Consider the following 57,671-nt stretch of genomic DNA (forward strand, 5'->3'; position numbering starts at 1 on the left):
TAGGAAGTTTTTGGATGCCGTAAATCTATCTTGAATATAAAACTCATTGAAATGAACAATGTATTATTTCTTTCAAAAGTGATCCTATATTTTGGAGGAACCTTTTTTGTCGGGGGCTTTTTTAATCTATTGGGTCGAGTGGATTCATTGCCGGATTACCTTTTCCTAAAGTTGATAATCATTTCTGCAATTTCGACGCTGGTGGTGCTTTGGATTGAATATAAATTTCTTCCCAAAGTAAAGCAGAATAATAATAGCTTATGAAAGAGGACCTCCAATTCTGATAAAATTATTTTGAAATTGATTTATTTAAAAATTTTAATCGTTTCCATCGGGCTTGGAGCTGTTAATTTTATTTTGTTCTTTCTGATTCAGAATAATTTAGGTCCCCGGTCTGATGAAGACAACTTTGCATTATCATTAGTTGCCTCTTTAATATTTGGAGCAGGGATCTTTCTTTTTTTTACCATCAAACAGTTGGTGAGAGATTATCGGAATGAAGAGGAAGCGCATTAGTGTCGAGCTCTATCTTTTTCACTATGAGCCGATAATTGTGATTTGGAATAATGATGGGGAACAATTTCTTCCTGTTTCCCATCTATTCCTATGTAAAATAATCATTCGCATCTCAGGCAACCGACCTTCGAGACGGTCCAATTTATTGTTTGGAGATATCCAGGGAAAGTTTGAAGAAGGAGTTGTTGTTCTGACGGGTTCAAAATATCAACTTAGGAAGTTATTGGATGCCGTAAATCTATCTTGAATATAAAACTCATTGAAATGAACAATGTATTATTTATTTCAAAAGTGATCCTATATTTTGGAGGAACCTTTTTTGTCGGGGGCTTTTTTAATCTATTGGGTCGAGTGGATTCATTGCCGGATTACCTTTTCCTAAAGTTGATAATTATTTCTGCAATTTCGACGCTGGTGGTGCTCTGGATTGAATATAAATTTCTGCCCAAAGTAAAACAGGATAATAAAAACAATCTATGAATAAGGCTACTTATGATTAGCATTACTTTTTTTGACTATGACCAAATGATGATAGTTTTGAGTGATGATGGGAAACAATCTTCTACTGTTTCCCATCCATTTTTTTAGTTTACAATGAACGCATGTATCTCCGATAAACGATTTTCGAGTCGTTCAAATATCTCCATATGCCGGTCAATTGCTTTCTTGAAATCGGCCAGGTCATCTGTCTCAATATAATACCTTAACTCCGGCAACATCCAGGCGGCATACCCACTAAACGGATCAGAACAAGCGTATATAGAGCGGTACCAACTACCGAACGGCATACCCTTTTCCGAAAGAAAAGTCCGTTCTATATCGATAAGTTGGGAATTGATTTTTGAAATGTTTTTCCGGTCAATAGTGTGGGCCAGAGAATCTATAAAGGCTCCCGCCTTTTCAATTTCCTCAGCCTTTTCCAGCAATGGATTCAACAATTGCTTCTCCCAATTATTTTTAATTGACAGCTTTTTGATAGACTCGATATGTTTTTCCAAATCAGTACCGTATTGTGATAGGTCGTACGGAACAACATCATTTTCTGACAATAGAAGGGTAATATTGCCAAGAACTTTACCAAGTGTAGCTCCATTTTGATAGGTAGTATCCCCGAATTTGTCAAACCAGGCCAGGTTGTCATAGTTGGAATGGTACAGCGTGGGATTCCACATGGATGCGCCCATAGAAGGGATGCCCAGGTGTGAATAAAACCCGATATGGTCGGATCCTCCTCCCAGGTTCCCGATATCAGGGATTTCGCCTTTTTCTTTCTTTTGGTTTTGGGTCCAATGTTCCCTCACAGTTAGGTCTGTATCCTGGTATTGTGTTGCACTGGAAGCCTGGTAAATGAGTCGCTTTAAGGAAGGAGAGGATGCTGCACTAAACCGTATTCCGGCACAAGCAGCATCCGCATTGATATAGGCCAGCGTATTGGCACTGAGTTCATCTTTCATTTGTTCTACCCATTCAGCGGATCCAAGGATCCCGTATTCTTCAGCATCCCAATGGCCTATCAATATGCTACGCTTGGGTCTCCAACCCTGTTTTTTCAATTTCCCTAAGGCATCGGCCATTGCCAGGAGCATTGCCGTCCCACTGTTGGGATCAGTTGTGCCGAAAGACCATGCATCATAATGACATCCGAGGATAATCCATTCATCGGGAAACTCAGTTCCTTCCATCGTCCCGATCACATTTTGAACCCGTAAAAACTCTTTAGCTTGTTCGACTTCCAACTGTACAGATAGTTTTTCACCTCCTTCTATTCTGTAAGTAAACGGAAGCCCTCCCTGCCAGGCAGTGGGTACCGAAGATCCGGTCATTCTTTCCAATATCTCTCTGGCAGAACCATAACCCAACGGAGCAACCGGAATGGTATGGAAAGCTATATCATCCGGGTTCAGTCGTTCCGGAGAATCGGGATGGTCTAACGGCAATGCCGGATCCAGTGGAGTTAATGGATCTCCTGTATAATCCAATGTCAGTACCGAACCGCGTTGAATGGTACTTCCATTGGAGTAAGGGCCTTCAGGGTAGGTTAGTCCTTTCATGTAGCCAGCATCTTCCGGATCCGTATACATAATTAATCCAACTGCACCGTATTCTTCAGCAAATTTGGCTTTGTAACCTCTGAAATTTCCCCCGTACCGGGCTATTGCGATTTTCCCTTCCAGTGAGACACCTAGCTCTTTTAGTTTTTCAAAATCCTCTTTACGGCCGTAATTAGCATACACTATTTCTCCCGTCACTTTCCCCTCACCTGAATAGGCATTCCATCCGAAATCAAGGTCGGGATGGGATGAATAAATATCTTCTTCTATAATATTTTCCCGGTTGTTTAATGGTATGCGTTCGGGGGTGATTATGGATATACGAGCTGTCCCCGGCCCTTTGGGCATGTAAATGTCGTACGGGTACATTTTTGATGTAAATCCGGCCATTTCCATAGCAGCACTTATGTATTCGGCTACTTTAAGGTTGGCTTCCGTTCCGGCCCGGTGGGGGTGGGAAGAAAGAGCAATGAGGTGTTTCTTGAAGTTCGCAGGGGTGACTTCTTTCATGAAGTCCCGGGCGATTGGAGTATTCAGGTCAAATGTGTCGGTTTGGGAGTAAATCTCCAAACTTATAATACAAAATAGTACAAGTACGGTAATTCTTATAAAACAAGTATTGGCGTATTTCAAAACAGCAAGTTGTTGATTAAATTTCTATCAATATTGATACTATTTTTAAGTTGTCAAATTTACTCTTTTAGTGAGAAATTCAAAGTTCTTATATTTTAAGCCTTTAGCTAAGAAATGGACAAATAGACACAGAAACTATTTGCTTAGCCCCTTCTATTATGATCGAATATTATCATAAAAAAATAAATCAAAGTCCAAGTTTGTGGAGCCTACCCACCAGTTCAAATTTTCAATATCCGTAATGGTGAAATTTGGAATACAATTAGGAGTCAATCAAATCAACAGTCATTTTGGAACGAAGTGTCTCTGAATGTAAAGGTGTTACCCCTTAAAGAAACAGATGTAGAAATAGCATCGGTTATAATGAAAAGACTTAGAGCTTACCTAAATTTAACAAATTCTCAGCGCAGCTCTGCGGATTCCGCATCCATGTTGAATCTCAGCGGGCCTTTGCGAAAGAGCTAAAAAATTACACAAAGATTCGCCAAGCAACGAGAAGGCTCGCAAAGTTTTGAGCCTAAAGGCTTATGGATAAAATAATTACGCACACTAATATTTAATTTAACTTGAGTTCGACAGAGACAAAAGAGCTCTGAAGTGCCTGTCCCGACATGAATTCGGCGGGAAGCAAAATATAATTAACCCTGGGTGCCAACCCAGGGTGGAAATCAAGATGAAACGTCGATTCTGGCATTGATTTCCACAAAGTGATGCCTTGGGCATTGCATTTTTTGCAAAAAAAAATGACAGAATCAATTATTCATTGAGCTCACGTTAATTTATTGCTTTAACTTTTTGAGTATACTCTTAAAAGCCAAAACAAAATCATTGGTTTGAAAGATATTTTAATTGGAGCAACAGCTATATCTCATTAACTGGAACTTTCCACACTAAACCGTACGGATTTTGAACGAATAGAATATCTAAAACTTACCAGTAAAGTATTATTCCTCCTCTTCAGATACAGGTTCGGCTTCTTCTGTATCAGGTTCTTCTTCCTCTTCCACTATTTCAAGCATACCTTCACTTTCGAGAAACAGGTACCATTTAATGATTTTCTTTATATCGCTGGCATATACTTTATCCTGGTCGTATTCAGGTAAAATCTCTTCGAAGTATTCTCTTTGGTCAGATTTGGTCATCCCATCTTCCGGTGGATTGTCTTTCATTTTGGCAAATACATCAGCCAATGGAATCGCATCGTCATGAGTATAAATGGCAATGGACTCAAGGGGTGAAAATTGATAGCTTCGGGCGGATAAAAACTTTTTCTGTCCGTCTTCCATGGATTCAACAATAATTCCATTGTTTTTGGTAGTGATTAACCTGAAAAGTCCTGGTAAACCACTTACTGACAATAAGTCTTTGATTTGCATATATTATTTTTCTTTTCTCATTTGGGGAAAAAATATGACTTCCTGAATCGATGTTTGACCGGTCAGCAACATTACTAGTCGGTCAATACCAATACCTAATCCCGAAGTGGGCGGCATTCCGTATTCCAGTGAACGGAGAAAATCCTCGTCCTGCTGTCCTACTGCTTCTTCGTCACCGCGTTGAGCCAGTTTGATTTGTTCTTCAAATCGCTCCCTTTGGTCTATTGGGTCATTGAGCTCGGTATAAGCATTGCCGATTTCTTTTCCGTTTACAAATAGCTCAAACCTTTCTACCAGGCCTTCTTTACTTCTGTGTTTTTTGGCCAAAGGTGTCATCTCGATAGGGTAATCAATTATGTAGGTAGGTTGAATAAGGTTGGGTTCTGCTACTTCACCAAAAATCTCATCGATTAATTTGCCTCTTCCCATGCTCTTGTCAACTTCTATGTGCAATTTTTTGCATTCGGCTCTCAATGCTTCTTCATCCATTTCAGAAACGTCAATATTGCCGTATTTTTCGATGGATTCATATATACTCAGGCGAGGATAAGGGCCTTTGAAATCAATTTCTTGATCTTTGACTTTTACCTTGGTAGTACCTTTTACATGAGTAGAAATATATTCCAGAAGGTTTTCCACCATTTCCATCATCCAGTAGTAGTCCTTATTAGCGACATAGATTTCCATGGAGGTATATTCGGGATTATGGGTCCGGTCCATTCCTTCGTTTCGGAACATTTTTCCGATTTCATATACTCCTTCGAAGCCCCCTACGATTAGCCTTTTCAGGTGCAGTTCATTGGCTATCCTCAGGAAATACGGCATGTCCAGTGTGTTGTGGTGAGTCTTGAAGGGTTTCGCCGCCGCACCACCGTGTAATGCCTGAAGTATTGGTGTTTCGACTTCCAACCAACCCTGGTCGTCAAAATACCGACGCATAGCCGAAATAACCCGGGATCGGGTTTCGAATATGGATTTCACCCCGTCATTGACGATAAGGTCAACATAGCGCTGACGGTATCTCATTTCGGGATTGACAAAGGCATCGTGTCTTTTTTCTTCTCCTGTTTCTTCGTCCTTGGTGATTTTTACGATGGGGAGTGGTCGCAATGACTTCGCCAATACTTTCAGTTCGTTGACGTGAATACTGGTCTCGCCAACTTTCGTTTTGAATACATAACCTTTTACCCCTATTATATCACCAATATCCAGAAGCTTTTTAAAGACTTTATTATAAAGCGTTTTATCCTCCCCTGGTGCAATTTCATCGCGGTTGACATAGAGTTGGATCTTCCCGGTAGCATCTTTTAGTACGGCAAAAGAGGCTTTACCCATTACCCGTTTTGTCATCAATCGGCCTGTAAGTGATACCTCTTTGAAGTCATCCTTATTCTCCTCGGAAAAATTTTCAAGAATATTTTTGGCGGTAGTATTCACCTCAAATGCCGCTGCCGGATAAGGGTCAATTCCCAGGCTGCGAATATCTTCCAGGGCCTGTCTTCTGATTTTTTCTTGCTCTGTCAATTGCATATATTTTTCAGATCTTTTGCTAGTTTCTCTAAAGGAGTGCAAAAATAAAGTAAAATTAAGAAATGAACTGATTTTAAATCGTTTAATTGAATATTATAGTCAGAATCTTGTAGAAAAAACCAGGGCAGAGAACTGTTTCGGGCGGACAACCGGTAGGGTGAAAAGGATTGATTAATTAATGGTTTACTGTAGTTCTTAACTACAAACTCGAAACTATTAGCTCGCAGGTTGAGGCTTGCAGCTAAATATTCTACATATCTATAAAATAATATAGGTTAAAAACCCGTCTCTAATGGGAAGTTTTCGAACTTACTGGTTACTTTTGTTAAAATTTTGAAGCTTCCATTTTACATGAATATAAGCTCTACCACATATCCGAAACGATTGCTATTTCTTTTGATTTTTCTCTTCGGAGGATCCCCTTTTCTTCTGAATGCTCAGGATTGTGAAGATATTTTATACGAGCCACTGAGAGAAGTTGGAGAAGTTATTGAAGACGGTATACGCTATAAGAAAGTACAAATATTTGTTGAAAACCCTAATGCTGGTGCTACCAATTCTTTCTTTGCACTTGTTGATCGTCAAGATCCTGAGTTTGAAGATTTTCCGGATAATGCGCATAAATACAACCAGTGGACCAATGAAATTTTTATTCCGTTAGATGCGGTAGAACTTTGGTTGGTAGATGTTAATAATCCTGATTGCAAAAAGCCAATTCCATTACACCTAGAAGAAGATCCTTGTGATTTTAGATTAAATGAGAGATATGACTTAGATTCTAATGATTGCAGTAATGTAAATATTACTTTGATTCCTCCAGATACAATAACTTTAGAATCTGTAGAATGGTTTTTTAATGGTGATACTTCCTCTCCAGTACATACTGAATTGCAATATAGAAATCCCCCTGCTGGTAATTATATTGTGGAACTAAAAGCAGATAACGGATGTGAAGTAACCAAAGAGTATAGAGGAGTTGCTTGTCCTCGTTCCAATGCCGGAGAAGATTTTACAATCCCGTATTGTATTGAAGATAGCGCGGCACTTAACTTGAGGAGTAACCTTGGACCCAACGTAGACTCAGGAAGGTTTTATACTGATAATTTTTCAGAGATAACGGAGCAAGATGCCAGTCAAATGACTTTTAGCCAGGAAGGAGAGACCAACTATTACTATATTTCCCAAACCAATCATTTGGGAAGAGACACAGCAATTATTACTGTAGATGCCTATTCCGGGAACTGCAATAATTCGTGTTTATTCAATTTGGCCGTTTCGCCAGAGTGCGACTCTGTTCAGGAAATCACTTTTTCCCTGTTGGACTGGGGGAACACTACAGATACCATGGCCAATGTCATTTTACCGGACGGGAATGCCATTCAACTCAGAGTTGGAGAATTCTATACTTTTGAAAATACCCGTTTTAATGACTCCCTTTTTATCGATGTATCATCTACCAGTAATATGGGATGTGACAGTACGATCTTACTGGGATATTTCAGTCCCTGTATCGAGACCAATTGTGATTATACCGTAGTAGCTGCCGTGGATAGTAATTTATGTTACCGCGATACCTCAGGAAGAATAGATTTGACTATAGCCAATAGCATTGATCCGGTATCAGTTTCATGGAGCAGTGGGACTACGGGTCCCTCTTTGCAACAGTTGAGAACAGGAATCTACGAAGCATATATTGAAGACGGTACCGGTTGCAGGGATACAATGGTATACGAAGTGGGCGGCCCTGTTCGCGGAATCGAGATCGATGTAAGTACTGAAGAAAACGGTAATGATTCAGTGACCTTAATTGTAAGTGCAGTGAATGGTACAGGACCATACCAATTTGAAGTGGAATTGGATCACCAATACGTAACCTTTTCACAAGGTTCGGTTACAGAGCGGAGAATTTCATTTGAACAAACCATAGATACAGCAAGGGTCACGGTTACGGATGCCAGGGGATGTATAGCAGTACAAACTATTCTCCTCACGCCCAGGTGTTTTACGCTTGAAATAGACACTTTGGCTACCAATTGTGGTATGGCCAATGGAAGCATTGCACTGACCGTGCCGGAAGAAGTGCGGAATGGAGGTTCTATTACCTGGGAAGATACAGATGAAAATAGTTTATGGGAACGATCAAATCTTCCATCGGGAGAATATCCTTTTGAGATAAGTTATGGTGAATGCCTGGTGCCGGATACCGCAATAATTAGAAGAAATAATTATTCGCAACCTGCCTTTGTCCAATCAAATGAATGTCCGGTGGATGGATTATTCGAGGTAGAAGTACGGAATAGTGAGAACCTCGTAAATTGGACTATTGGTGGAAGCACTTCATCGGATTTCACAACTCAACTCCTTGCCAATCGTGAACATGAGATCATAATTGAAACCATTGAAGGTTGTGTAGACACTGTATTAGTAAATGACACGGAAGCGTCGTGGATTGAAGAACTTACTTACCGTTCGCCGGATTTGTTACACGCTTCAATTACCCTAGACGAAAGTAGTTTGAATTCTTTCGGATGGCAACAAGATAGTTCAGAATTATGCACCTATTGCTTTGAATACCAATCTGAAGATGTCATCCAGACAGGCAATTATACATTTTTTGTGGCACCTTTTGACGGTTGTTACGCAGATACTACCATTAGTTTACAACAAGATGAAATGTTTTTTGAAATGCCGAATGTCATTACTTTGAATAATTCGGTAAATAACCAAATTCAGATTTTCGACCCTTTCGACCAGATGGCATCTGTGATGAGGTTCAGTGTATATGACCGGTACGGGAATGAGTTATACGTTAATGAAAATATGAGCCACGGGACTAATGATAGCCTCAACTGGCCGCAGGCAGATACGGCACTTCCTAATGTCATTATCTGCGTGGCACAAATTAAATGCAAAGACGATAAAGAGGTCACGCTTACGCAAAGTGTTTTGGTGTTGAGGTGAATAAAAGAATAAGTAGTGATAGTCCAAGAAAGATAAAAAGGACAAAGAAATGCTTAGATCATTGATAGATACCTTTTTAAAACTTGAAGGTTTCAATTCATTTCATTTTCATAGTCGACTCATTAGTACAAATTCATTTTATATTTATAAACCAGTGGAAACCCCGAAGGGTATACTTCAAGGTTCTTTTTCCTGCATACAAGTATTTTAATAGGTTTCAGCGAACAAATTCCAACTCAATTGAGTTATATTTACAATAATGAAATGGATAAAAAAATACAATAATGAAATTCAAAATCTTTGCAATGAGCATAAGGTAAAAGAATTGTATTTGTTCGGTTCAGCGTTAACAGACCGATTTACTAAAAGTAGTGATATCGATTTGTTAGTCCAATTTGATCCTTTCAATGTTTATGAATATTTTGATAACTATATGGATCTCAAAGAAAAGTTAGAAAAATTGTTTGAACGCAGGGTTGACCTGGTTGAAAATCAAGCTATTAAAAATCCTATTTTTAGAGAGAGTGTTGATAGGGCAAAAGTACTTATCTATGAGCGAAGAAATTCTGAAGTGTCTATATGATATAAAGCGTGCAATTGAGGAAATTGAATCTTACTTCCCGGATCGAGAGAAATCATTTGAACACTATTCTGAAAATATACTTTTAAAAAGGGCGATAGAAAGAGATTTGGAAATCATAGGTGAAGCTATGAATCGCATTTTAAAGGAGGATGCTAAATTTCCTGTCGATAATGCTAAAAGAATAGTAGGGCTTCGAAATCTAATTATTCATGGTTATGACTCTGTGTCCGACGAAAATATCTGGGGAATTATAAACAACCATATACCAGTATTAAAATTGCAAGTAGAGGAATTAATAGGGTAATGCGTTTTGGAGAAAAATGGTGACAAATTCTATTGAGCCAAACACGAAGCTACAAATGTTTTAATTCCAATTCCTTTTTCATCGCTTCTTGATAAAGGAATTCAGGAGCAACATCTGCTCCGTTGGGCCATTCGATAGTCCAACTGTTTAGTGTAAATTTTTTGAAGAAATCTTCTTTTTTCAAAGGTTCAAAGATCGGACCGTTTAACTTGTCCTGTAAGTCTGCTATACCTAATTTCCAATCATTGAATTTTAAAATCCTTGATATACTTTGCTTCGACTACCCATATCAGATCCATAATTTATTTACTTTAGTGGCTCAATTTTGTCTGGTTTCACCCTTTTTTTTACATTTTTCCCAATTCATTCTTAATTCCTCTTTGTGCGTATCCATCCATTCAAAATTAAGATTGAGAGCCCTTTTAATCATAAAACCTTTAATAAGTTCGTCATCCAAATTTACAACAATTTTATATTCTCCATAGTTCGCATAAAAGTGTGGAGGATTATGCTCATTGTAAAACATCATAATGACAATACCGTAGAATCTGGATATTTCAGGCACATCTTAATTTATTTTGAATATTCAATAAAATGAATTTTTATGATCAAAATTGCTTATTCCCCGGTTTATAAGTACACTTTGCCTGAAGGCCACCGGTTCCCAATGGAAAAATATGAGCTGGTTCCGGAGCAATTATTATACGAAGGGACCATTACCAGGGAGCAATTTTTCCACCCCGATCGCTTATCGGAAGAAGAAATATTGCTTACACATACCCCTGAATATTTGGGCAAACTTCTTCATCAGAACCTTTCCTCCAAAGAAATAAGGCGGATTGGCTTCCCCATGCGGCCGGAATTAATTCATCGGGGAAGATATATCTCAATGGGTACCTATCAATGTGCCTTATTCGCCCGGGAATACGGTATTTCCTTGAATATAGCCGGAGGTACCCATCACGCTTATGCCGGGCATGGGGAAGGTTTCTGTATATTCAATGATATTGCCATAGCTTCGAATTTATTACTCCGTGATGATCCGGAAATGCAAATTTTGATAATAGACCTGGATGTACACCAGGGAAATGGCTCGGCCGATATATTCAAAAATGACAACAGGGTATATACCTTTTCCATGCATGGAAAAAATAATTACCCTCATAAGAAAGAAAAATCTGACTGGGATATTCCATTGAATAATCAAACCGGTGATTACGAATATTTACAGGTTTTACAAACCGCTTTATTACAACTACATACAATAGTAAATCCCAACATTATATTTTACTTGTCCGGAGTAGATGTTTTGTACTCAGACAAACTTGGAAAACTGGCCATGACGTTAGATGGAGCTAGAAGAAGGGATGAGATGGTATTTGAATTTGCGATTAAGAAAAGCATCCCTGTTGTAGTCAGTATGGGTGGAGGTTATTCTAAAAAGTTAACTCACATCATCGAAGCTCATGCCAATACATACAGAGTAGCAATGGGAATGTTTGATGAATAAACAAGGACCAAAACCATAAAATTTTGTAAATTATCATCAACAGTAATTGGGTGCATTTGTAACATGAAGGAAGTTCTCATGTACACTTAAATTGTCTAACTCATGAAGCCCCACAAAAACGAGACAGGCAGTCACTAGTTTGGTTTACAATCATTGGAAAAACTGTTGTAAAATAAAATTCGGTTAATGACTTCAAATTATTTTCTATACTCGAAAAATCAATCCTTGAAAACACTGGCTTATATTTTAACGATTTTGTTGCAACTGCTTTTGATTCATAATTGCCATTCCCAGGAATTGAAAATCATGACTTACAATATCCATCACGGTACGGATGTAGATGGTGAAAATACACTGAATGATATTGGCGAATATATTATGGAGTCTCGAATAGATATTGTTGGTTTGCAAGAGGTAGATAGTATATGTGAACGGTCCAACAACATTGACCAGCCTGAGCAGTTAGGCAAATTAACCGGACTGGAGCATTATTTTACCCGCCATTTCGAGTATCAGGGCGGTTCGTACGGACAAGCCTTGCTAACCAAACATCAGGTCTCTACCGTTGAAAATGTTTCCCTTCCGGTATTTCCGCTTTCATCCGGCAAATCTGTTTCGATGTTGGTAGCAACCATAATAGTAGATGGAAAGGAAATCACCCTGGCAATTGCTCATTTGGACTACCAGAGCAAAGAATCACGGCTTTATCAAATTAGTGTTCTTTGGAATTACCTGAAGAACAAAAATAACAACCTCGTTTTAATGGGAGATTTGAATGCACTACCCGAATCTGAAGAGATGAAAGAATTACGCAAAAATTTTAATGTATTTCCGCATTCCTATAATGATTTTACATTTCCTTCTGTAGATCCCGATCGAAGAATTGACTTTGTAATGGTCCGGAAAAATAGTGACCTGAAGATAGTAGCGGAGCATATAGGGGACGTAAAATACTCGGATCATCTACCGGTAGTGACAAGAGTAGAATGTAGGAAATGATTGAAACAATACTTTTTATGGATAATTATTATTTTAGACCATAAGAAAGGATTTGAATTTCCCTGGAGAATAAAAGTTATACCGTTTTTAATTAATAGATAAATCTTAAAATTGCCATTTTAGCAGAAAATTAGAAGCCTTACAACAAAATCAAAAGATGAATCAATTAATCTTAAATAAAATAGTATTTAATAAAATGTCCCGATTAGCAGGTCTCATACCCTGTGCGTTTGTGTTAATAGTCAGCTGCACGACAGGTTGGAATATAGATAACCCCTACGAAGGTGTGGATTGGGATAAAAACAACCAATACAAAGGTAATTTCCATACTCATACTACAAGGAGCGATGGAAGGTTGAATCCCCAGACGGTAGTTGACTTGTACCATGAATTGGATTATGATATACTGGCAATAACGGACCACGATAGGGTCACATTTCCCTGGAACAACTTTTCCAAAATGTCCGCCAGTGACCAGGCGCATGAGCGAATGGTAAACGAGGCTGAAACAATGCCCGATAATTTTAATTATGAAGATAGAAATCCAGAGGATTTAAAAATAATTGATATTCAAGGGTGTGAGCTGTCCAGGCATCACCATTTAGGAAGTTATTTTACCCGATATGAAGGATCTACTGACATTGACGAATCCCTGGAAACAGTTGGCGATCTTGATGGAATTGTTATATTGAATCATCCCGGACGTTATGATTATCCGGCCCATTGGTATTTGCAAATGTTTGAAGAAAATCCTCATTTAATTGGAGAGGAAGTATATAACCGGGGGGATCGGTATCCCAATGGACGTATGAAATGGGACTCCTTATTGATGTTGTCCATGCCAACTATAAAGGTTTGGGGATTTTCTAATGATGATATGCACACCCTGGATCATCTGGGGCGTAATTGGAATATGCTTATTTTACCTGAACTTAGCCAACAGGCCATAAAAGAAAGCTTGAAGAATGGTCATTTTTATTTTGTTTATGCACCTGATGGACATGATGGTCCCAATCCTCCAGCAATTGAATCAATAGCTGTAAATAATAAAAAAGGGACCATTGATTTGGTAGCTACGGGCCAAGATTCTATTCGATGGATTTCCAATGGAAAAGTTATTGGAAAGGGGTTACAAGTCGACCTTAATGAAATAGATGATTTAGGCACCTATGTCAGAGCTGAACTGTATGGCAAAGAGAATACTATTGTTGGAACACAACCATTCGGTATTTATAAAGATTAAATAGTCGCTCCTTAGCAATGATATAGCCCATTGATTATCATGATATAAATAAGTAAAAAGGCATGATTTGGGAGTAATAAAATTGCAGGAAAATTGGTAAATTTAGGCCAAAACCTTGCAAAATATGTTGGGAAAAAGTGCACCACAGAACCAAAGAGATTTTTTTCGTCCCTTGCTCACGGATTTCATTGATCCAGAACATGAGCTAGTGCTCTTGGCAGAAAAGATTGATTGGGGGTATTTGGAATCGGAGTTTTCCAAGCTGTATTCGAACACAGGCCAACCGGGCATGCCGATACGATTTTCGGTGGGCTGTCTGCTGCTCAAGAGGCTCTACGACCTGGGAGACGAGACGCTGGCCAAGGCATGGAAAATGAATCCTTACATGCAGTATTTTACGGGGGAGGCTCACTTTTGTCATCGGTATCCCTGCGATCCGAGCGACTTTGTACATTTCAGAAAGCGCATCGGACAGGAGGGCGTAGAACGGATCTTTGCCCATTCGGTGTCCTTGCACGGGAAGGGTGCCAAGGCTAAGACGGTGATGTCTGATACAACAGTACAGGGCAACAACGTTACTTTCCCCACGGATGCCAAACTTGCCAAGAAGGTTATCGATAAGTGCAACCAGATCGCCGAAAAGGAAGGTGTTCGCCAAAGGCAGAGCTACAGAAGAACGACGAAACAATTAGTACGGGACACTTACAACGGCAAGCATCCCAAACGGGCGAAGAAGGCCCGCAAGGCGCAAAAGAAGTTGCGCACCATTGCCGGTAGGCTGATACGAGAGCTGGATCGGAAGCTTTCTGCAGAGAAACGGACAGCGTACAAGGAGGACCTGGCCTTCTACAAAAAGGTACTGGCTCAAAAGCGTGGTGACAAGAACAAGGTATATTCCTTACATAAGCGGCACACTGCCTGTATCGCCAAGGGCAAGGCGGGTAAACCCTATGAGTTCGGCAACAAAGTGGGTATTACTGCCACCATGGGAAAGCACATTGTGATTACGGCCGTGGAGGCCTTTACGGGTAACCCGAACGACGGGAAGACCATAGCCCCATTACTGGATCAGTACCGGAGATTGCATGGATATTGTCCCACGGAAGTGGTCTACGACCGTGGCGGAAAGGTTAAAGGGGGAAAGCTCGGGGATACACTTGTCTCGGTCCCCTCGCCACCACTTAAAAAGGATTCCCAATACCAAAAAAGGAAGAAAAGGAAGAAGTTCAGACGAAGGGCTGCCATAGAACCCGTCATCGGACACCTGAAAAAGAACTTCCGCATGCAAGAGAACTACCTGATGGGCAAACAAGCACCCAATATAAACGCCCTGTTGACCGCTACCGGATGGAATCTAAAGAAATTGATGGAAAAACTCCTAGATAAAAATCTACGCGTCATTTTCAAAATCTTCAACAAAACTGATCAACTATTTTTTATGCCTGTTTTTATGACTTCTTAAGGAAAGATTAAATAGGCCAGGAGCAGCAATTGCCGCTAACTGGGATTTTATTTATTTGGTAACTGTTTCAGAATATATTATACCGTAAAATAATAGATTGAGTATATAACAAAAACTACGATGCAACTACTAATAAGTGTGTATTGATGGCGAAGTGTTTTGAGAGCTTTTACCATATGGTTTTTTACTGTGCTGGGCGAAATTTGAAGCTTTTTGGCTATTTCATTGTGTGTTAATCCCTTTTCTCTGCTTAATTGAAATATTTCACGCTGTCTTTCAGGTAGAGTATAAATAATGTCATGAAATTTTTTTTCCAGATCACTAACCAAAAGATGATCTTCATCTTGTGCTAGTTGATTTTTCATCGAATTAAGCATTTCTTCTTTTAAAACTTCATTCCTGCGTATTTTTTTGAAATAATGATAGGTAGCATATCGAGTAGCGGTAAATATATATGCCTCCAAATCTTCAATATTCTGCAAATGACTTTCTTTTTTCACCAATTGTAAAAAGATATCCTGAGTCAAATCCTCTGCAATAGTTTCGGATTTGACATGTGTAAGTGCAAATGCATATACACGAGAATAATACTTTTCTATAATTTCATCAATCACAATCATATCGGTCAAAAATAGTACATTTCTTTCAATTTACCATATCAAAAATTAGCACCGGCCGCTAACTGCTATATAATTACAAAAAAAATCATCTTGCACTAGTCCTATGGATATTTTCTTTACTCATACTAATAAAGATCAAAAGTTGAGGGTTAGTTGAAATCACAAAATGGAGAAATTGGACACGCAAAAAAAGATAGTTACACTGTACAAAAAGCTCAAAGAAAATTCGATAACGGATCATGAGTTAAATGAATTATTCATTCTTGTAGAGAAAGAGGAAAACAAGAAGAACCTTGACGCTGAATTAGAGGAGGTTTGGGATTCTTTAAGGAGTATTGAAGAAGTAGGATTAAGTGAACAAAAGTCCAGATTGAGAAAGAAATTAAAGCGAAAAACCCATCCAGTAAATATGGTCATTAAATCAAACTGGAAATATGGTATAGCAGCGACTGTAACTATAGTGATTGCAGTTGGTATATTCTTGAACGACATGTTTTCCACAAGTATAGAATTCTCAACCGAATATGGGGAAAGACAAACTATACTTCTCCCTGATGGATCCCAGGTAGAACTCAATGCAAATTCATCGATAATATGGGACAAGAATTGGGAGAAAAATAAAGTTCGAAAAATTCAGCTTTTGGGTGAAGCCTATTTTGAAGTAATTCATTTGGACCAGGATCAAAAATTTATTGTAAGCACTTCTGATTTAGATATTGAAGTATTGGGTACTTCCTTCAATGTTTCGGATAGAAGCAATATGACTGATGTTTTTCTTAGTGAAGGAAGTGTAAAGCTGGGGCTAAAAGGCAAGATTAACAAAGAAATAATTATGGATCCCGGGCAGCGAATCAGTTATTCGAAAGAAGAAAATAAGGTTGTAAAGCATGAAGAAAATAATGCTCTGGCTGCATCATGGAAAAATAATGTACTCTATTTCAATGACAAAACAGTTGAAGAAACTTTACAAAAAGTCAGTCAAATTTATGGGGTTGAATTTGAATTTAGGGATCCCTCGATTAAAAGCTTGAAATTAAACTTTTACGTCCCATATAAAGATTGGAGTGTTGCCAAGGAAGCCTTTGAATTAACGATGAATTTAAAAATTGATTTACAAGAAAACGGAAAATATTTGATAAGCAAAAAATAGGATATGTACTGGCATACATATCCTAAGAAACAAATTTTCGATAATAAAAATTTATTTAAAAGTATGAATTTAAAAGGATTTACTCAAAAGAAGTGGTTGATGTCACTTTTCTTTTTGATTTGTGTGGTATCCGCTTACTCGGGGCCGACGGATGTTCCGGAGCAACAGGAAATTCCGTTGGTGGAAGCCATTCAAAAAATTAGTAAGGATTACGGGGTCTATTTTTCGTTTGATCGCAAGTTGGTTGAGAATATAACGGTCGAATATCATTCCCGGCATACAATGAGTCTGGAAGAAGCAATTTCCTTCGCATTGAAGAATACGGACCTGCAATTTAAAATGTTTGATCAGGAATTTGTCATTATCTATCGTAAAGATGAAGAAGGGATGATCTCTTTACGGAAAATGATGGCTCATATAGAAAAAATTGTTGGTGAAGGAGACAGTTATTTGATTAAGCCGACCAACCGATTGCCGTTGCGTAAGTTTTACGATAATCCGTATCGTGAGTTGAAAGGGTTGGTCTTAAACGTGAAGGGAACCGTAATAGATAATAAAGGGGAGCCGCTTATAGGTGTTAATGTCAGGGTCAAAGGAGCGGATAAAGGTACGGCAACGGACTTTAACGGAATGTTTACTCTACAGGATGTAAATGAGAATGCTACGTTGGTATTCAGTTATATTGGGTATCAGACGATTGAAATTCCGGTAGACGGACGCGTGAATATTGAAGTCACCATGATATCGGATTCTGAGTTATTGGATGAAATAGTAGTAGTGGGGTATGGGACGCAAAAGAGAAGTGATTTGACCGGATCAGTTTCTTCAGTTCCGATGGAGCATATCAGAAATCAGCCGATACGAAGTATAGGGGATATATTGCAAGGCCGGGCTGCAGGTATGTCATTAACCCGGACTTCAGGACAAACAGGATCGAATATAAAAATGAGAATAAGGGGCCCTAATTCTATTTCGGGAAGTAATGAACCGCTGATGGTAGTAGATGGAGTGATAGGTGGTAATATCGGTTCCATACATGATGTTGAATCCATTGAAATTTTGAAGGATGCTTCGGCCACTGCTATTTATGGAGAAAGAGCTTCGAACGGAGTCATCTTAGTCACTACAAAGCAAGCGACTTCAGAGGTCCCTCAAGTCCGGATTGCACTCAATTCCGGATTTAGTTATCAGAATACGGACTATCCCGATATGATGAGTGCGGCGGAATACGCTGAATTCGTCAACGACTTACGGGGAGAGCAGATATACTCTTCAGCAGATATTGCGGACTTCAGGCAAAACGGAGGAACTAACTGGCCTTCAGAGGTAATGCAAACCGGTCTGAAAAATGATTACAATATTACATACTCCCAAAAACTGGATAAGGTAGGTATTTATTTATCGGGTAGATATGTTGACGAAAGAGGTACGATGCGGAATAATAGTTCCGGTGGAAACTACCAACTTCGTTCCAAGATTAACTTTGACCCCATTGACCGATTGTCGTTTAGCCTGGATATAAGGGCCAACAAAAACCAATCTATGAACGGGAACTTATCCACGGGAACCAGTAAATCTCATCCCCTCATGCAGGCGTTGATATGGTCTCCAACCGAACCCATCTGGCTCGATCAAGAAAACGGAATATATAATCTTACCGACAATTACGGTGCATTATCGTATAACCCGTATATGTATGCTTTGGAACAGCAGCAATTGTCCATGAGCAGTGGTATATATACTACTTTAACGGGAAGGTATGAAATAACGGATTGGCTGGCGTACAATGTAACCGGCTATGCTGCCAAAAACAATAGTCAGGGGGCTAATTATGAAAATATATACCTGGAGCCCAACGATCCCCAGGCATCGAGGAGTTCAAGTGATCGCTTTAACTGGCGGTTGGTCAATCGTATCGATATTAATAAAAGCTTCGATGTACACAACCTTTTGTTAACGGGAGTGTACGAAACGGAAGCTTCCGAGAACTGGAGTGTTGGCGGAGTAGGTAGAAATATGCCTTTACCGGATCTCGCTTCGTATTACAATATTGATTTGAGTAATCTTCAGTCGGTTTCATCCGGATTCGGAGAATCCAGTCGTTTGGCATACCTGGGAAGGTTGAATTACAACTATGACTCCCGGTATTATCTGACAGCCTCCTATCGTGTGGATGCACAAAGCGGACCGGTGGACCGACCCGATCAAAACAAATACGGAGCATTTCCTTCTTTTGCGGTGAGTTGGAGGGCATCGGAAGAGTCCTTTATGGAGGACAGTTTTTTTGAAAATTTAAAGCTGAGATTGGGGTGGGGATTGACAGGGAACCCTTCCGGATTTCCGTATACCAGAATGGATGAAGAGAGCTTTCCATTCGGCATAGGCGCCGATGTACTAGGATACGTACCGGGCACTCCGGCCAATTCCAATATCAAATGGGAGAAAACGACCCAAAAGGACGTCGGTCTCGATCTATCTGCGTTAAACGGGAGAATTTCGATGTCTTTTGACTATTTCATTAAAAACACGACAGATTTGTTGACGCAACAAGAATTGCCCGGATATTACGGCTATGGAGACGACGCCAGTTATACTCAGAATTTAGGGCAAATCAATAACCAGGGGTTTGAAGTGACCCTGGACCTTGTTCCCGTACAAACTTCCAATGTTTACTGGGGAATGAACCTCAATTTTTCTCGTGTTCACAATGAAGTGATTGATTTGGGTGACCAGGCAGCGTTTATGACGGGTACGACGGCCAATGGCTTTTTGGATGTGGAGACATACAGGGTACAAGAAGGTTTGCCTTTGGGTACCATGTGGGGATACAAATTCCTGGGTATTTGGAGAACAAATGAAGCGGATGAAGCTGCGAAGTATGGCGAGGCCCCCGGTGATTTGAAATTTGAGGATGTAAACGGAGACGGAGCTATTAATCTCGCGGATGACGGTCAAAAAATTGGTGATGCGAATCCCGATTTCGCCTGGGGATTGAGCAATACCGTTACGTTTAAAAATTTTGACTTAAACTTCTTATTGCAGGGCATGCACGGACAGGATGTTCTCAATCTTACACGGGCGGCTATGTCTACGGCACATCCCGATTCCCGGACAATTACTTTAAAAGACCCCGGATTTAATTACTGGACTCCTGGAAACGAGGATACGGAATGGCCCAACATACATAGTACGAGTAGCAAAAAACGTCTGAACTCTTCTCAGTGGGTCGAAGACGGTAGCTGGGTGAAATTGAAGTATGTCGGCGTTACGTATCATTTACCCAGAAACCTGGTAAACTTCGGGGATCTCAGTCTGTCGGTAAGCGGTACGGACTTGCTTACCTTTTCAGGATATAAGGGATATGATCCGGAAGTATCCGCATCCGGGAGCAGTGACGTGTGGGGTGGCGCGGACTTTGGTACGTTACCCATCCCCCGATCGGTTATTTTTGGTCTTGTTCTAGATTTTTAATTTGAATAAAATGATTTTTAAAATGAAATATTTCTGCACTTTATTAACGGTTTTTGTTTTGTCTTCTTGTTCCGAAAATTTTTTGGATATTAACCCGAAGGGGGAATTGTTTCCCCAGGCATTTTATTCGAACGAAGTAGAATTGGATATAGCTGCCACCGGGCTTTATGCGAGAATGGAGCGGGCCTATGTTTACGGATGGTCTTTGTCCTATGCGACCGGGGGCCGGGATAAAACTTCTAATTTTGACAATTTTGAAGAGGTAGATGTTTTTGCTACGGAAGGCGACAATGGTGAAATGTCCAGCTACTGGGATCAGTCATGGACGGCCATAAATGCAGCCAATGAGATTATTTACCGCTATGAGGATGCGAATGCTTCGGAGGAAAAAAAGCGGGAAGTAGCCGGACAGGCCCACTTTATCAGAGCCTATAATTATTTTATGTTGGTCCGTATGTATAATCAACTTCCTTTGTACACCAATAGTACCGAAGTATCTATAGACATTGAATTATCAGGCCCGGAAGCCATTTATTCTTTGATAGTAGACGATCTCAAAACGGCTGAAGAATTTCTCCCGGATAATTGGGACAGTGATCCGAAAAGAGCTGGGGTGGCCTGGACAAGTGGTGCCGCCAAGTCTTTACTGGCTTACGTTTACTTGTGTATGGCGGGATATCCTCTGAATGATGCGTCAAAATATACTTTGGCTGCAGAGAAAGCAAAAGAAGTGATTGACAATGAAGCGAAATACGGATACGGTCTGATGGAGAATATAGCGGATCTTTATTCTTCCGAACTCAATTGGCAAAATCAGGCGTGTGAAGAAGTAGTTTTAGCTTTTTTCAATGACAACAATTACGGTTGTGTTCTCTGTTCAGTACCTGCAGAATACGGAGGCTGGGAAGTCTTCCAGGCAGACATTAACTTTTTTGAGAGTTTTCCTGAGGGACCGAGAAAGGACGCTATCTTTATTTCGGAATTTCCATTTGAGGACGGGGTAAAACATTACACCGAAATAAGTGCCGGGCATCCTTTCTATAGACAGTATTGGGATGGGAAAATTGATTGGGAAAGGCCCTGGGATGGAATGAATTGGAAAAATAGTCGACCTCAGGTAGCGATAACCCACGCTAATAATTTACTGGTTTATGCAGAAGCTCAAGCCATGTCTGGTTCGCCGGATGCCTCGACGTACGATGCTATAAACCGGGTGAGAAACAGGGCGGGCCTTCCGGATTTACCCGAAGGACTGTCCAAAGAAGCGTTTCGAGATTCAGTAGTTCAGGAAAGGGCCTGGGAATTTTGTGGTGGGTATTTTTGCACTGATCCATGGTACGATCTTGTAAGATTGGAAAGAGTGGAAGAATCGGTCGGGGAGCGCCATCCCGATGAAAATCAATTGGTAAAAACTCCTACGAAAGAGGAATACTTTGCCCCTTATCCGGTAAATGATGTGAATAAAAATCCTAATCTGCATAAATAGTAAAGTATTAGTTTAAACAGCACACTTACACATGAGATTTTTAAGCAGTCCCATTGTTCCGGGGTTTAGAAAAAATGTGTAAGTGTGCATTCCGTTTGTGTCGGAAATTGGTAACCCTGTTTTTTGAAAATTGAAATAATGCATAATTACCCAAGAAAAGTTGTAAAGTTAGATTTCTACAATAAATTTGTTTTGCTAAATGCGATTCTATTCCTTGTCTTTCAAGGCGCTATTAGCCAAAGTTTACCTGATGGCAAACTCGATTTTGTAGTCAAACCCTATATCCAGACAATGACTGATAGTTCATTTACGGTTATGTGGGAAACTTCCGTTCCCGTAAGAAGCCAATTGCATTTTGCTGAAACGGATCGTCACATTCTCAAACCGGTATTGAGGCCCAAAGTAATGGAAGAATCTGAAGTTACGCTTCACAAATTAACTATTGACGGACTGGAACCGGATCAATTGTATTTTTACCAGGTCGTTAATCCGGGGCCCCACGGAGATACCCTAAAAGGAGCGGTGACCCAAATGATCCTGCCGGATTATAGCCAATCCGGGATCTCATTTACTGTGGTGGGTGACAATCAAGGAAATATTCGTCCTTGGGAGCGAATTATTGAACTTATGTTCAAGGAAACTCCCCAATTTGTAGTTCACGTCGGCGATTTGGTAGCATACGGCCATCACAAAGACGACTGGACCGATGAATTTTTTAAACAGGCAGATACATTGATTAGACACATACCGATGTATGCGACTATCGGTAATCATGAGATGAACGATGAGAAGTTTTACCAATATTTTAATTTACCTTATGATGATGCTTTCTATACGGTGAAAAAAGGAGATCTGAGGATCATTTTCATTGACACCAATAAAGATATTTTACCGGGATCCGCTCAGTATAAAAGGTTGGAAAATACATTGGCCCATACCAAAGAAAAATGGAAAATCGTGGTTCATCACCACCCCGTTTTTACTTCTGATATCGCTTCCTATAGAAGTTCATTAATGGCGACGGCCGACCAGGGAGATCCCAATATTTTTCACCTCAAAACACTCTATGAGGGATATGAGGTCGATATGGTATTATCCGGCCACGTGCACGGCTATGAGAGAACCCATCCGATCTATAAAAATCACATAAATAAAGAAAACGGTGTGACATACGTGATTACCGGTGGAGGTGGAGCCGGCTATAACCAGGAATCGTCATACAGAGAATGGTTCTCAAAAAAATCGAATAAATGCTTTCATTTTTTAAATGTTCGGATTGAAAACAATATCATGAAAGTAGAAGCCATCGATACCTCGGAAAGCATATTTGATGGTTGGGAATTCGTGAAACGTAACAATTCTAAAGAATTGAACAGTCCTTTGATCCAGGCTACACCCAAATATTTTATAGATAGTACCATCATTGCGATAGAGAACCCCAATCGTTCGGGCGCTATTAATTATCGCATAAACGATGAAAATTACCTGACTTCATTTGATTCGTTGGTCTTCATCACCCAAAAACATTCAGCTACGGTTTCGGCTTTGATTAGCGAACCGGATAATAGCAGTCGGGAAGTGACCAAAACGGCAGTGAAACTTCCTTTAATGGAAAAAAAAGAAGCATTTGGGAAAATGGTTACCGCCGACTATTTTGAGGGGAATTTTACGGTACTCTCCGATTTTGAGCAGTTGAATCCCGATCAAACCTACGAGGTCCGGACCTTGTCTTTGTCCGAAATTCAACCCCGGGCAAAGGATCACTTTGCTGTCCGTTTCAAAGCGAGTATTTTGATTCCCGAAACAGCGGCCTATCGATTTTTCCTTGAGTCATTTGACGGAAGCAGCCTGTTAATTGACGGCAGGGAAATAATCGAAAACGACGGAGTGCACTACGAAATATTCAAAGAAGGGTATGCAGCCTTAGAAAAGGGGTATCATAATATAGAAGTCCGGTATTTTGATTTTGAGCGCCGGGAAACACTCAACCTTACTATCGGGAAGCAAGGCGGGAAGATGGTGGATATAAACGAATATATCAATTTAGAAGCAGAGACACAGGAGAATTGAATTAAGGGTATTTAAAAATCGGATAACTCATTCTCCCATAATAGTTACTATATCGTGGGAGGAGCTCCGAGTTGTGATGGCAACTAAATCGATTACAGCACGAAGTTTGCGGGAATGGTTAAAAGAGCCAATATATAATGAGAAGCAAAATAAGTTCGGTCATTAGCGTAGAAAATTCCCTGTATTTCAGTCTGTATGTTATCTTATTATTTTACTTTTTCTCTTGCCAAAGATATTTAAGCTGTGTAATAAGTATAAAACAGAAGTATGAGTAGAAAGAATTTGAAGAAATACATGTTTTTAATCCCGTTGATTGGTACTTTGATCCATCAGGTGTACTGTAATCGGAATTTTGATGATCGGCCAATTTACACGGACATTAATAAAGGAGGTCATTTTCCGGGTTTTGTCTATTTGAATGGCGGTAATCTTCAACATATGATTGATACCATTTCTCCTCATTCTACTGTGATTTGTGATCGTAATAAGCAACGTGTCATTACTACCCCGATCGTAATCCGCAAACCGATTAAGCTAGTGGGACTCAATGCCCGATTGACTGATAATCTGGGTAAAACATCCATTGTCGAAGTGAGGTCGGAAGGAGTCACTATTACGGATTTTGAACTATATGGCAATGCCTCAACGGTTTCACAAAAGGAACGTGCGGCTTTGATCACGATATATGCCGGCGATTTCAGAATTGAAAGAGGTACCGTCGAAAACAGTTCGAAAGAAGGTATTGAGGTGGATCAACGGGAAAATCCCACGCCTATCGACGGAGGGGTAATCCGGGACATCGTGGGGAAAGGATGTGTAAGGGACGTGGTATCATTGGGCGGACCGGCGGGACCCGAACCCCATGTACGCAATGTACTCGTGGAGAATATCCGGGGGTACAACAGTTCCATGAGAGGAGTGGTTGAGGTCAGTGACGGCTGTGAATATATTACGGTGCGAAAAATATACGCAGAAAATTGTATCTATGCGATTGACGTGCAGGACCACAATAAACACGAAATCAATCGTCACATATTTATTAGTGATGTACATGCATTGCGCTGTGACCACGCCATCCGTACGTTTAATCACCTCAATGGCCATTTGGGTCTGACTATTTCAAACCTCACGGCTAAGGATTGTAAAAAGTCGCTTTATATCAAAAATACCAATCACGTGCAAATTCAAAACCTTTTTATAGAGGGGTACGACGGAGAAGAACCTGCAATAGTAATTACAAATTGCGACGGGCTTACCGTAAGAGATGTTGACTTGATAGATTGTACCTCCGGAGCTCAGGGGCTCCTGATCGAAAATTGCGAAAATGTTATAGTAGACGGCCTCCGATTGAGACATTCGGGAAGTTTGGCAAGCGCCGTGACCTATCGAATTTCCGAAGATAAGAAATTCGAAAATTTATCCATACGGAATGTAAATGCGGTAAAGGTGGTTGATGCCGGTATCATTCTCGAAAAAGAATCTGAAAATTCGATGCTGAAAGATTATATCATTTCCGGTAATATGACTTCAGTGTCCGACCAAATAATGGGAACTCACCGGATTATAACCCAAAATACACCCATTAAATAAAAAAATGATGATGCAAGGAAGATTTCGAATCAACCCATTTCCACACCTTGATTTTTTTTACTTATGGTTAATAATTCCATTTATCCTGGCTATTCTTGCTTTGATGCATTTTGGTTTTGTATTTAATTCTGGTACGGCCGCTTTCGGAATAATACTTTTGTTGATCCTATATTACAAAGAACTCAGGCAAAATAAGGATATTTTGATGATCATAGCTGCGTTCGTATTTTCCATTGTAGGAGACTGGTTTTTGTCGAATAAGCAGGGGGATACCGGAAGGTTTGTCTCCGGGATTGTTTTCTTTTTTTTCGCTCATGTCGGATACTTATGGTTTGCTTTGCTAAACGGAAAAGTACAATGGAGGTTCTTTTTTATTCTTTTTGCAGGGTATTTGCTGTTTTTCTTTGTAAAGTTATATCCTTCTATAGACCACCCTATACTGATATGGGCAGCATTAGGCTATCTGGTTATTTCCTGTTTTTCATTGGCAGCTGCGGCAGGCATCCGTGCCAATCCACTGACAAAATGGGCTTATATCTTCGGTATCTTTCTGATACTGTTCTCCGATACTATCATAGCGTATAAAGAATTTGTGGGTTTTGAAGAGCTGAACTTTCTCATTTTGCCAACATATTATATCGCACATATCACCATAGTTTTTTCACTAATGAAAAGATGGTTATTAACCTATATGGGTACATCGGAAATAACGGAATAAAATGAAATGTACAAAAACCAGAAGATCGTTTTTAATCCAGGCTACCTCACTAAGTATTGGTGTGGGGCTAATGCCTTCGGTTTCTTTTTCTTCAATCCCTACTCTCTATTTCGATAGGGATGTACTGTCGTCTCATCCGTTTTTGAAGAAAGGTAAAAAGCAAATATTCGTAGACTCGGAGAGGGTAGCAAAAACACAAAAAATCATCCGAATGGTTCATCCGGCACAAAAATTTAAAGAGCCGGTACTCATGGCGGATATACCCTGGGAGCAGGGAGCTGAATACAACGGGAAAAAAGATCGCAGAATCTATATATACGGTACCGTACTGCGCAATCCCCAAACCGGACAATTTCAAATGTGGTATAACAGGTTGAAGACAAATTACTATGCGCTCTCGACCGACGGAATCAACTGGCATAGGCCCGGTCTCAAGCAACCGGGGAAAAACAATAAGATCGAATTATTTAATTTCCATAGTCCCAGCATTATAGAAGACTCGTTTGAAACAGACCCCGAAAAACGTTTCAAAGCTATTGGTTCGGTAAAGAGCACCATTTCTGACGAAGATATTCAATATTTAAAAACCCGGTTTGGGGGATACGATTGGTATAAGGGATCAAGTGCATATTCGGCGGCATATTCTCCCGACGGAATCAACTGGAAATTATATCCTCTTCCGATTATTATAGGAGGTGACACGATAACATTGGCACAGGATCCGGAAACCGGAGAATACCTGGCTTTTCATAAAAATAAGAACAGGCCGGATGAAAAAGGAAGAAAGGTTTTTCTTTCCGTAAGTAAAAATATGCAGGATTGGACAAAGCCGGTACTCGTAATGGAAGCGGATAAAACGGACCATCTCCGGGCACAACTATTGGATGGCGGGACCCACGCTGAAATTTATAATATGTCGGCATTTCCCTACGCAGGACAGTGGTTGGGGTTGATAACCGTTTTTCATCGAACCGGAGCACCGAAGGTGAAGGGGCCGGGGCAAAGCGGTCACGATGGCCCTATACATGTCCAGCTTGTACATAGCCGTGACGGCAGAAACTGGAAGCGATGCTCCGATCGTTTTCCGGCTATCGGTTTGGGGCCCTTTGATTACGATTCGGGTAGTATTTTAGGAGTATGCAATTCCCCTGTAATCGTGGGAGACGAAATGTGGGTGTATTATACAGCTATGACCACTACCCATGGTGGTTATTTACCGGATAAACAAATGTCGATAGCCCGGGCGGTCTGGCGCCTGGACGGAATGGTTTCGATGCAAGCCGGAACTAAGGAAGGCATGGTAGAGACCACATCATGGAGGCCGGAAGGCAAACAACTGTTCGTGAATGCGGATGTGAGAGGAGGGCATCTTCTTGCTGAAGTGCTTGATTCCAAAGGAAAGGTCATCCGGGGTTATGAAAGAGAAAATTGCATTTCTTTCACGGGTTCATCTACAGATCGGCTGATAAAATGGGAAAGAATGGATATGCTGCCCTCTAATAAGAGTATACGATTGCGTTTTTACATAATGCAAGGTGATTTGTATAGCTATAAAATTGCCTGAAAATAGGGGGAAATTAAAAGTAAAAAATATTTAATCAGGATAATGGCAAACAATGAAAGCCGAAAAATATCAAACGTTCTATGAATAAGGATACTTCGCGAAGGGCATTTATATCAACTTCTCTCCTGGGCCTTGGAGGAATGACGTTGGGTACCCGTGTTATTCCCCTCGATAATAAAATCAAGGAGGGTACAAACAGATCAAAGGGGATCAAGCTTATAGCCACAACGGATTTTATTGATAATATCAGAATTACTGAGCGGGGAAGTCGTTACGGAAAACCGGTAGTGCGTTCCGGGGATTACTACGAAAATCACCTTTGTTTTATGGACCGTGCCCAATTGGACGGTTTACATGAATATCTTTCTTCCATTGGCGTTACCCGTCATCAATGGATTGTAGATACTATTTGGACTTTGTATGAAACGTATCCGAGGGGCTTTGATTTATTGAAAGAAGCCGCCGGGTCGGCACATAAATACGGTATTGAATTTTATGCAGAAATCAAGCCTTTCGAAGCAGGTGGATTCGGCCCTGTTTTACCGCACTCCATGCCGTTTCCGGATGGAGCGGTTGCTTTAAGGGATATGCGCGGAATTTTCCCACTATCTCGTCCTTTTGCCGCACGAAATACATCTATGAACCTAAAACGACGTGTTGCTTCCGGGAAAAACTACACTGCTGTTTCAGATATTCGTTTGATCAAAAGCGATGAGAATATTACCCGGGTCAAACCTGAAAATATTTCTTTGTGGACCAGTTCCTCGAATAATGGCTTTGCACCTTATAAAGGGCCTTTGTCCGTCCGTGAAAGTATCGAAGATCGTTATCGATTCCCGTATTGGAGGAAGTGCCGTGTCTTTCACATGGAACACCTGAAAATTCCCCCGGGGCATACCTATTTTCTTTTGCGCTGTTCATTAGCGGACGATCAGGGGGATTTCAGCAATGAAAAAGGAAGCATTATTGAGTTCGTTGATGGAGATGGTAATATTTTGCCACATACGCTAAGTACCGGGCCGATTGATTTAGATGATCACTATGAAAGTTTTTACCGGTCAAAGGTCATGGGACAATTAGTCCGCTATCTGAAATTACCCGAAGTACGGGCAGAGATCGATGATCTGAAAAGAATGCAGGAGCATTACCATAATTTTTACAGTTTTGACGAATATAATCTTTCCGACTGGAGTACATTTGACAAAGAAGGATATGTAGCGGCGGCAATCGGGAAACCCGAATACATGCTGGGAAGTTTACACCCCATTTATCCCGAAGTACGTAGTCATTGGCTTCAAATTGTACAATTTTGTCTCGATAGAAATGTCGACGGAATCAATTTTAGAGTATCCAATCATACGAGGTCACCGGAATATTGGGATTATGGCTTTAATGAGGTTGTGGTGGACAAGGCAAAAGGGAAAACCGACTCCATGTCGGTTAGTAAGGTTAATGGGGATGCGTACACTCTTTTTTTGAGAGAAGCCCGGAAACTTATTAAATCCCGGGGAAAGAAAATCACTATTCATTTACTGTCCGATATGTTAATTCAGGATAACCGACCCGGAAAATTAAATGCGCTCCCTCCTAATTTCGAATGGCAATGGGAAACGTGGGTGAATGAAATAGCGGATGAACTGGAATTCCGGGGTGTTTTTAAACTACGTCCCTGGAATCTTACCAAAGTACTTGAAACCTTTGGTCGCGTTGTCCGGTCAGCTGATAAACCCTTGTACCTTCAGGGAGATTTTCACGGAAGAAGCTTTGAACGACATTATAGCAGTACCAAATCCGAATGGGATTTGGTGAATAAGCATCCGGCGTTGGACGGGTATGTATTATACGAGACAGCCAATTTTACCCGTATCAATGAAAGAGGGAAGGTAGAAGGAAGTCCGGATATTATAAGAGCATTAGAGAAAAACATAAATGCTGAAAAGAATAAATAAAAACCTTATTGTATGAAGATATTACCGATCATTATCATTGTCTTTTGCTTTTCGGTAACCGGAATCCTCCAGGTCGATTTTCAATCGAAAATTCCGGACATTAAACTTCCGGAGAGAGGTTTGTGTGCTCACAGAGGAGCTATGGGTACGCATCCCGAGAATACCCTTGTCGCCTTCGAAGCGGCGATTGAAGCGGGTGCACATATGATAGAATTTGATGTCCGGTTGACCAGGGATAAAAGAATGGTGGTTATCCATGACGGAACTGTAGATCGGACCACCAATGGTTCGGGCAAGGTGTCGGACCTGACCCTTTCGGAAATAAAAAAGCTGGATGCCGGGGCATGGAAGTCCCTTCCTTTTGCCGGAGAACAAATTCCCACTCTTGAAGAAGTTTTGCAAATACTACCTCGGAATATTTGGCTCAATGTACATCTCAAAGGAACAGAAGAACTAGCGGTTATGGTGACCCAATTACTGGTAAAAGAAAACAGACTCCATCAGGCTTTTATAGCATGCGGTGCCCGGGCGGCAGCCGGGGCAAAGGAAGTTACTCCGGAAATAATGGTTTGCAATATGGATCGGAAGGAATCGAACTGGGACTATGTTAATGAAACCATCTCGATGAAAGCCGATTTCATTCAACTTCGAAGGGAAATTACCCCGGAATTTGCCCAGTATGCAAAAGCATTGAAAGATAGAGGGGTATATGTCAATTATTACGGTACGGATTCCCCGGAACAAATTAAAGAACTGTTTGATTACGGAATCGATTTTCCACTGGTCAATGACATTGTTCATTCTATTAAAGTGGCTGAAGAGTTGAATATTTTACCGGTTACACAGGATTTTGGTAATAAAACTAAATAAGTGATGAAGACAAAAAGGGTTCGGTATATGATCTTTCTGACTGCGGTCATTCTTTTTTATTCCTGTGCTGACGATACATCCGGTCATGTGGAAGATGGCCCTGTCATAGTAAAGACCGGAACGATCGATTGTGATATTGTTGAGACCAGTCCTGTGGTATTTAAAAACAAGGTTTATCGCTTTGAATATATAAGACCGAAGTATTGGAATAATGATAGTGGTGATTCGTATTTCCGTTTTATTGACCGGGAAACGGGGCAAACGACTCCTCCTTTTGGAAAAGGTTTCCACCTGGGCAGTGCTTTCGTTGACAATGACTCGGTATATGTGACAGCTGCTAATTCCTGGGATGGAGAACAAATTCACATCTTCAGATCGGGGGATTTGAAAAACTGGGATTCCCGGTTGGCGTTTGAACTTCCCGGTTACGGTATTTTTAATACGTCACTTACCCATTCCCCAAAGGATGAGTACATCCTGATGTTTGAGATTGGCAAACCGGAAGCTGAAGCAGGTGTGCGCTTTACGGCCCGTTTTGCTACTTCCCCGGACCTGTTGAACTGGAAGGTGCTGCCATCCGATCGCAACTATGCAAAAGATCGCTATACTGCTCCGCATTGTCTGCGTTATCTGGATGGATACTATTATAATTTTTATCTGGAAGCCCACGACGGGTATGAACAACGATTAGTCCGTTCCAGTGATTTGATTCATTGGGAATCCAGCCCGTTGAATCCCGTACTTCAAGCTTCCGATGAAGATAAACGGATTTTCAATACAAACCTTCCGGATGAATTACGCGATAAAATCGTAGAAGCTCAGAATTTAAACAATTCTGATATTGACTTTTGCGAATACAACGGACAATTGATCATTAACTATTCATGGGGTAACCAGCAGGGAACAGAATTTCTGGCGGAGGCGATCTACGAGGGAACACAGGCGCAATTTCTCAAAGCCTGGTTTCCCGATTAAGGCGTGATATTTTGACCCCGTCAATTATACTTTATGCAGCTGAAACGATAAAATGTTGAATTTAAAATAGATCTCTGATGACATTGCGATTCGTTTATAAAAATTATACAGGCAGGTACATATTTCCTTTTGACCCGATAGAGCCTTATTACCTGATGGGTTCTCCTATATTTCCCGAAGTAATTCTACCCCTGGACAATGGCAGTGATTTCAAAATTATTGTAAAAAATGTAAGTGAGGATAATTTCAATATCCGGTCGGCAAAATTGAACGGTGAAGTATATGACCTTCCCTGGATTGAATATAAAGTATTCACGGAAGGGAGAATCCTGGAATTTGAAATGGGTTCCGAACCCAAAACGGAATGGGGAAAATACCTGGAAAATCTCCCATTCCAGTTGAGTGTGAATGAATAATAACCATTAAAAAAAGCGGAATATGAGACGAAGAGATCTACTACGCAATGGAATCAGAATTTCAGTGGGAATGGCAATGGGGATCAATAATTTGCCTTCCGCGAAGTCACAGAAGGGCATCGTTCCGTTATCCGGTAAATTCAATGCGGTACTTCCTTTACCTATCCAGGTTGTCATTGACGATGTAGGTTGGTGGTCCGGAAAGGACGGAAGCCGGCAGGGCGAGCCGTATCGATCCGGGATCAAAAGAAACCATACTCCGGAAGACTATAACGCCATTGCGGAATTGGGGAAAACACTAAATATAAGACCGCAGGCAGCTATGGTATTGTGCGAATGGGATAAAAATAATATTCTGAGAAAAATTCCCACGTCGACATGGATGGGGAGAAACTGGGATAATAGCCGCCGAGTAGGCCCCTGGATGGAACAAGCGGCCGATATTATCAAAAGGAATAAAGCGCATATCGAATTGACTATTCACGGAGTCGGTCACGAATACTGGGTTGGCGGAAAGCCTTCGCGGGCGGAGTGGGCGGAGGTTAACGGACGCATGCGCCCCCGGGATCAGGTTGAAAAGCACCTCGATGCTTTTGAAGAGATTCTGGAACAACACCAACTGGGGCCGTTCCCGGCATCATTTGTACCTACTGCTTTCAATCACGGTTTTGGACGCACTCCGGGTCGGAAAATAAGTATGGCGAAAATTCTGAGTCAAAGGGGGGTGAAATATATTAATACTCCCTTTCACCAGATGTATAATGCCGAAGCCGTTCAATATCAATATTTTGGTTTTGATGCAGATGTCATTACCATCAATAGGGGGAAAGATTTGCTGGAATGGGATGATACGGGTAAGATACCTGCCGGGAATTTGAATGGGCCGACTTGCGGAATGCACTGGGCCAATCTGATTCATCCCGATCCGTCCCGGAACAGTGAAATAGTCAACAAATGGGTAGAACTCCTGAAACCGTATGACCGGAGAGAAGATACCATGTTGGCCCCGGATTCGATTTTTTTCCAAAATCAACTTATGCATTATGAATGCCTGAAAATGTCGATAAATGGAGACCGTATCGTATTTGACTTTACTGAGTTGGATCTTCTTCCCGGCAACAAAGTGAAAAATTTCTTTGTGCTAAAGATCAAAGGGAAAGAAAATTTAAAATTCACCTCGGATACGGTAGATGTTGAATCAGAAAGGGTAAAAACATCGGGATACGGCCAATTGCATATTCTGAGGATATATCGTAAGCGTGAAATTAAAAAAGCCACGTTGGTGGTTTCTTAATGTTCGATCTTTTCTCAAGCTGTCGAAAAGAACATGAGTAATATAAAACCTTTAAAAACAAGGAATTCAATCATTAGATTTTTTAATAATAAACTGTAATTATGCTTTTTTTTATGAATAGGGTGGGTATGTTCAGATTGGTTTTGCTAACCGTCTTTTCTTTCTTTTATATAATTATTTCAAATGCATCCAACAACGGGCATATAGTTCACTCGGATCCGTCATGTAAGATCTGGTGGACGGGGAGTACTTATAAGATTATGAAAAAGGATCCGGTGCCGGAAAAGAAAGGAGAAATTGGTCTTAAAGCCGCAAAAAATGAGACGGAGAGTTTTCAATTGATTTTGTCTCCGTCGAAGGATCTAAGCAGTGTTTCCATTACCATATCCGGTTTTCGGGAAGAGAATGGAAGTCTTATTTCTTCGGAAAATGTAAAAATCAGGAAAGTCGAATACGTTAGGGTCACCAAACCTTCGGGTAAATTACATAAAGCGGGGTGGTATCCGGATCCGCTTCCCATGTGCGAGGCGTCTTTTGAAGCGTATGCCGGTGTCAATACGCCGCTTTGGTTTACAGTCGAAGTGCCTGCTTCTGCCCTGCCCGGTACGTATACAGGTGATATAACTATCAGATCAGGAACCTGGGAGGTCAAAATTCCCGTACAGATAAAAGTTTGGGATTTTACCCTGCCCAATAGTCCTTATATGCGTTCCGGATTGAACCTGAAATCAAAATTGATAAGGCAATATCACAACTTAAATACGGAAGAAGAATTGAAACATGTAACGGATCTGTATTTCAAGAGCTTTAAAGATTACAAGATATCTCCGTATTATTTTTACGATTTATACCCCATTAGAAGGCACGTGAAAGGGGTATATTGGAGAGGCGGTACTTTTGATCCCGACACCAGGTTCAGCGGTCGCTATTCTTACCAGGTAAATGATGATAATACAAGGTCTAATGAGTCGGGTACATATACCGAATTGATTGAGATCGATCCCGAGCACCCTTACTTACTGACCTGGCAGGCAAAAACTCCCGAGGAAAACCAAAAATATACCGTTACGGTTAAGTGCTATGATGAAAATAAAAAGCCGATTTACTGGTCGCTAAAATGGAACGTTTGCGAAGGCGGTAAGAATTGGAAGGCGGATAGCCTGTTTATCGATACGACCGGATTTTTCACCTACGAAGACCTTCCCGATTATCGTCCTTTTCCCGAAAATGCCCGTTATGCAAGTGTTCATCTTTATGCTGTCCTTCCCGATCGTTCCGGATCGGAGACCGGTACGGTATGGTTTGATGATTTTCGATTTACAGATTTGGAGACAAATGAAAATCTCTTGCCTAAGGGAGATTTTGAACAGGACTTAAATGCGTTGGATCTCGAACTGGATTTCTCGGAATTTGATAAAGCCGCCCGTAAATACCTGGATGAATTGGGATTTACGGGGTTCCGTCTTCAAATATCGGAATTGGGGCGAAAACCTTTCTCGGATTTAAGGGATAAAGGATGGTTTAACGGCTTTATTAGCGGTACTCCGGAATACAAAAAACTTATCACGTTATATCTTGGAGGATTACAGGATCATCTTGAAGCGAACGGTTGGTTGGGTAAAGAATACATATATTGGATTGACGAACCGGATCAGGAACATTATGAAGATGTTCGACGCGGTATGGATATGATCCATGAAGCGGCTCCGAAGCTTGTTCGTTTCATCAGTGAAAATAATCCGGGCCCGGGAATCATGGACGTTACTGAAATCGGATGTCCGGTCCTATATAAAGTGGATCCCCAAAGGGTCCGGGACTGGTCGAAAAACGGACGTCAATTCTGGTCATATTTAATGTGCTGGCCCAAAGAACCGCATGTGAACTTATTTATAGATTCGGATGCCATTAATATGAGAATGTGGATTTGGATTTCTTACGTATATAATCTAGAAGGGATTATTATTTGGCAATCCAATCAGTGGAATCGTACCAGCGGGGCTGCGCCCGATCATATTTTACAGAACATCTGGGAGGATCCTATGACGTATAAATCGGGATACGGTACACCTTACGGATCCGCTCCGGAATTCGGGAATGGGGACGGAATGCTTTTTTACCCTCCCAACCGTCATCCGAATGAAGACGATTCCATGTACATTACTGGTCCGGTTCCTTCCCTCCGGCTTGAAATTCTAAGAGAAGGCTTAGATGATTATGACTATATGATTATGCTCGAAAAGGCTATGGAGGATATGAGTTCCCATTCGAAGGAATTGAAAAATGAATGTATAGATGTATTGAACTTTGGCAAGGATCTTTTTGCCGATGATACGCAATACGTCAAAAATCCGGAAATTCTAATGAATTATCGAAATAAAATGGGGGATTTATTAGAAATCCTTTACCAGAATCATTAAGATTATTATACGATAAGATATGAATAGAAATAACAAAATTCTGATAAAAATTATCTCCCGGCTCATTTATATGATGACGGCGTTTTGCCTATCACAAAATGCAATTTATGCCCAGGTTGGTTCCGTATTTCGCGGTTGGGAAAAAGGTTTTCTCGATATTCATCATATTAATACAGGTAAAGGTGAGTCTGCATTTTTTATTTTCCCGGATGGAACTACTATGTTGGCGGATGCGGGAGCCACCGGACGCGCAAAACCGAGAGTAACGGATGCCAAACCCAACGATGACAAAACGCCGGGTGATTGGATTGCCCGGTACATACTACATTTTCTTGATGAAACCCCTGAAAAAAGATTGGATTACATATTAATTAGCCACTTTCATGATGACCATATGGGAACTTTTTCTCAGGACTTGAAACCATCAGAAAAGGGAAATTATTTGTTGAGTGGAATTACTGAAGTGGCTGACAAAATTCCCTTCGGTAAGTTGATCGACCGCGGTTGGCCGGAGTACAATTGGCCCCGACCTTTACAAAGTAAAGGCATGGGCAACTATATCCGTTTTATTCAATGGCAAACCTCCGAAAACAATGCTGTAGCAGAACAATTTGATGTAGGCTCCAAAGATCAGATCAAATTGTTATTCAATCCCGGTGATTATCCCGAATTCTCCGTTCGAAACATTGCTTCCAACGGGAGACCATGCAAAAAGTCTCTTTTTCATTAAAAATAAAGGTTTTAAGGCAAATCCAATGGTATTTGGAGAGTTTAGTTTTATTTTCACTAATTCAAATCGATTTGTCTTTTTTGATTACACCCTCTTAGAACTGCTAAAAATGCCTCAATTTGATCATAAAATGGTAAAACAAGCTCTCCTAGCTTGCTTTTCAGCTCATCTACACCTAATATTTGGATGAGTCGCACCAGATTGTATATGCTAAAGCATAAGTAAACCTCTGAGAGCACCTTCTCTTTCCCTTTTACTAATGTGTAAGTGAAGTGCCATTGCCGTTTCAGTGTGCCAAATTGATGTTCCGTAATCTGTTGCCTTTGTCGGTAATAATCAGGGTTAGCTTCTACTCGCGCTTGGTTTTGTTCTACATCAGGTTGATAATAATTTCGTTCTATAAAACGACCATTCTTGTTTTTCGTGCATTGTTTTCTTAGGCTACAGCCTTTGCAAGCTTTGGTTTTGTAGTGTTTAACTTTGTGTCCCCTTTTATTATACCATCTTCCATTGGTGATCATCGTTTGTCCTGCTGGGCAGGTGTAGGTGTCTTCGGATTCATTGTATTCAAAGATCTGCATATCGTATAGACCATTCTTTTGGCTGGAGTGTTCTTTTGGTGAAGAGTATGTGGTGATGTTATTGGCGGTACATTTTGCTATTTGTTCTCCTGTAGTGTAACCTTTATCGGTAAGTACATTCATTTGCTTTACTCCTAAAAGCGCTTTAGCTTCAATGGCCATCGGTGCCAGGGCATGGGTGTCATTTACGCTACCTGTTTGGGCATTGATGAACAGATTATGTTTGCTATCGCATCCAGCTTGTACATTATAACCTACATTGACGATGTTCCGATGAAGGACTACGGAACGAGCATCTGCATCAACCTTGCTAATTTGCTTTTGGCCAGTGTCGTTCAGTTCTTTTTCAATGGCCTTGTACTTCCTCTTCTTTTCCTTTTGAAAGTCGATCTTTTCCTTTATTTCCTGCTCCTGTTTTATGCCATCGGCTTCATTGAGTTGGTTTTCATATTCAGCTATTTTGTTATCGATGTAATCCACATGGCGATCTATCTTTCTCTGATTAAAATTGTTCTTCAGACTATTCTGGGCTCTTATTTTGAAGGAGTCAATAGCGATGGTTTCCCCTTCGATCAATTGCCATTCCTTCAGCAGCAGCACAAAGTGCTGGAAGGCTTTTTTAAAGGCTTTTGTGTTGTTGGCTCTAAAATAGCAGATGGTTCGTGGTGAGGGCCTGAGTCCTTTAAGTAACCACCAAACTTCTACATTTACAAGACAAGCTTGATGTAATTTGTTACTCGAACGAAGACCATGACGATAGCCATACATATACAACTTGAGTAAAACCGATGGATGATAGGGTGGTCGACCTGTTGATTCGTGATTAATATGACGAAAACCTAAATCCTCCAATGGCAAGGCATCCACAAATAAGTCTACCAATCTTGCATAAGAATTTTGATCAACCAAAGACTCTAAGTCCATCATGGTCAGCTGTAAACGATCTATTTCGTGTTCTAAATGCTGCATAAATGTTGATTATGTATTCATTACAAAATACAAAACCATACTCACACATTATGTATTTTTATATGTGAGTTATCCACATTTAGCTTGGGTTTTTGCGCAATCTGACGGTTATGTCTGGACGGGGGTGGGCGATAATAAAAGAAACCATTTTCCTCCTTTGGATCATTTATCTTCTTCGGAATACCCCAATGAAAACAGATGTAGTGTAGCATTTCGAATGTCGTATGGGAAGTTTGATTATTACAGCGGAGGCGATCTCATAACCGGGGAGGCAGGGCATTGGCAGGATATAGAAACCCCCGTAGGTCGGGTTACCGGCCCCGTGGAGGTCTGCATTGCCAATCACCACGCCTACTACGATGCTATGGGGCTTGGATTTTTACGTGCTACCCGTCCACGGGTACATATTATTCAGGCCTGGGCTCCGAGCCATCCTTCTCCCTCCGTTGTAAGTCGTATGATGTCAACCTGGACATATCCGGGTCCCCGGGATGTATTTTCAACGAATATAATGGAAGAGACTCATGTGGTCATCGGTTCAAGAATCGATCAAATGAAAAGTCAGCAGGGGCATGTGGTCATACGGGTTGCTCCCGGCGGAGAGCACTTCATGATATACGTATTAAATGATTCTGACGAGGATTTCCGAATTAAATCGATTCACGGTCCCTATAAATGTGAATAAATGATTAGTATTTCACGATCTTGTAAATGGATATATATCCCTTAAAAATGTTGAAAAAGTGAACTTATGGGAGCGTTTTAAAAATGTGAAAGCAATAGAAAAAACCATATCATCAATTCATATTTTCCCCGTAAGGTCTTTAAGGCCTGAACCATGTGGTTTTTAACGGTGTTGGCCGATATTCCCAATTTTTGAGCTATTTGTTGATGGGTTAAACCCTCGTGCCGGCTTAGGTAGAAAACTTTTCTCTGCTGCGATGGTAAATTATTAATTTCCTGTTCGAAATTGCTTCTTAAATCCCGGACCAGAACAAGTTCTTCGCATTGTACAGTAGTGTCTTTCATGTTTTTTAGAAGCTGAGCTTTTAGGTCGGTGGAGTTTTTTATTTTTCGAAATTCTTTAAATATTGCATTCCGGGCTATTGAGAAGATATATGCATTAAAATTATCTATCGATTCCAGCGGAGTCTTTGTCTTGGTGAGTTCGAGGAATACGTTTTGGGCTAGGTCATTTGCGAGGTCAGCATTTTTTATGTGCACTACCATGAACCTATAAACTCGATCATAGTATTCATCAATTATTTTTTCTATTGAATTGTTGCTATCCATCAGAGGTTTTCCGTCATAAAATTTAATAACACTAAAATTAACAGTTACTTGCGAAGTCTTCGATAGAAGTCTTTTAAGTTATTGTTATCCTTTTGTAAAAGTTGAATTGAAAATGAGGGTATATTATTGTTTGTATTTTGACATTGCTCTAAAGAGTGTTTTGACCTGGAACTACTTATCCGCAGATCTGAGTAGCCAGGATGGTGGATAAGTCAAGCCAGGGGAATTAAAGAAGTAATACCGCGCCCTGAACTACTGATAATTTTTCCGTAATTTGATAAAAAGTCACTTTAAAAAGCATATTTTCGGGTAATAATTTTCCTTTATCATTCGAAATATATGCAATGAGGCAATTGAAGAAAAATATCTGGATTGTAATTACTATTTATCTTTTTTATGGGCTGCAATTTAGTACTGCGCAAAGTCAACCGTTGGGTCTTTTCCTTACCTGGCAACAGGATCCCACCACGACCATGACGATTGACTGGCATGTGGAGTCCGAAGAAACGCGGGAGTCCGTTTTTAGATATCGAATATCCGGGGAAAATAGTGCATGGACCCTGGATACAGCTAGTCAATATCCATTTCCCTTTTCAGAAAGGACTATTCAAAGGATAGAGGTTACAGGACTGAATGCAGGAACTGAATATGAATTTAAGTTAGGCGATTACCAGCGTATTTACAAATTCAGAACTATGCCTGAAAATAATTTCAGACCAATTCGATTCGTCGACGGTGGCGATGTGTCCACAGGCGAAAGATTTCGAACAATGAATAAAATCGCGATGAAATACGATCCCGATTTTATTATTTGGGGAGGGGACCTGGCCTATGCCAATGCCAAAAAGGATAACTTGAAAGCCTGGTATAAATGGTTTGACGGGATTAAGGAAGATCTGATAACGGAAGATGGACGGGTAGTGCCTATCGTTCTTACCATTGGGAATCACGATGTCACCAATCACCATTATCCATATGCCGAAAGTACAATGAAAGAAAAAGGTATGTGGTATGATTTTATAAAACAGGTAAAGAGCAACCAATTTCCCGAGTCAACAACAGAATGGCGTAATGAAAATGCACCTTTTTATTATGGTTTATTCGCTTTTCCGGGGCACCCGGGTTATGGAGTATTGGATTTTGGAAGCTACCTGAGTTTAATATGCCTGGATAGTTCTCACAGCAACCTGGTAAGTGGTAAACAGACGGATTGGCTGGAAAATGTATTGCAACAAAGGGCTGGAAAAATGGCACATATAATTCCCTTTTATCACAAACAGGCCTATCCTTCGAAACGAGTTCATCCCGGAGGAGTAAGAAGTCAATTTTGGTCCGTTCAAATATTTAAAAACTGGGTCCCGTTATTTGAAAAATACGGGGTAAAAGTGGCTCTTGAGCACGACGATCACACTTTCAAAAGAACCTATCCCCTATTGAAAGATAGAATAGCCCCCTCTGGTATTGTCTATATTGGAGATGGGGCATGGGGTGTCGATCCCGAAACTCCAAAGACTCCAGACGAAGTTTGGTATTTGGAAAAGACAGCGAGCATGAATCACGTAGTAGTAGTGACTCTACAGGGACCTTTCCAGCATTTTTTGATGATCAATAATGAAGGGAAAGCGATTGATGAGTATCCGGAGGTGCCCCGATAATCAAAGGTTAAAAGAGAGGTAAAGCAATAAAAGGACGTCAAATCCGAAAAGTTTGTAGTTTAATTTTAGTGTTTTCAAGGCCTGGGCCAAGTGATTGCGTACCGTATGGGGAGATATCTTTAATTCTTCTGCTATTTCTTTATAGGTCAATCCCTGTTCGCGGCTTAGCAAAAACACCTCTCTTTGGCGGACGGGTAACTGGTCAATTACGTTTTTAATTTTATCCTCCAGGTCTTCAGCTATAATTTCTTCTTCTACCTCCACAAATTCATCACAATACGATTGAATCATTTCGTCCTTTAAGGTATTATTATTATTTATCTTTTTAAAGTACTTATATGTTCGGTTACGTGCAATGGTGAAAATATAGGCTTCTAAATTCTCTATTTTTTTTAATTCCTTTTGCTTTTTTACCAATTGCAAAAAAACATCTTGTGTCAGGTCTTTTGCAATATGTTCCGATATTACATGTAGCAATGCAAAGGCATATACCCGCGGGTAATACTTGTCAATTATAGCATGTATATCAGTACCGTTATTATCCACAACAATTAAACTTCTTATTATTTACATATAGCACCAATGTACTTAATATTTCAAATTTATTTGGAGAAACCATTTTTAAGTTATTGTTATCAAATTTATCATAATTCACATTTGAGGGCAGGAGTTAGCGCAAATTAAATAAAAGATTTAACTAGTCAAAGTTAAATTTTATTATTCTTGATTAAGATAGACTGTATTATTATTTGGAAATAGACAAACAGAATAAAATTTTAGATTCAACAAATGCATCCATGCGAATTTCTTTTATAAAAATCTTTTGATACAACTAGTACAAAACCTTCCTTATAGACTTATACTATTAAACTGGGAATTTTAATGCAAGAAAAAAGAAAGGATGAAAAAGGTCATAAAGAAAGAATGAAATCTCTTTATGAAAAACTGGTAAGCAGAAGTATTTCAAAGGAAGAGTTGGCAGAGTTATATGCTATATTGGGAACTCAGGGAAATAATAGGGATCTGGATAAAAATATGCTAGCAACCTGGGAAGGAGTTGTACCAAATCCCAAGGTATCTTATTTAAATTCCCAAATTGAGAGTATTAAAAACGAAGTAAGAAAAAGATCTAATAGCAGAAAGGTGTTTCGTATAGCAAGTGGTGTTGCAGCGAGTATAGTTCTAATAGTCGCGTCAATTGTACTGATTAACTTAAAAAAACAAGAGGTATATTATAGTACTGACTATGGTGAAAGAAAAACAATACAATTACCGGACAGGTCTGTAGTTCAACTAAATGCTAATTCAACAATTAAGTGGGATAACAATTGGGAAGATACTGGAATTCGCGAAGCTTTTCTTTCTGGTGAGGCATTCTTTGAAGTAAGACACCTGAATAAGGATCAAAAATTTGTGGTCCATACGGACGATTTGAACATTGAAGTTTTAGGTACATCATTTAATGTTTCCAAAAGAGATACCGAAACGGAAGTATATCTTGAAGAAGGGAAGGTAGAAATAGGGTACTTTGATAAGATAAATCAAGCAAAGAAAATAGTTATGACTCCCGGGCAGAGAGTGTTATTTTCAAAGAAATTAAGTCAATACATTCAAGTAACCAGTGAGAAAAACAACAGAGTAGCCTCCTGGAAAGATGATGTTCTATACTTTGAAGATCAATCAGTAAAAGAGATTCTTGAAGAGGTAAGCCAGATATATGGTATTGAGTATGTTATTCCGGATACCATTTTAGCACAAAAGAAAATGAACTTTGCTGTTCCGTATACGGAGTGGGAGCCGACAAAAGAAGCATTTGAATTAACGATGGGATTGAATATTGTGGAAAAGAAGGGAAAATTTATTATTCAAAAAAGATAGGATATGTACGGCAATACATATCCCTATCTATAAATATTTATAACATAAATTCTAAAAGTATGAAATTAAAAAATTTTACTCAAATGAAATGGAGTTTATTCCTCCTATTTTGTGTGAGTGTGTTTACGCCACCCGGCACAATGGCTAAACCGAGTGATACCCAGGAAATGAAATTTCTCGATGCTGTAAGGGAAATCAGTCAAAATTTTGACGTGTATTTTTCGTTTGACCGGGAGATGGTAAAGGACATAACCGTTCATTATGAATCCAGCTCCATATCAAGTTTAGACGAAGCCATACAAACAATAATAGCAGGAACAGATCTCCAATACAAATTAATTGATTCCCGATTTGTAATCATCTACAAAAAGGATTTGGAAGGCATTCGTTCAATGAAAAAGATGATGGAGCATATGGAAGAAATAGTTGCTCAGGACGAAAATTATATCATCCGTCCGACTAAGCGGCTACCGTTACGAAAATTTTACGACAACCCTTATCGACAATTAAAAGGAATGGTATTAAATATTACAGGGAACATCAAGGACGATCAAGGCAATCCTCTGATAGGGGTAAACGTTCGGGTGAAAGGAACAAATAAAGGGACAGCTAGTGATTTTGACGGACGTTTTGAGTTAAATGATGTCAATGAAAATGATGTCCTGGTCTTAAGTTATATCGGATATCAAACGGTTGAAATTCCGATCGACGGACGAACCAGTATCGAAGTAACCTTGATCTCGGATTCAGAGTTATTAGATGAAGTGGTAGTAGTAGGGTATGGAACACAGAAGAAAAGTGATTTGACAGGATCTGTAGTACGAGCCAATATAAACGCATTTAGAGAACAACCCAATGTTTCTATAATGCAATCCCTCCAGGGGGCTGTTCCGGGGTTAAACGTGGGACAGGTTAACAGCGCAGGACAGGAACCGAGTTTTTCTATTAGGGGCAGAACAACCATTTCCGGTGAAACGTCTCCTCTAATTGTGGTTGATGGGATCATTTTTCGTGGGAATATAATCGATTTAAACCCTAATGATATTGAGACCATTGATATTCTAAAAGATGCAAGTTCTGCTGCCGTATATGGATCTCAAGCTGCAAATGGGGTTATTTTGATTACAACATCAAAATCGGATGGTAAAAAAGGTAAGCCGGTCATTAACTTATCCAGTCAATTTTCTTTTCAGCGTCCTCATAAAACGTTTGAATATCCCGATGTGGATTATTGGATTGAAAAGACTGAAAGATCGGATTTTTTACAAAGTCGGACACCTGAATCCGGATATCTTACCTCCAATCCTAATTATTCATTTACATCAAGATTTGAGACGGCTGATGAAGTTCGGGCTCATGCAAATGGGATTACAACAAATTGGTATGACTTGGTGACAAGAAACAATATCAATACTCAAACCCACAACATTTCGATTAACAATAATACTGATTTTAGCAATTACTACATTTCTTTGGGATATAGCAAACAGGTGGGGTATATGGTCAATGAGGATTACAACCGGATAAATGCTCGGATAAACGCAGAAAATAAAATCACTGATTGGTTAAATATTGATATCCAATCTTATTTGACACAAAGTGATTATTCCGGTGCGGAAATTAGTCCCAGATTTCGGTACGAGCACAATCCTTTTATGACTCCATACAATGAGACTGGTGAATTTGTTTCCTTCCCGGGCGGACAATTTATTAATCCTCTGTTAAGTGCAGGAGCTGATGATTTGAATAAAAGGCTAAATATTTCAGGAAATATTTCGGCCATTATCAAAATTCCTTTTATCAATGGGTTGTCCTACCGTTTGAATTACAACAACAATTACATCACTGGGAGTCAGTACCGCTTTGAAGAATACGGATCCAATTTTAGAGGCAGCGGATATAAGACAGAGAATAGAAATTACAACTGGACCGCAGATAACATAATTGCTTACAATAATACTTTTGGGGGCAGGCATAGTGTAAACGCTACTTTTGTATATGGATTTGAAAAATTGAATTTTACAGGTACTACAGCATCTGCTTCGGATTTTATAAATAGCGTGTTGAGTTATAATCGTTTACAAGCAGGAAACGCTGAATTATACGGAGTCAGTACAAGTGCATGGGAAGAATCCAGTCTGTATCAAATGGGGCGACTTTTTTATGGATATGACAATAAATATTTATTGACCGGAACCATTAGAAGAGACGGATTCTCCGGATTTAGTGAAGAAAACAAGTTCGGAATTTTTCCATCCGTAGCTATTGCATGGGTGGCTTCGCAGGAATCTTTTATTTATGAAAACGTGGAATGGCTGGAACTTTTAAAGTTTCGGATCTCGTATGGAACTAATGGAAACAGAACTATTGCAAGATATCAAACCTTGGCAACCGTCGATGGGGGCTTTAATTATGTTACAGCAGATGAAAATCCGATTTACACCCAATATGCCAATAGTTTGGCAAGTCCAAATTTAAAATGGGAAACCACAACCGGTATCAATTTAGGGTTGGATTTTGAATTTCAAAAAGGACGATTGTTTGGTTCCATTGATTATTACAACAATAATACATACGACCTTTTGTACAATGTAGACATACCGGCGATTAGCAGATATTCCATCTTTCCGGATAATCTTGGCAAAATACACAATCACGGCTTGGAAGTACAACTATCTACGATGAATGTGCAAAAAAATGATTTTACATGGTTAAGTACTTTTGCTTTTTCCCGAAACAGAAACGAGTTGAAGGAACTTCTCGGCTTTGATAATGATGGTGATGGTAGAGAGGACGATTTAGTATCCGAAGGATTGTTTATAGAACAGCCGCTTTCATCCATTTATACTTATGAAATAACCGGAGATTTTTGGCAGGTAGGAGATGACTTACCTCCTGGTTTTGCTTTGGGAAGTTATAAGATCCAGGATCTTAATAGCGATGGTGAATTTACACCCGCCGATGACCGAAGAATCATTGGTTATAGTGATCCCTCCTATCGTTTTAGTATTAATAACGAAGTTAATTATAAAAACTGGACATTAAGGGTGTTCATCAATGCAATACAGGGTGGTAAAGATTATTATCTTGGGTTAGATGATTTAAGCAATTGGTCATTATCAGAGAGTGTATTTCGTAGAAATTTACCTAAAGAAATCGATTTTTGGTCTCCCGATAACCCCAATGCACGGTATCAGTCAATACCTATAACAGGGCATTTTGGCGATCGCTACACACAGAGAAATTTTGTACGACTTCAAGACGTTTCCCTATCCTATAATTTCCCCCAAGATATATTGCATAATTCTTTTGCACAAAGTATAGTCCTTTACGCAAGTGGAAAAAATTTAGCTACCTGGACCAAATGGCCGGGCTGGGATCCGGAAACCGGAGAAGGAATGACAAGGGATGGACGACCGGTACTATCTAGTTTTACTCTGGGCATTAACGTCAAATTTTAAAATCTAATACAATGAAAATAATTACTAAAAATAAAATTCAATTAAAAACACTATTTGTGTGCTTTTTATATCTCATTACCACCAATTCTTGTGATCAGGATGATTTTTTAAAAGAAGTGCCGCTCGATTTTTATTCGCCTGAAAATGCTTTTATCACAAATGAGGATTTCCAATCTGCAGTAATGCACTTGTACGGCCAGTACAGAGCCGATTTTTGGGATGATTCTGGTTCTGGGGGAGTTTACAGTGTTTGGCAATTTACTGATTTGGTACATGGTACAAGCTCAGCAGGATTAATGAATCACGCAGGAAATCTTACGTCACAATCAAGTACCGTATATGAATATTTTTGGAAACGAGCTTACCGCATCATATATGACGCCAATACTATTATCGAGAGATCTGAAGCACAAGAAAGTGAATTGACAGATGAACAAAAGAAACTAATCCAGGCTGAAGCTATGTTTTTTCGAGGATACATGTATAAACTATTGGCCAATATGTATGGAGGTGTACCTATAACCCTTGAAGAAACTAAAGAACCTAAAAGGGATTACGTCCGTGCTTCACGTGAAGAAACATATTTACAAGCCGCAACAGATTTAAAATTTGCGGCAGATAATTTGCCTGATATTAATGAAGTGGATAACACAAGAATTAATAATCTTGCTGCATTTCACTACCTTTCAGAAGTTTATATTTCCCTGGAACAGTGGCCAAATGCTATAGATGCAGCTAGTATGGTGATTGATCACCCCAGTACGGCTTTAATGACCGAAAGGTTTGGCACTGATGTTGACCCGGAAAGGAACAGATTCCCTGCTCCGTTTAACGATACAATTTACGGAGGGGACGTATTCTGGGATCTTTTCCGGCCTGGTAACCAGAACCGATCTGCAGGCAATACAGAAGCCATATGGGTAATGCAGTATGCTGTAGATATACCAGGAGGAAGTGGAAGTAGGGGTGGTTTCCCGCTGGAACGTCAAGCATGCCCACGCGTTTACCAAACATCCATAATTAATGACAATGGCACCCTTCACCCAGTTGCTCCTCACCCCAATACATATCTAACTGGAAGAGGCATAGGGGGTATGCGTCCTACTAATTTTTTCCTTCGTGAACTATGGGAACGAAGCGGTTTTGACCAAGATATTAGAAATTCAAAATACAATATTGTAAGGGATATGCCCGTAATGAATCCTGAATCCGACCATTATGGTAAATGGGTATTCCGCGATAATGTGCCGATTGTATTGGAATCTGAAGCAGATACAACCCGAAGTTGGTATCCTTACCTTGCTAAAACCACAACTGTAGGCAAGCATCCGGAATTTTTGTATTTACCTGACCAAACTGTCCCCGGCTCATTAACCAGTAGGGCGAGAGATACTTACCGTGAAAATTATATCATACGGCTGGCAGAAACATACCTGCTGAGAGCAGAAGCATATCTAGGGCAAAATGATTTGATAAATGCAGCGGCAGATATTAATGTAGTGCGTCATCGGGCCCACGCTCCAGATGTAAATCCTTCCGATGTGAATATTGACTATATTCTTGATGAGCGACTACGTGAATTGGCTTTTGAAGAATACAGGTCTGTAACATTACGAAGGCTGGGACTCTTAGTCGAAAGATGTAAAAAATATAATCCATTAATTCAATATCAAGATTATCACAATTTATATCCGATACCTTTTAGTGAAATTGAAAAAAATACCGGTTCTGTTTTAGAACAAAATCCCGGGTATTTTTAAAAAAATTGCTGTAAGTTTATGGGAAAGGTCTTCGCATTTATTGAACATTGCATTTATCTTTTCTTTTACTTGCACTTAGTAAAAGTTTATGCAATAGCTTTTTACTTGTAAACGAATTCGATTCCCATTAAGTATTAAAGAGCTTAAGCTATTTTTATGTCTCAATTTAATCGTGTTGGAAATACAAAGTGAATATTATCTTTAAATATAAGCACCGAAGTATTATAATGAAATTCAATAATTTAACATTATTCCTGTCCAGGGTTTTCTACATTATACTTCTGGGAAGTCAATATATATTTGTTTTCATATTGTCCGGTTGCTCCTCCGGGTGGAATATTCATAATCCGTATGAACAAGTAGATTGGGAAGATCACCGGCAATACAAAGCCAATTTCCATACCCATACTACCCGTAGCGACGGAAAGTTTAGTCCACAAGCTGTAGTGGACAAATATCATAAATTGGGCTATAAAATTTTAACAATAACCGATCATAATGAAGTAACATTCCCCTGGACAGATTTTGCTGCGATGGAACCCAGTGATCGTGCCAAAGAACGTTTGGAAAACGGGGTGCTCGAACAGAAATCACTGACTTATGAAAACCGGGATCCCGAAGCATTGGGGATGGTTGCAATTCAGGGCAATGAAGTTTCAACTCCCCATCATGTAAACAGTTTTTTTACAGATTATGAAAAAAGAACCGATCAGGAGCAAATAGCTTTAGAATCTATTGAATCACGTGGTGGAGTTGTCGTCATCAATCATCCCGGGCGCTATACAGGCGAGAATCCTAAAAAATACAACACAAATTGGTACGCAGATATTTTAACCCGTTTCGATAACATTGCGGGCATTGAAATTTATAATCAGGTTGATCGCTATCCGACTGATCGTCAGTTGTGGGATTCTGTTCTTGTTGAACTGATGCCGGGGCGGCCGGTATGGGGATTTTCAAATGATGACTTTCATGGCGATTTGAACAAATTGGGCGTAGGTTGGAATGTATTTATTTTACCGGAATTAACTGAAGAGTCGGTGCGAACCGGGATGGAAGAAGGTCGGTTCTTTTACGTCCATGCGGCTGAAGGCCATAATGGGGCAAAACCACCACAAATTGAATCAGTGAACGTAAACCGGAAAAAAGGAATCATTGAAATTAAGTCTATCGGACAGGATTCTATCCGCTGGATTTCGGGTGATCAAGTTATTCAACGAGGGAATTCAATCCAGCTGACAAAAAACACAGAAATATTCGATTATGTAAGAGCCGAAATCTTTGGTCCCGGCACAATTACAGGTACCCAGCCTTTCGGTATACATAATCCTTAAAATAAAACTGAAATGAGTAAAATAGAAAATAATATTAACCGGCGAATTTTTTTGTCCAATATGTCCTATGGAGCTGGATCTGTTGCACTTACCGGTTTGTTTGGGCCGCTTATTAGAACTACGTTTACCACGACGTTGACCGGTAGCACCAAAAAACTTATGGCTACGACTGACTATACGGATAATGTTTTTATCAATCATCGGGGAAGTAGATATGGTAATCCGGTAAAAAGAACACCTGAATATTACGAAGAGCACGGTAGTTTTATGGATAAAGTACAATTGGACGGATTGCATAAATTCCTCTCATCCATTGGAGTCACACGCCATCAGTGGATTGTCGATACTTACTGGACATTGTACGAGGATTACCCCCATGAATTTGATTTACTTGCGGAAGCAGTTAAATCCGCACATGCACACGGCATTGAACTCTATGCCGTAATTAAACCTTTTGAAGGAGGTGGGTTTGGTGAAATTTTACCACATTCCATGCCTTTTCCTGAAGGAACACAAGCACTGAAAGATATACGAGGCATTTTTCCCCGTACCCAATCATTTGTTGCTGCCAATCCCGATTTGTGTTTGAAGCGCCGGCCCGGAACCTACGAATGCAACGAAGAAGTTGCCACAATCCGTTTGGTTAAAAGCAACGACCATCCAACCCGGATTAAAGCAGAAAATTTGACGATAATGACAAGCGCTGCGAATAATAGGTTTGTTAAATACGATGGCACCGTTTCCTTCCGCGAGACGGTGGAATGGCGATTTGGGTTCCCAAAATGGAGGCAATCCCGGATTCTTCATCTTGAAGGACTACAAATACCTGAAGGACACAAGTACGTCGTCATAAGATGTTCCTACGCTGATAATAAAGGAGATTTCAGTAATGAAAACGGGAATATACTTGAACTTGTGGGAAAGAGTGGAAAGATTTTGCCTTATACATTGAGTACCGGCCCTGTCGGATTTGAAAAACACCAGGATTTTTACCGGTCAAAGGTACTAAAAAAGTTAATTCCTTATTTGCAACTACCCGAAGTGCAGGCAGAAATTCGGGATGAGCAAAAAATGCAAGAGCATTACCGTGATTTTTACAGTTTTGGAAGATATAATCTGACCGATTGGACGACACTCGACAAAGACGGTTTTATAGCGGCAGTATGCGGAAAGCCGGAATATATGCAAGGGGTTTTACACCCCATTTATCCCGAAGTGAGAGAACACTGGATGAATATTACCCGGTTTTGTCTTGACAGGAATGTGGATGGAGTCAACTTCAGGCCATCCAGCCATACCGAATCGCCTGAACACTGGGAATACGGTTTTAATAAAGCGGCTATTGATGCTACTGGTGGTAAGGTAGATTTTTCTTCCATTAGTCGAGCCAACGGCAATGCGTATTTACAATTTCTTCGAGAAGCGAAGGAGCTTATTAAAGGCAGAGGAAAATCAATGGCGCACCACCTTCTTGCTGAGATGCTGGTGCCCGATGATCGCCCCGGAAGGTTGGGCCCTTTTTCCTATAATTTTGAATGGCAATGGGAAACCTGGATAAAAGAAATAGTGGATGAACTGGAATTCCGGGGTGGTTTCCAGCTCCGTCCCTGGAATCTGAAAAAAGCGCTTGATATTTTCAGCGCCAAAACACAGGAGGCCGGCAAGCCTTTGTACCTCCAGGGAGATTTTCACGGAATAACATTCAAAGGGCCGTACCAAAGCACCGATGAAGAGTTGAAACTAGTTAAAAATTATCCGGGATTGGACGGATATGTTTTATACGAAACAGCTAATTTCACACGGGTAAACGATAACGGGAAAGTGGAAGGTAGTCCAGAAATGATAGACGTGTTGGATAAATTTTTCATCGGAAAAAAATAAATGAATTAATTCTGAATAGAGATAAACAATTATTTTATAATGAAGAAATTAGATTACATAAACTGGCTTTCATCTAACTTTCAAGCTTTTTATATCACATGTTCAACGACACTATCGAGACCAACATACCCTTTAGCTTGATTTTATGTTAGTCGGAATGAGAGTAAATTACTGGTCCTATGTGGAATTGATGTCACCAAATGTAGAGGATTTAGCTTGGGCAGCTACGGGTACAAAAAATCGACCCTACATGTCGTAAAAGAGCTTTTAGAAAAGAACAAATCAATAAGTCAATCTTCTGGATTCACTTTTAATAAACTTGGGAAATATGATAACTAACATGAAAAATAAATTGATTCCAGTCCTGTTTTTTACTATTGGGTGGTCTTTCCCAACAAATGAAGTCGGTATAAATTTGACTTCAAAACCCGTCTTTCAACTGGATTATCCGTTTCCGACCGCGGATAAACCACAATCAAAACTTTGGTATTCGGAAAATTGCTGGTGGGCATTGCTTCCCCGATCAACCGGTCCGTCTCTCTGGCAACGTACTGAAGAAGGTTGGAATGAATATCCGGAAGTAGCCGATAAGCTGAAGGGGATTTCAGGCCGGGCAGACGTCTGGGCTGAAGAACATCAGGTAACGGTTGTATGTGTAGCCGATTCTTCATTAACCGTTTGCCGCCTGATGAAAAATTCTGGTCCTATGGTAAAATGGGAGTCCAAAGTTCTGGCCCAATTAAATCCGCCCACCCCGAGCTCAATTGAAACTGCCACGATTGCAAAAGATGGTAAAGGGAATTGGTGGGTTGCCGCTACTACAGGTTTGAAGGTCTGTGCCTGGTTTTCTGAAGACGGGAATAATTGGGAGGCGCCTCTGGTTCTCGGTCAGGGAATCGATGAAGACGACATTTGTTCGGTTACCACTGTAAAAGATGGTATAGGCGTGATATGGTCCGACCAAGTACGCGATGCTTTATTGATGCGCAAGCATAAAAATGGAAGCCCCCGGGAGGTTTGGGAAAAGGAAGAAATAATTGATATTGGAAATAATACGGCAGACGACCATATCAATACATCTCTTTCCCCCGACCAGACTCTATGGATTGCAACAAAAAACAGTGTGGATACGCCTGGAAAACCGCAATTCGTTTTGAGGGTTCGGTCCGCAAACGAAAAATGGACAAACAAAGGGTATTGTGCGTTGGAAAGCCGGATGAACCGCCCAAGCCGCCCTATTGTCATTGCAAGCGAAGATAATTCAACCGTCTTGACCGGTTATGGAAATAACGACAGATCCGTCCCCTATCCTTATAACGCAACAATTGTTTTTTCTTCTATTGATTTGTCATTTAATGTAACTGATCCGCAGGTAGTTATCTTTCCTGACCCGGAATTGAAAAGTTTCGTACAGAATGTAACAGGACCGAAATTCCCTTTCCCTGTAAATGGACCGTGGATTGTACTTGCGTCGGATTCCAAAGGACGAGTTTATGAAGCCGATTTAAGAGATTTTTCAAAAATTCAGAATAAAAAAGCTAATGACTAAAAAAATAAACAGGAGAACTTTCTTGACACATGCTGGTTATGGGCTGAGAGCTATTCCATTAACGGGCCTTAGCTGGTCACTAGTCCGTAATTCCGTTGCAGCTCTACAATGGTCTCAATCCAAAAAGTTGATAGCAACTACCGATTATACCGTAAGCGTAGGCAGAAATCACCGGGGAAGCCGTTACAGTGCTCCGATTCCGCGTTCAGATGAATATTATGCTGACTACAAGCATTTTATGAACAAAACTCAGCTGGATGAACTTCACAGGGTTTTGGCTTCTTTGGGAGTAACCCGGCATCAGTGGATCGTAGATACCTATTGGGACTTATATGAAAATTATCCCCATGGATTTAATCTCCTGGAAGAAGTGGTAAAATCAGCACATACTCACGGAATAGAAGTTTATGCCGTAATCAAACCTTTTGAAGGCGGTGGATTCGGTACTATTTTGCCGCATTCCATGCCCATACCCGAAGAAACAGCTGTGAAAGACTTAAGGGGAATTTTTCCCCTTATACGCCCATTTGTAGCACAAAACCCGCATCTGTGCTTAAAGTGTAAACCCGGCAAATACGAATATAAAACCCGGTTAAAAAAGATAAGACTAATCAAAAGCGACGATAAACCCACGAGGATTAAAGAGCAACACCTTACTCTTTTTACCAGTGCGACAAACAATAAATTTGAAGTTTACAAGGGGCCCGTAAACTTTCGCGAGTCAGTGGAATGGTGTTTTCGGTTTCCGCTTTGGAAAAAATGCAGGGTTATACATCTCGATGGGCTGGATATACCGGCAACGCATAAGTATGTTTTGATTAAATGTTCCCTGGCTGATGACACTGCTGATTTTGGGAACGAAAAGGGAAATATCTTGGAGCTCGAAGGAGTCAACGGGAAAATTGTTCCACACTACTTGGGAGAAGGACCGGTTCATTTAAAAAACCATCTTGGTTTTTACCAGTCCAAAGTTTCGTCAGAAATATATCGTTATTTAAAAAATCCGGAAGTACTTTCTGAGATTGATAACGCTACGAAAATGGAGAAGCACTATCAAAATTTTTATTCGTTTGATACGTACAAAGTTACCGATCCAAAAATACTGGACAAAGACGGATATATAGTAGCTGCTTGCGGCAAGCCTGAATATCTGTTAGGAAACCTTCATCCCATTTATCCCGAAGTACGAAATTGTTGGCTTGAAATGACTCGTTTTTGCCTTGACCAGGGAGTTGACGGAATTAATTACAGAATAGCCAATCATTCTAAATTACCGGACTACTGGGATTATGGATTTAATGAACCGGTACTGGAAGCAACCGGCGGTAGGACAGATTACCCGACAATCAGCCGTATTAACGGAGATGCTTATACGCAATTCCTTCGTGAAGCACGTGAACTTATTAAAAGCCGGGGTAAAAAACTGACACATCACCTGCATGGAAGCATGCTTATTCCTGATGACCGGGGCCGGCTTCCGAGCCTTCCTCCCAATTTCGAATGGCAGTGGGAAACCTGGGTAAAAGAGATTGCAGATGAACTGGAATTCCGCGGAGGTTTTATGCTACACCCCTGGAACCTTACAAAGGCCCTCGACATTTTTACCGCAGTTACACAGGAGGCGAAGAAGCCATTTTATTACCAGGGTGATTTTCACGGTATGACTTTTGATGGTCCATTTAAAATCACAAAGGAAGAGATTGACCTAGTAAATAACCATCCGGGACTTGACGGGATGGTCCTGTATGAAACGGCAAATTTCACGAAAATAAGTAACAATGAAAAAGTTGTTGGAAGCCCGGAACATGGAGAAATAATAGAAAAATATTTTTTCAGAAAACGATAAAAAGGTCATGGCCGAAAAAATGGATCGCAGGAAGTTTGTGGGAACGACATTGTCCGGTCTATGTACAATACCACTGGGAGGAGAAGTGACTTCTTTAGTTTCTTTTCCCACGGGGACTTCCCCAAAACATGAGAAAATACTTCTTGCCACAACCGATTATTATGATAACATTTTACACAGGAAATTTCTTTTTGAAAGAAAACATCTCGATGTGCTGCATAAGTATCTTGCTTCTTTAGGAGTAACCAGGCATCAATGGATTGTGGACACCATCTGGAATTTTTATGATCCCGGTTCAAATGGTTTTGATCTATTGGCAGAAGCGGCAGAGTCTGCCCAACAGTATGGTATTGAATTTTATGCAGAGATTAAACCATTTGAGGGGGGAGGTTTTGGGAATACCTTACCTTTGTCGTTGCCTGTACCAATAGGAAAAGCTATAAAAGATCTGCGTGGGATTTATCCGGTTGTACGTCCGTTTGTGGCTAAAAATCCACATTTGTGTCTAAAACGAAGACCGGGCACATGGGAGTTTAACGGAACTGTTTCCGTCATCAGACTTGTTAAAGGAGACGATAAGCCGACACAAATAAAACCGCAGCACCTGGAAATTTGGACAAGTTCTTCCAATAACAGCTTCGAACAATACGAGGGCCCTGTATCATTTCGGGAATCGGTAGAATGGCGTGCCACATTTCCTAAAAGTAAAACATGCCGTATTATCAATCTGGAAGGACTTGATATTCCATCAGGCCACAAATATATTCTGATCCGGTGCAAATTCAGAGAAGGAAACGGTCATTTTTCAAATGAGCGTGGTAACATAATCGAGTTGTCAGATCAGAACAACAGGAAGATCCCATTCATTCTGAGTACGGGACGGGTGGATTATAACACTCAGCACTCGCACTACAATAATTACATACACAATAAGATTGTCCGTTATTACCAGGATGCAGAAGTGCAGGAAGAGTTTACCAACCGGGGGAAAGCGGAAAAACATTACCGGAATTTTTACAGTTTTGACGAAAGACGCAGACTAACAGAGCCTTACTCATTTGATGGGGAAGGTTATATTGTTGTCGCATGTGGAAAGCCGGAATACATGTTGGGAAATCTTCATCCGATCTATCCTGAAGTGCGCGAACACTGGCTCGGTATGATCCGATTTTGTTTAGAGAGAGGAGTGGATGGGATCAATATCCGGCATTCAAACCACACCCGGTCTCCGGAAGACTGGGAATATGGTTTCAATGAACCGGTAATTAAAACTGCCGGTAGACGGACAGATTATCCTACCATCCGGCGGATAAACGGAAATGCTTATACCCAATTTTTACGTAAAGCCCGTGATCTGGTAAAAAACTATCATAAATCAATAATCATCCATCTCTATTCCCAAATGCTGATGCCGGATGACAGGGTTGGACGTACCAATTATCTTCCTCCAAATTTTGAGTGGCAGTGGGAAACCTGGGTGAAAGAAATTGCCGATGAGCTTGAATTCAGGGGGGCGTGGACTTTCCGTCCTGAAAATTTACGGCAGGTTTTGGAAACCTATAGTGAGGTAACCAAAAAAGCAAACAAACCTTTTTATTTCCAGGTGAATATGAAAGAACTAAGTTCTGCATTAGAAGAGTCTTCTCACTATCAGTTTACCCGGGAAGAACTCGAAATGGTTCAAAATAATTCTGAATATAAAGGATTCGTCCTTTATGAAACAGGCAATTTCACCCGGATAAATGAAAATGGCGATCTGGAAGGAAATGCCGATTTAGAAAAATTACTAAAAAGCTATAAATGGAAAAACCGATGAGGAAATTTCAACTGATAACATGTTTTTTGCTTTTTGGATATTATTTTGGTGTTGCGCAACAAAATAGTATACCTGAAGGTGTTCCGTATTCATCCATCGAACCTCAGATCATTACCGATACAACAGAATGGGACACTGACGACCCCGCTATATGGATCAATAAGAAAAATCCTGAAAAAAGCCTGGTCATAGGAACAGATAAAAATGAAAATGGAGCGTTATACGCATTTAATTTAAAAGGAGAAATAGTAAGGACATATTCGGGGCTTAGGAGGCCTAATAACGTAGATATTACTTATGGATTCCCCTATCAAGATGGTGTAATTGACATCGCTGTAGTAACCGAACGACTGGAACATCGTATTCGAGTGTTTCGATTACCGGAATTAGAACCTATCGACCAGGGAAATCTAGTAGTTTTTAACGGGGATGCAGAAAGGGCCCCTATGGGAGTAGCTCTTTATAAACGCCCGGCGGATAGTACTTTTTTTGTTTTGGTTGGTGGGAAAACCGGGCCGCCTGACAAATACATAGGTCAGTACCAGTTGGAAGAAAGTAATCCGGGTAAATTGTCTATAACTTTAGTACGTCAATTTGGTAAATTCAGCGGTAAGAAAGAAATTGAAGCCATTGCGGTTGATAATGAATTAGGTTATGTGTATTACTCTGATGAAACCGTAGGTATCCGAAAATACTTTGCAGACCCTGACGGCAAAGATGCTGATAATGAATTGGCGCTATTTGCTACAAAAGGTTTCAGAAAAGATCATGAAGGGATCTCTATCTATAAGAGAAGTGATGGTACCGGATATATAATTGTATCTGACCAACAAGCAAACAGATTTTGGTTATTCCCACGTGAAGGAACTCAAAAAAGTCCGCATGATCATCCACCGGTTAAAATTATTGGGGCCAAAACGATAGAAAGTGACGGCAACGATGTAACCAGCTTCTCTTTACCACCCTATTTCGAAGCAGGACTATTTGTTGCTATGTCAAATGGAAAGACTTTTCACTTTTACAATTGGAAAGATATGGCCGAAAAGACTTTAAAGTTCAAAAAATGAGAAAAGCAAATATATTTTTTAATCACATTAAGGTCAAATCCTTAAAACTAACTCAAATAATACAAATGAAATATTTAAATTCCAAAATCACAT

General features: G+C 40.2%; 45 protein-coding genes (2 of these 45 running past the window's edge). 36 read left to right on the forward strand and 9 right to left on the reverse strand.

The genetic code is table 11. The features are described from left to right. The 3 genes from LVD47_RS00605 to LVD47_RS00615 form a co-directional block, all read left to right on the forward strand. On the forward strand, positions 1–34 hold the final stretch of the coding sequence (locus LVD47_RS00605; protein ID WP_236973572.1) for a hypothetical protein. Its footprint begins 377 nt before the window's first position; only the last 34 of its 411 coding nucleotides appear in the window; the start codon falls outside the window, past its left edge; its stop codon occupies positions 32–34. A gap of 266 nt (positions 35–300) precedes the next feature. After that, positions 301–516 (forward strand): hypothetical protein, encoded by a 216-nt coding sequence (locus tag LVD47_RS00610; RefSeq protein ID WP_236973573.1) that lies wholly within the window; start codon positions 301–303, stop codon positions 514–516. Continuing rightward, complete coding sequence (locus tag LVD47_RS00615) at positions 497–763, forward strand: hypothetical protein (protein ID WP_236973574.1); 267 nt, start codon at positions 497–499, stop codon at positions 761–763. Before LVD47_RS00610 ends, LVD47_RS00615 begins: the two co-directional genes overlap by 20 nt. A 337-nt stretch (positions 764–1,100) precedes the next feature. Here the strand turns inward: LVD47_RS00615 and LVD47_RS00620 are convergent, their stop codons facing one another. The 3 genes from LVD47_RS00620 to lysS form a co-directional block, all read right to left on the reverse strand. Beyond that, positions 1,101–3,200 (reverse strand): M28 family peptidase, encoded by a 2,100-nt coding sequence (locus tag LVD47_RS00620; protein WP_236973575.1) that lies wholly within the window; start codon positions 3,198–3,200, stop codon positions 1,101–1,103. A 944-nt stretch (positions 3,201–4,144) separates the two neighbouring features. Beyond that, positions 4,145–4,576, reverse strand: a complete 432-nt coding sequence (locus LVD47_RS00625; RefSeq protein ID WP_236973576.1) for a DUF5606 family protein — start codon at positions 4,574–4,576, stop codon at positions 4,145–4,147. Positions 4,577–4,579: 3 nt separating this feature from the next. Beyond that, positions 4,580–6,106, reverse strand: coding sequence for a lysine--tRNA ligase (gene lysS, locus LVD47_RS00630; RefSeq protein WP_236973577.1), 1,527 nt, complete (start codon positions 6,104–6,106; stop codon positions 4,580–4,582). A gap of 351 nt (positions 6,107–6,457) precedes the next feature. Between lysS and LVD47_RS00635 the strand changes: the two genes are divergently transcribed. From LVD47_RS00635 to LVD47_RS00645, 3 genes are all read left to right on the forward strand, one after another. Beyond that, a complete protein-coding gene (locus LVD47_RS00635) occupies positions 6,458–9,067 on the forward strand; it encodes a hypothetical protein (RefSeq protein ID WP_236973578.1) in 2,610 nt (869 codons plus the stop codon). 259 nt (positions 9,068–9,326) lie between these two features. After that, complete coding sequence (locus LVD47_RS00640; RefSeq protein ID WP_236973579.1) at positions 9,327–9,650, forward strand: nucleotidyltransferase family protein; 324 nt, start codon at positions 9,327–9,329, stop codon at positions 9,648–9,650. After that, a complete protein-coding gene (locus LVD47_RS00645; RefSeq protein WP_236973580.1) occupies positions 9,619–9,954 on the forward strand; it encodes a HepT-like ribonuclease domain-containing protein in 336 nt (111 codons plus the stop codon). Before LVD47_RS00640 ends, LVD47_RS00645 begins: the two co-directional genes overlap by 32 nt. A gap of 49 nt (positions 9,955–10,003) precedes the next feature. On the opposite strand, the gene LVD47_RS24285 is transcribed toward LVD47_RS00645, so the two are convergent. Both LVD47_RS24285 and LVD47_RS00655 read right to left on the reverse strand, forming a co-directional pair. Further along, a complete protein-coding gene (locus LVD47_RS24285) occupies positions 10,004–10,138 on the reverse strand; it encodes a hypothetical protein (RefSeq protein WP_439651978.1) in 135 nt (44 codons plus the stop codon). A 135-nt stretch (positions 10,139–10,273) separates the two neighbouring features. Then, positions 10,274–10,519 carry a DUF4160 domain-containing protein gene (locus tag LVD47_RS00655; protein WP_236973581.1) on the reverse strand — a complete coding sequence of 82 codons (246 nt, stop codon included), beginning with the start codon at positions 10,517–10,519 and terminating at the stop codon, positions 10,274–10,276. Positions 10,520–10,558: 39 nt separating this feature from the next. Here LVD47_RS00655 and LVD47_RS00660 point away from each other — a divergent pair, with 39 nt between their 5' ends. The 4 genes from LVD47_RS00660 to LVD47_RS00675 all read left to right on the forward strand — a co-directional run bounded on the left by LVD47_RS00660 (position 10,559) and on the right by LVD47_RS00675 (position 15,168). After that, on the forward strand, positions 10,559–11,464 hold the full coding sequence (locus LVD47_RS00660; protein WP_236973582.1) for a histone deacetylase family protein: 906 nt from the start codon (positions 10,559–10,561) through the stop codon (positions 11,462–11,464). Between the two features lie 186 nt (positions 11,465–11,650). Then, a complete protein-coding gene (locus LVD47_RS00665; RefSeq protein WP_236973583.1) occupies positions 11,651–12,463 on the forward strand; it encodes an endonuclease/exonuclease/phosphatase family protein in 813 nt (270 codons plus the stop codon). A gap of 157 nt (positions 12,464–12,620) precedes the next feature. Beyond that, complete coding sequence (locus LVD47_RS00670; RefSeq protein ID WP_236973584.1) at positions 12,621–13,706, forward strand: CehA/McbA family metallohydrolase domain-containing protein; 1,086 nt, start codon at positions 12,621–12,623, stop codon at positions 13,704–13,706. A 124-nt stretch (positions 13,707–13,830) separates the two neighbouring features. Beyond that, entirely contained in the window at positions 13,831–15,168 is a 1,338-nt protein-coding gene (locus tag LVD47_RS00675) for an IS5 family transposase (protein WP_236973585.1), read from the forward strand. A gap of 77 nt (positions 15,169–15,245) precedes the next feature. Here LVD47_RS00675 and LVD47_RS00680 read toward each other — a convergent pair whose 3' ends face one another. Beyond that, positions 15,246–15,788: an RNA polymerase sigma factor gene (locus LVD47_RS00680; protein ID WP_236973842.1), complete on the reverse strand. Its 543-nt coding sequence runs from the start codon at positions 15,786–15,788 to the stop codon at positions 15,246–15,248. Between the two features lie 166 nt (positions 15,789–15,954). On the opposite strand from LVD47_RS00680, the gene LVD47_RS00685 reads away from it, so the two are divergent. The 14 genes from LVD47_RS00685 (at position 15,955) to LVD47_RS00750 (ending at position 36,488) form a co-directional block, all read left to right on the forward strand. Continuing rightward, positions 15,955–16,938, forward strand: a complete 984-nt coding sequence (locus tag LVD47_RS00685) for a FecR family protein (protein WP_236973586.1) — start codon at positions 15,955–15,957, stop codon at positions 16,936–16,938. Positions 16,939–17,001: 63 nt separating this feature from the next. Further along, positions 17,002–20,409, forward strand: coding sequence for a SusC/RagA family TonB-linked outer membrane protein (locus tag LVD47_RS00690; protein WP_236973587.1), 3,408 nt, complete (start codon positions 17,002–17,004; stop codon positions 20,407–20,409). Positions 20,410–20,431: 22 nt separating this feature from the next. Further along, positions 20,432–21,895, forward strand: coding sequence for a RagB/SusD family nutrient uptake outer membrane protein (locus tag LVD47_RS00695; protein ID WP_236973588.1), 1,464 nt, complete (start codon positions 20,432–20,434; stop codon positions 21,893–21,895). A gap of 138 nt (positions 21,896–22,033) precedes the next feature. After that, positions 22,034–23,965, forward strand: a complete 1,932-nt coding sequence (locus LVD47_RS00700; RefSeq protein ID WP_236973589.1) for a metallophosphoesterase — start codon at positions 22,034–22,036, stop codon at positions 23,963–23,965. Positions 23,966–24,232: 267 nt separating this feature from the next. Beyond that, complete coding sequence (locus LVD47_RS00705; RefSeq protein ID WP_236973590.1) at positions 24,233–25,555, forward strand: right-handed parallel beta-helix repeat-containing protein; 1,323 nt, start codon at positions 24,233–24,235, stop codon at positions 25,553–25,555. Positions 25,556–25,559: 4 nt separating this feature from the next. Further along, positions 25,560–26,273, forward strand: coding sequence for a lysoplasmalogenase (locus LVD47_RS00710; RefSeq protein ID WP_236973591.1), 714 nt, complete (start codon positions 25,560–25,562; stop codon positions 26,271–26,273). A gap of 1 nt (position 26,274) precedes the next feature. Further along, positions 26,275–27,837 carry a hypothetical protein gene (locus LVD47_RS00715; RefSeq protein WP_236973592.1) on the forward strand — a complete coding sequence of 521 codons (1,563 nt, stop codon included), beginning with the start codon at positions 26,275–26,277 and terminating at the stop codon, positions 27,835–27,837. Between the two features lie 80 nt (positions 27,838–27,917). Next, a complete protein-coding gene (locus LVD47_RS00720; protein WP_236973593.1) occupies positions 27,918–29,786 on the forward strand; it encodes a hypothetical protein in 1,869 nt (622 codons plus the stop codon). A gap of 12 nt (positions 29,787–29,798) precedes the next feature. After that, positions 29,799–30,656, forward strand: coding sequence for a glycerophosphodiester phosphodiesterase (locus LVD47_RS00725; protein ID WP_236973594.1), 858 nt, complete (start codon positions 29,799–29,801; stop codon positions 30,654–30,656). A 3-nt stretch (positions 30,657–30,659) separates the two neighbouring features. Then, a complete protein-coding gene (locus tag LVD47_RS00730; RefSeq protein ID WP_236973595.1) occupies positions 30,660–31,631 on the forward strand; it encodes a hypothetical protein in 972 nt (323 codons plus the stop codon). 77 nt (positions 31,632–31,708) lie between these two features. Further along, positions 31,709–32,047, forward strand: coding sequence for a glycoside hydrolase domain-containing protein (locus tag LVD47_RS00735; RefSeq protein ID WP_236973596.1), 339 nt, complete (start codon positions 31,709–31,711; stop codon positions 32,045–32,047). A gap of 22 nt (positions 32,048–32,069) precedes the next feature. Beyond that, a complete protein-coding gene (locus LVD47_RS00740) occupies positions 32,070–33,341 on the forward strand; it encodes a hypothetical protein (RefSeq protein ID WP_236973597.1) in 1,272 nt (423 codons plus the stop codon). Positions 33,342–33,469: 128 nt separating this feature from the next. Continuing rightward, positions 33,470–35,758 carry a glycoside hydrolase domain-containing protein gene (locus LVD47_RS00745; protein WP_236973598.1) on the forward strand — a complete coding sequence of 763 codons (2,289 nt, stop codon included), beginning with the start codon at positions 33,470–33,472 and terminating at the stop codon, positions 35,756–35,758. Between the two features lie 19 nt (positions 35,759–35,777). Then, positions 35,778–36,488, forward strand: coding sequence for a ComEC/Rec2 family competence protein (locus LVD47_RS00750; protein ID WP_236973599.1), 711 nt, complete (start codon positions 35,778–35,780; stop codon positions 36,486–36,488). 56 nt (positions 36,489–36,544) lie between these two features. Here the strand turns inward: LVD47_RS00750 and LVD47_RS00755 are convergent, their stop codons facing one another. Beyond that, the gene (locus tag LVD47_RS00755; protein ID WP_236973600.1) at positions 36,545–38,038 is read right to left on the reverse strand and encodes an IS1182 family transposase; all 1,494 of its coding nucleotides are present in this window, start codon (positions 38,036–38,038) and stop codon (positions 36,545–36,547) included. A gap of 64 nt (positions 38,039–38,102) precedes the next feature. On the opposite strand from LVD47_RS00755, the gene LVD47_RS00760 reads away from it, so the two are divergent. Then, on the forward strand, positions 38,103–38,723 hold the full coding sequence (locus LVD47_RS00760; protein ID WP_236973601.1) for a ComEC/Rec2 family competence protein: 621 nt from the start codon (positions 38,103–38,105) through the stop codon (positions 38,721–38,723). A 77-nt stretch (positions 38,724–38,800) separates the two neighbouring features. Here LVD47_RS00760 and LVD47_RS00765 read toward each other — a convergent pair whose 3' ends face one another. Next, entirely contained in the window at positions 38,801–39,331 is a 531-nt protein-coding gene (locus tag LVD47_RS00765; protein WP_236973602.1) for an RNA polymerase sigma factor, read from the reverse strand. 344 nt (positions 39,332–39,675) lie between these two features. On the opposite strand from LVD47_RS00765, the gene LVD47_RS00770 reads away from it, so the two are divergent. Further along, positions 39,676–40,986: a purple acid phosphatase family protein gene (locus LVD47_RS00770; RefSeq protein ID WP_236973603.1), complete on the forward strand. Its 1,311-nt coding sequence runs from the start codon at positions 39,676–39,678 to the stop codon at positions 40,984–40,986. On the opposite strand, the gene LVD47_RS00775 is transcribed toward LVD47_RS00770, so the two are convergent. Beyond that, the gene (locus LVD47_RS00775) at positions 40,987–41,532 is read right to left on the reverse strand and encodes an RNA polymerase sigma factor (protein ID WP_236973604.1); all 546 of its coding nucleotides are present in this window, start codon (positions 41,530–41,532) and stop codon (positions 40,987–40,989) included. Between the two features lie 336 nt (positions 41,533–41,868). Here LVD47_RS00775 and LVD47_RS00780 point away from each other — a divergent pair, with 336 nt between their 5' ends. The 10 genes from LVD47_RS00780 to LVD47_RS00825 form a co-directional block, all read left to right on the forward strand. Next, positions 41,869–42,864: a FecR family protein gene (locus LVD47_RS00780; RefSeq protein WP_236973605.1), complete on the forward strand. Its 996-nt coding sequence runs from the start codon at positions 41,869–41,871 to the stop codon at positions 42,862–42,864. Between the two features lie 59 nt (positions 42,865–42,923). Further along, positions 42,924–46,325 carry a SusC/RagA family TonB-linked outer membrane protein gene (locus LVD47_RS00785; RefSeq protein ID WP_236973606.1) on the forward strand — a complete coding sequence of 1,134 codons (3,402 nt, stop codon included), beginning with the start codon at positions 42,924–42,926 and terminating at the stop codon, positions 46,323–46,325. An 11-nt stretch (positions 46,326–46,336) separates the two neighbouring features. Then, the gene (locus LVD47_RS00790) at positions 46,337–48,085 is read left to right on the forward strand and encodes a RagB/SusD family nutrient uptake outer membrane protein (protein WP_236973607.1); all 1,749 of its coding nucleotides are present in this window, start codon (positions 46,337–46,339) and stop codon (positions 48,083–48,085) included. Positions 48,086–48,312: 227 nt separating this feature from the next. After that, positions 48,313–49,419, forward strand: a complete 1,107-nt coding sequence (locus tag LVD47_RS00795; protein WP_236973608.1) for a PHP domain-containing protein — start codon at positions 48,313–48,315, stop codon at positions 49,417–49,419. Between the two features lie 12 nt (positions 49,420–49,431). Continuing rightward, on the forward strand, positions 49,432–51,300 hold the full coding sequence (locus LVD47_RS00800) for a hypothetical protein (RefSeq protein ID WP_236973609.1): 1,869 nt from the start codon (positions 49,432–49,434) through the stop codon (positions 51,298–51,300). A 340-nt stretch (positions 51,301–51,640) separates the two neighbouring features. Further along, positions 51,641–52,849, forward strand: coding sequence for a hypothetical protein (locus tag LVD47_RS00805; protein WP_236973610.1), 1,209 nt, complete (start codon positions 51,641–51,643; stop codon positions 52,847–52,849). Next, positions 52,842–54,695 carry a hypothetical protein gene (locus LVD47_RS00810; RefSeq protein WP_236973611.1) on the forward strand — a complete coding sequence of 618 codons (1,854 nt, stop codon included), beginning with the start codon at positions 52,842–52,844 and terminating at the stop codon, positions 54,693–54,695. Before LVD47_RS00805 ends, LVD47_RS00810 begins: the two co-directional genes overlap by 8 nt. Before the next feature lie 19 nt (positions 54,696–54,714). After that, positions 54,715–56,511, forward strand: coding sequence for a hypothetical protein (locus tag LVD47_RS00815; RefSeq protein ID WP_236973612.1), 1,797 nt, complete (start codon positions 54,715–54,717; stop codon positions 56,509–56,511). After that, positions 56,508–57,578, forward strand: a complete 1,071-nt coding sequence (locus LVD47_RS00820; protein ID WP_236973613.1) for a phytase — start codon at positions 56,508–56,510, stop codon at positions 57,576–57,578. The genes LVD47_RS00815 and LVD47_RS00820 overlap by 4 nt, the downstream gene beginning before the upstream one ends. A gap of 65 nt (positions 57,579–57,643) precedes the next feature. Continuing rightward, positions 57,644–57,671, forward strand: the 5' end (the start) of a protein-coding gene (locus tag LVD47_RS00825; RefSeq protein ID WP_236973614.1) for a metallophosphoesterase family protein. It continues 1,469 nt past the right edge of the window; 28 of the gene's 1,497 nt are visible here — the first part of the coding sequence; its start codon is at positions 57,644–57,646; its stop codon lies off the right edge, out of view.

Origin of the sequence: Membranihabitans maritimus, from assembly GCF_021729145.1 — a bacterium.
GTDB lineage: Bacteria > Bacteroidota > Bacteroidia > Chitinophagales > Saprospiraceae > Membranihabitans > Membranihabitans maritimus.

Excerpts from the sequence above, each read along its gene's own strand:
- LVD47_RS00670 (WP_236973584.1), top strand. The coding sequence starts at position 12,621 with ATGAATCAATTAATCTTAAATAAAATAGTATTTAATAAAATGTCCCGA.
- LVD47_RS00725 (WP_236973594.1), top strand. The coding sequence starts at position 29,799 with ATGAAGATATTACCGATCATTATCATTGTCTTTTGCTTTTCGGTAACC.
- LVD47_RS00820 (WP_236973613.1), top strand. The coding sequence starts at position 56,508 with ATGAGGAAATTTCAACTGATAACATGTTTTTTGCTTTTTGGATATTAT.
- LVD47_RS00660 (WP_236973582.1), top strand. The coding sequence starts at position 10,559 with ATGATCAAAATTGCTTATTCCCCGGTTTATAAGTACACTTTGCCTGAA.
- LVD47_RS00780 (WP_236973605.1), top strand. The coding sequence starts at position 41,869 with ATGCAAGAAAAAAGAAAGGATGAAAAAGGTCATAAAGAAAGAATGAAA.
- LVD47_RS00615 (WP_236973574.1), top strand. The coding sequence starts at position 497 with ATGAAGAGGAAGCGCATTAGTGTCGAGCTCTATCTTTTTCACTATGAG.
- LVD47_RS00640 (WP_236973579.1), top strand. The coding sequence starts at position 9,327 with ATGAAATGGATAAAAAAATACAATAATGAAATTCAAAATCTTTGCAAT.
- LVD47_RS00635 (WP_236973578.1), top strand. The coding sequence starts at position 6,458 with ATGAATATAAGCTCTACCACATATCCGAAACGATTGCTATTTCTTTTG.
- LVD47_RS00680 (WP_236973842.1), bottom strand. The coding sequence starts at position 15,788 with ATGATTGTGATTGATGAAATTATAGAAAAGTATTATTCTCGTGTATAT.
- LVD47_RS00815 (WP_236973612.1), top strand. The coding sequence starts at position 54,715 with ATGGATCGCAGGAAGTTTGTGGGAACGACATTGTCCGGTCTATGTACA.
- LVD47_RS00715 (WP_236973592.1), top strand. The coding sequence starts at position 26,275 with ATGAAATGTACAAAAACCAGAAGATCGTTTTTAATCCAGGCTACCTCA.
- LVD47_RS00625 (WP_236973576.1), bottom strand. The coding sequence starts at position 4,576 with ATGCAAATCAAAGACTTATTGTCAGTAAGTGGTTTACCAGGACTTTTC.
- LVD47_RS00645 (WP_236973580.1), top strand. The coding sequence starts at position 9,619 with ATGAGCGAAGAAATTCTGAAGTGTCTATATGATATAAAGCGTGCAATT.
- LVD47_RS00710 (WP_236973591.1), top strand. The coding sequence starts at position 25,560 with ATGATGATGCAAGGAAGATTTCGAATCAACCCATTTCCACACCTTGAT.
- LVD47_RS00675 (WP_236973585.1), top strand. The coding sequence starts at position 13,831 with ATGTTGGGAAAAAGTGCACCACAGAACCAAAGAGATTTTTTTCGTCCC.
- LVD47_RS00740 (WP_236973597.1), top strand. The coding sequence starts at position 32,070 with ATGAGACGAAGAGATCTACTACGCAATGGAATCAGAATTTCAGTGGGA.
- LVD47_RS00705 (WP_236973590.1), top strand. The coding sequence starts at position 24,233 with ATGAGTAGAAAGAATTTGAAGAAATACATGTTTTTAATCCCGTTGATT.
- LVD47_RS00745 (WP_236973598.1), top strand. The coding sequence starts at position 33,470 with ATGTTCAGATTGGTTTTGCTAACCGTCTTTTCTTTCTTTTATATAATT.
- LVD47_RS00765 (WP_236973602.1), bottom strand. The coding sequence starts at position 39,331 with ATGGATAGCAACAATTCAATAGAAAAAATAATTGATGAATACTATGAT.
- LVD47_RS00795 (WP_236973608.1), top strand. The coding sequence starts at position 48,313 with ATGAAATTCAATAATTTAACATTATTCCTGTCCAGGGTTTTCTACATT.
- LVD47_RS00735 (WP_236973596.1), top strand. The coding sequence starts at position 31,709 with ATGACATTGCGATTCGTTTATAAAAATTATACAGGCAGGTACATATTT.
- LVD47_RS00700 (WP_236973589.1), top strand. The coding sequence starts at position 22,034 with ATGCATAATTACCCAAGAAAAGTTGTAAAGTTAGATTTCTACAATAAA.
- LVD47_RS00695 (WP_236973588.1), top strand. The coding sequence starts at position 20,432 with ATGAAATATTTCTGCACTTTATTAACGGTTTTTGTTTTGTCTTCTTGT.
- LVD47_RS00685 (WP_236973586.1), top strand. The coding sequence starts at position 15,955 with ATGGAGAAATTGGACACGCAAAAAAAGATAGTTACACTGTACAAAAAG.
- LVD47_RS00785 (WP_236973606.1), top strand. The coding sequence starts at position 42,924 with ATGAAATTAAAAAATTTTACTCAAATGAAATGGAGTTTATTCCTCCTA.
- LVD47_RS00730 (WP_236973595.1), top strand. The coding sequence starts at position 30,660 with ATGAAGACAAAAAGGGTTCGGTATATGATCTTTCTGACTGCGGTCATT.
- LVD47_RS00750 (WP_236973599.1), top strand. The coding sequence starts at position 35,778 with ATGAATAGAAATAACAAAATTCTGATAAAAATTATCTCCCGGCTCATT.
- LVD47_RS00690 (WP_236973587.1), top strand. The coding sequence starts at position 17,002 with ATGAATTTAAAAGGATTTACTCAAAAGAAGTGGTTGATGTCACTTTTC.
- LVD47_RS00805 (WP_236973610.1), top strand. The coding sequence starts at position 51,641 with ATGAAAAATAAATTGATTCCAGTCCTGTTTTTTACTATTGGGTGGTCT.
- LVD47_RS00800 (WP_236973609.1), top strand. The coding sequence starts at position 49,432 with ATGAGTAAAATAGAAAATAATATTAACCGGCGAATTTTTTTGTCCAAT.
- LVD47_RS00810 (WP_236973611.1), top strand. The coding sequence starts at position 52,842 with ATGACTAAAAAAATAAACAGGAGAACTTTCTTGACACATGCTGGTTAT.
- LVD47_RS00790 (WP_236973607.1), top strand. The coding sequence starts at position 46,337 with ATGAAAATAATTACTAAAAATAAAATTCAATTAAAAACACTATTTGTG.
- LVD47_RS00720 (WP_236973593.1), top strand. The coding sequence starts at position 27,918 with ATGAATAAGGATACTTCGCGAAGGGCATTTATATCAACTTCTCTCCTG.
- lysS (WP_236973577.1), bottom strand. The coding sequence starts at position 6,106 with ATGCAATTGACAGAGCAAGAAAAAATCAGAAGACAGGCCCTGGAAGAT.
- LVD47_RS00665 (WP_236973583.1), top strand. The coding sequence starts at position 11,651 with ATGACTTCAAATTATTTTCTATACTCGAAAAATCAATCCTTGAAAACA.
- LVD47_RS00755 (WP_236973600.1), bottom strand. The coding sequence starts at position 38,038 with ATGCAGCATTTAGAACACGAAATAGATCGTTTACAGCTGACCATGATG.
- LVD47_RS00770 (WP_236973603.1), top strand. The coding sequence starts at position 39,676 with ATGAGGCAATTGAAGAAAAATATCTGGATTGTAATTACTATTTATCTT.